This is a genomic window from Rhizobium sp. G21, assembly GCF_014158035.1.
Lineage (GTDB): Bacteria > Pseudomonadota > Alphaproteobacteria > Rhizobiales > Rhizobiaceae > Rhizobium_E.
On record NZ_JACFXW010000001.1, the window covers coordinates 2,944,605 to 3,002,275 of the forward strand.

Consider the following 57,671-nt stretch of genomic DNA (forward strand, 5'->3'; position numbering starts at 1 on the left):
CAGCTCCGGCGAGATGTTCATCGACGGGGAACTGGTCAACGACGTGCCGCCGTCCAAGCGCGGCATCGCCATGGTCTTCCAGTCCTATGCGCTCTATCCGCATATGACCGTCTACGACAACATGGCCTTCGGCATGCGCATCGCCAAGGCTTCGCAGGCCGAGATCGACAAACGGGTGCGCGGCGCGGCCGACATCCTGCAACTCACGCCCTATCTCGACCGCCTGCCCAGGGCGCTGTCCGGCGGCCAGCGCCAGCGCGTCGCCATCGGCCGCGCAATCGTGCGCAATCCCAAGGTCTTCCTGTTCGACGAGCCGCTGTCGAATCTGGATGCCGCGCTGCGCGTCGCCACCCGCATCGAGATCGCCAAGCTTCATGAAAGCATGTCGGATGCGATCATGATCTATGTGACGCATGACCAGGTCGAGGCGATGACGCTGGCCGACCGCATCGTCGTGCTCTCTGCCGGCAAGATCGAGCAAGTCGGCACGCCGCTGGAGCTATATGAAAATCCGCAGTCGCTGTTCGTCGCCGGCTTCATCGGTTCGCCCAAGATGAACCTGCTCGGCGGCAAGCTCGCGGAACCCTATGGCTGCAGGACGATCGGCGTGCGCCCCGAACATCTCGATGTCGTCGAGAGCGGCGGTCAATGGAGCGGCAAGGTGATCCATACCGAAAAGCTCGGCGCGGATTCCTATCTCTATCTGGAGATCGGCGCGGAAGAACCGCTCACCGTGCGCGAAAACGGCACCACCCGCTACAACACCGGCGACACGGTGTCGGTGAAGGCGCAGGAGGGCAAGATGCACCGCTTCGGCGCCGACGGTCGGCCAGTCGCCTGACGCCGGTCGCTTTGCCCGGATTGACTGTTTCGGGCGCTTGCGCCACATCCTTGCACAGGATCGCGCCCTGGGGCGCGACACTGTCATGGAGCCCCGCATGCCCGCCTTCAATCCTCTCGTCGCCCGTCTGTCGCCGCCGCCCATCCCCTCCGTGCTTGCCTGGGCGCAAGCCTATGACGGCGCGCGCGGCCCGAAGATCGATCTGAGCCAGGCGGTGCCGGGCTATCCGCCGCACCCAGATATGTTGACCTGGCTTGCGGAGGCCGCAGGCTCGGCGGCCTATACCGGTTATGGGGCGATCGAGGGCGAGGATGCGTTGCGGCAGGCCTATGCCGCCCATGTCACTGGGCTCTATGGCGTCGATGTGACGGCTGAGAATGTCCATATCACCTCGGGCGCCAATCAGGCTTTCCTCTGCGCCGCCATGGCGGTGGCAGGTCCCGGCGATGCGATCGCCCTGACGCGGCCTTTCTATTTCAACATGGAAACAACGCTCGCTATGCTGGGCATCGGCGTTAGGACGGTGGCCTGCCGGCAGGAGAACGGTTTCCTGCCCGATCCCGCCGATGTCGAAGTAATGCTGCAGAGCGGCGTGAAGGCGTTTGCAGTGGTGAGCCCCAACAATCCCACCGGCGCCGTCTATCCCGCCGATCTGCTCGCCGAGATCTTCGCGCTTTGCCGCAAGTATGACGCCTGGCTTATTCTGGATGAGACCTATCGCGATTTCATCGATGGCGAGGCCGCGCCGCATGGGCTGATGTCGATCGAGAACTGGCAGGATGGGCTGATCCTCACCTATAGTTTTTCGAAATCCTATTGCATTCCCGGCCATCGGCTGGGCGCCGTGATGGGTGGGCCTGCACTGGTCGATCAGGTCGCCAAGGTGATGGACAATCTGCAGATCTGCGCGCCGCGCGCCGCCCAGGCCGCGCTCGCGAAGGCCATTCCGGCGCTGGCCGATTGGCGCAGGGACAATAAGGCGGAGATTTCGCGGCGCGTGACAGCTTTGAAGACGGTCATGCGGGCCTTGCCGGACTGGTCGCTCGACGCGATCGGAGCTTATTTCGCCTATATCCGTCATCCCTTTGCCGGTCAGCCCTCCGAGCGCGTTGCGGAGAAACTGGCGCGGGAGGCGGGCGTCGTCTGCCTGCCGGGGCTCTATTTCGGCGAAGGGCAGGACAATCACCTGCGCTTCGCTTTCGCCAATGCCGACGCCCAGACGATTGGGCTGTTGACCGAGCGGCTCAAGGACTTCCGGCTCTGAAACCGGAAGCCTTGGCTTACCTAACCTCGCTCAGCAATAGATCTGCCAGCGTTCGCGAATGGCCTGATCGGCGATCGGGTCGATGAGGCTCGGGGCGGCGTCGCGCAGGATGCGGTTCTTGCGCTCGATCGCCTTTTGCACGAGGTCGGGACGGCCGAGCTCCACCCATTCCTTCGGGCTCGAACGGTTGGCGACGGCGGGATAGACATATTCGGTCTGCATCACCTGCAGCGTCTGTTCATGGCCGAGATAATGGCCGGGGCCTTCCAGGCAGACCGATTTCATCGTGTCGATCGAGACGGAATCCTCAGTCACATCGATGCCGCGCACGCAACGCTGCACCTGGCCGAGCATGTCGTCGCCCAGCACCAGCGACTCCAGGCAGAAGCCGAGCAGCGAGGCATGCATGCCGACCGATTCATAGACCATGTTGAGCCCCGAGAGACCGGCGAGCACATTGAGAATGCCCTGTTCCCAGCCCGCCTGCATGTCCGGCAGCTTGGAATCCGACATGCCGCCGGCAGCGCCGCCCGGCAGGCCGTAGAAATGGTGCATCTGGGCGCAGCCGGCCGACAGCAGCCCCTGTTCGCCCGAGCCGCCCGACATCGCGCCGGTGCGCAGATCCGACACGAAAGGCCAGGTGCCGAAAATGGCGGGATGGCCCGGCGCCATGGCGTTGACATAGACCACGCCCGCCAGGCATTCCGCCACCGCCTGCACGATGGCCGTGGCGAGCGGCGCGGGCGCCGTGGCGCCGGCCTGGCCGGCCGACAGCAGCAGGATGGGCATGCCCTCGCGGATGCAATGCTCCATGGTCTGGCAGCTTTCGGTGGCGAATTTCATCGGCGGCACGACGAAGCAGTTGGAGTTCGACACGAAAGGCCTGGCGCGCCACTGATCCTCGCCGCCGGCGATCATATGCAGCATCTCGAAGCCGTCGGCCACATGGGACGGGTCGGAGAAGCTGGTGCCGACATGCTTGCTGGTGCCGGCGCAGCAGGCATAGAGCGTGTTCATGTCCATCAGGAGATTGTCGGTGACGTCACGACAGACCATGGCGCGCTGAAAGAAATGGATATTGTCAAGGTGGTGGACGAGTTTCGAGGCGTCGATCAGATCCTTGGCGGTGGATTCGCGATATTCGCGCTTTTCGACATCCACGACATGCACCGCCGCCCCGGCAGTGCCGAAATAGGTGCGCGTGCCGGAAAGCTGCATGTCGAATTTCGGATCGCGGCCGCAGAGCGTGATGTCGCGGGCGGCGAGCGCCAGCATGTCCTCGACCAGCGCGCGCGGGAAAGCGCAGGCGGCCATCGTCGCCCAGCACCGCGCCGGCCCGGGTCATGACCTCGACGCCCGTCTCCGGCGCCTGCGACAGGCCGATGACTTCAAGCGCCTCGAGCGCCGCTTCATGGATGCGTTTGACGCCGGCGTCGGTCAGCGGCTTGTATTGCCCGCCCGACAGGCCGGGACGGATCGGCCGGAGATTGTCGGCAAGAGGGGCCGCGCGTTGAGCGACGCGCGCGGCGCGGCCTCCGGCTCTTCGCGATGCGGATACGGTGCAGACATCATCCATGAAAACCTCCCTTGCGCCTGAACGGCGCGCTCCCATGCCGGGGATTCCACCGCGAACGCGGCAAACGCGCAATCAAAGGAAAAAGCGCCAATGCGGTGGTCAAATTTGTGCATGAACGGAAAATCTGGCTTTATACAAAAATTCGACGGCGTCTCAGAAGGTTTATTCTTTGGTTGCCGCATAAGGCGAGCGACGTAAGATTTCCGGCAACAGCAGGAGAACATCTATATGCGCTACGCCTTTATCGGCCTCGGTCATCTCGGCCGCAATCTCGCCTCGTCCCTTCTTCGCGCCGGCTTCACTGTCGTCGTCAACGATATAGACCCCAAATGCGCCCAGACGCTCATCGCCGATGGCGCCGAATGGGCCGCGACGCCCGAAGAGGCGGCGCGCAAGAGCGATGCGGTGATCACCTGCCTGCCGTCGCCGAAAGTGTCGGAACTGGTGCTGACCGGCGAGACCGGAATCCTCAAGGGCGCGCGACCGGGCCAGACCTGGATCGAAATGAGCACGCTGAGCTCCGAGGATGTCGAGCGGCTGTCGGCGGTCGCGGCGAAATCGGGCGTCCGGATGATGGAAAGCCCCGTGACCGGCGGCGTGCACAAGGCGGCAAGCGGCGAAATCACCGTCATCGCCGGCGGCGACAAGGATCTCTTCGATCTGCATCGCCCGGCGCTTGAGGCCATGGGCGGCGATATTTTCCATGCTGGTCCGCTCGGCAAGGCGGCGGTGATCAAGGTGATCACCAATATGCTCGCCTTCATCCATCTCATCGCCACGGGCGAAGCGTTGATGCTGGCGAAGCGCGGCGGCATCGATCTCACCGACGCTTTCAACATCATCAAGGCGTCCTCGGGCAACAGCTTCGTGCACGAGACCGAGGGCCAGGTCATCCTGAACGGCAGCTACAACATCAATTTCACCATGGATCTCGCCATCAAGGATCTCGGTTTCGCGCTGGGCTTCGGCAAGGAATTCGGCGTGCCGCTCGATCTCGCCAGCCACGCCATGCAGACCTTCATCCGCGCCAAATCCCTCTATGGCGGTCAGGCCTGGTCGTCGCAGGTGGTCAAGCTGCTGGAAGACGCCACCGGCACGGATCTCCGCGCGCCAGGCTTTCCAGAGGAGCTCTGATCCTCGGTATGAGCTTGCAAAAGCGGCGCGTGCGGATAGAACAGGACGAACCCAAGCCGCGCGTGCCTCTCATGTCCGAACAGTCTCCTTTCGTCGGTTACCAGCTTCCGCCGCTCGCCTGGCTTCGCGCCTTCGAGGCGGCGGCGCGGCATGAGAGTTTCACGCTGGCCGCCACCGAGCTGAGCCTCACCCAGGCGGCCGTTTCCCATCAGGTGCGGTCGCTGGAAAAACATCTCGGCGTCACCCTGTTCGAACGGCTGCCGCGCAGCCTTCGCCTGACGGAAAAGGGCGCCGCCTATCTGCCGCCGCTGCGCAACAGCTTCGATGAACTGGCGGCGGCGACCGCCGGGCTTTTTGGCCCTGTTGGTAAGAGAAATCTTACTCTGAGGGTGCCGATTTCCTTCATGGCGCTGTGGCTGGCGCCGCGGCTGCCGAAATTCGTGGCGCAGTGGCCGGATATTTCCCTGCGCATATCCACCGTGGTCTGGGCGCCGGCGGCGAGCGACGATGTCGCCGATGTCGATATCCGCTTCGGTGACGGCCGCTGGCCGGGGCTGAAAGCCTCGCTGTTGATGCGGCAGCCGGCGATCGTGGTTGCCGCGCCGAACCTGATTCAGGGGAATGACGACGCCGAACGCATGCGGGCGCTGCTCGATGCGCCGTCGCTCATCCATGTGACGGGCTATGAAAATCTCTGGCAGCGCTTCCTGAAGCTGATCGGCGTGTCGCTGCCGGCGTCGGCCGGCATCAATGTCGATACGACGATCTCGGCGCTGGAAATGGCCGCCGCCGGTCTCGGGCCCGCGCTGATCCAGTCCGATCTCGCCGAGCCCTTCCTGAAGAGCGGCCGGCTGGCGCGGGCGCTGGACGCCAGCATTGCGCTGGACGAAGCGCATTACATCGTGCAACCTGAAAGCCAGCGCCGGGTGCGGCCTGAAGCCATGCTGTTTCGCGACTGGCTCGCCAAGGAAGCCGCCGGCGGCTGACGCGAGACGCGTCGAATGCCGCCGACGTCTTGATCAGCGGCCCTTCCAGACCGGATCACGCTTTTCGGTAAAGGCGCGGGCGCCTTCGAGATTGTCTTCACTGCCGCCGTAGAGCACATCCACCGTCTTCAGCTGGCGGCGGGTGATCTTGTTCATCGTGTCCTGGAATTTTGAGCCTTCCGCCTCGCGCACCACTTCCTTGATGGCGGCGTAGACCAGCGGCGGGCCGCTTTCGAGCAGGCGGGCGAGCTCCCAGGCGCGCTCCATCAGCCTGTCAGCGGCGAGGATCTCGTTGACGAAGCCCCAGCGATGGGCCTCCTGCGCATCCAGCCAGCGGCCGGTGAACAGCATATCCATGGCGATGTGATAGGGAATGCGCTTGGGCAGCTTGATGGAGGCGGCGTCGGCCACTGTGCCGGAGCGGATTTCGGGCAAAGCGAAGGTCGCGTGCTCGGCCGCCAGAATCATGTCTGTCGACAGCGCGATTTCGAGGCCGCCGCCGCAGCAGATGCCGTTGATCGCGGCAATGATCGGCTTGTTGAGATCGCGCAATTCCTGCATGCCGCCGAAGCCGCCGACGCCGTAATCGCCATCCACCGCATCGCCGGCGGCGGCGGCCTTGAGATCCCAGCCCGGGCAGAAGAATTTCGGACCGGAGCCGGTGATGATGGCGACGCGCAGGCTCTCGTCATCGCGGAAATCCTGGAAGATCTTGCCCATGATGCGGGAGGTGATCAGGTCGATGGCGTTGGCCTTGGGCCGGTCGATGGTGACTTCCAGAATGCCGCCCTCGCGGCGGGTTTTTATGGGGGTGTCGGTCATGCGGGTCTCCCGGTTGTTGTCTTGCATGTTCGTCGATGAGACCGTCATGCTCGGGCTTGTCCCGAGCATCTGCTGAGCCAAACCGTAAGCTGCGGCAGATCCTCGGGACAAGCCCGAGGATGACGACCTTGAGCCTTTTACTCTCTTACGCTCACCAGCGCATCCGCTGCGACCACGCCCTCGGGCAGGGCCATCAGCGGGTTGATGTCCAGTTCCTCGATCGTTGCCGAATGTGCGATGACGAATTCGGCGGCGGCGGCGATGGCGTTGATGAGGGCGGGCATGTCAGCCTTGGCCTGGCCGCGATAGCCGTTGAGAAGCTTGGCGATCTTGAGGCCTTGCAATGCGCGCTCGATCTCTTCCTTCGTCGTCGGCAGGGTCAGCACGGCGCTGTCCTCGATCAATTCCACCAGGATGCCGCCGGCGCCCACCGTCAGCACCGGGCCGACCACTGCGTCACGCATGGCGCCGATGATCAGTTCGGCTGCCGGTTTGCCGGCCATCGCTTCCACCAGATAGCCCTGCGCCACCGATAGCATTGCATGGGCTGCGGCCAGCACTTCGGCTTCGGAACGGAGATTGAGCTTGACCGCGCCGGCCTCGGTCTTGTGCGCCACGCCCGAGCCCTTGAGCGCCACGGGAAAGCCGATCTCGGCTGCGGCCTTCGCTGCGGCTTCGGGGGTGGCTGCGAACTGGCCCTTGGGGACCGGCAGGCCGAAGGGGGCGAGCGCCTGTTTGGACTGATACTCGGTCAGGGTTTGCGGTTCGCTGTCGCTGACGCTCGCCCGCAGCAGCGGCAGCGGGGCAGGGCGCGACCACGCGCGGTGGATGCGATGGGCGATGTCCACCGCAGCCAAGGCCTCGTTGATGCCATAGAAGGCGCCGACGCCTTCCTGCATCAGCCTGACAGCCACATCCTCCGGCAGGTTCTCGCCCATCGAGGCGACGATGCCGGCATGGGCGCCGGTCGCCTGTTTGGCTGCGATGACCGCATCCACTGTTGTCATCCAGTCGGCCGGGTCGCAGCGGTCGGCGCGGGGGAAATCGAGCACGATGAGGTTGAGCGCATAATCGCCCTGCATCATGGTCGAGAAGGCGGTCGTCTGCTTGTCGCAATTGCCCCAGACGAAGGTGTGGTAATCGAGCGGATTGGAGAGCGTGACCATCTGGCCCAGCGTCTCGCGCAACACCGGAAGCTGTTCGGGCTTCAAATCACGGAAGACGATGTCGCGGTTTTCGCCAGCGTCGGCCACCAGCGAGGCCTCGCCGCCCGAGCAGCTCATCGAGGAGACGGTGTTGTCCGCCAGCGGCCCGAAGAGATGCAGGAGTTTCAGGGTTTCCAGAAGCTCCGGCAGCGTCTCGACCCGGCCGATGCCGAGCCGGTCGAGCACGGCTGACGACACTTTGTCATTCCCTGCGAGCGAGGCGGTGTGCGACACGGTCGCCTTCTGCGCCGCTTCCGACTTGCCGACCTTCAGCGCGATCACCGGCTTTTTCAGCTCGCGGGCGCGGCGGCCGAGCAGTTCCAGCATCTCGATATCGTCAAAGCCTTCGATATGCAGTCCGACGGCGGTGACGCGGGGATCTTCCAGCGCGGCGACGGCCAGAGCCGACAGCCCCGTCTGGGCCTGATTGCCCGCCGTCATCAGATAGGCCAGCGGCAGGCCGCGCGCCTGCATGGAAATGTTGCAGGCGATGTTGGAGCTCTGCGTCAGCACCGCGACGCCGCGTTCAGTTCGCACCATGCCATGCTGGTCGGGCCAGAGCAGCGCGCCGTCGAGCATGTTGATGAAACCGTAGCAATTGGGGCCGACCACGGCCATGTCGCCGGCGGCCTCCACCAGTTGCGCCTGTAGCTCATGTCCATCGGGCAGTTCCTTGACCGCTTCGGAAAAGCCCGAGGCGTAGCAGATTGCGCCGCCCGCGCCCCGGTCGCGTAATTGCCGCATGATTTCGATCGTGAGCGTGCGGTTGACGCCGACGAAGGCGGCGTCGGGGGCGGCCGGAAGGTCTGCGACCGAGCGGTAGCAGCGATAGCCATGCACCTCGTCTTTGGTGGGGTGCACGGGCCAGATCTCGCCCTGATAGCCCATTTTCTTGCATTGCTCGACCACACGGCCCGCCTCCTTGCCGCCGAACACGGCGATGGATTTCGGGCGGATCAGGCGGGAGAGGGAATCGGGGAGAGGGATTTCATGGCATGCTCCATAGATTAGGACCCCGCCCCGAAACCCCTCCCCACAAGGGGAGGGGCCAACCCGGAGCAGTCGCCTCGCTGTCAAGCTGCGCTTCTGGTCGCTGAAACGGCAAGCGGGGCGGAACGAGTGCGGCAGATTAAGCCCCTCCCCCTTGTGGGGAGGGGTTTGGGGCGGGGTCTTTATGGAGCCCGCCATAAGACCTTAAGCCCCGAACGGCCTGAGCAGATCGCGGCTAATGATATGCCGCTGGATCTCGGATGTGCCGTCCCAGATGCGTTCGACGCGGGCGTCGCGCCAGAAGCGGGCCAGCGGCAGGTCGTCCATCAGGCCCATGCCGCCATAGATCTGGATCGCCTGGTCGGTGACGCGGGCGAGCATTTCGGATGCGTAGAGCTTGGCGGAGGCGATCTCGCGGTTGGACGGTTTGCCCTGGTCGAGCAGCCAGGCGCCGTGCAAAGTCAGAAAATCGGCGGCGTCGATCTCGGTGATCATGTCGGCGAGCTTGAAGGAGACGCCCTGATTGGCGCCGATCGGCTTGCCGAACTGCTTGCGCTCGGCTGCATAGGGCACGCAGTAATCGAACGCGCGGCGGGCGCGGCCGACGCAATTGGCGGCCACCGTGAGCCGCGTGCCGTAAAGCCAGTCGTTTGCGAGATCGAAGCCCTTGTGGACTTCGCCCAGAATCTGGGCTGAGGACAGGCGGCAATCGTCGAAATTGAGGATGCAGTTCTTGTAGCCGCGATGGGAGACGGAATTATAGCCCTCGCGGATCTCGAAGCCCGGCGTGCCGCGATCGACCAGGAAACAGGTGATCAGCTTCTTGGGGCCGCGCGGCGTTTCTTCCTCGCCGGTGGCGATGAAGACGATGACGAAATCGGCGATATTGGCATGGCTGATGAAATGCTTGGTGCCGTTGACGATCCAGTCGTCGCCATCGGGTTTGGCGAAGCATTTCATGCCGCGCACGTCGGAGCCTGCGCCCGGTTCGGTCATGGCGAGCGCGTCGAATTTTTCGCCCTTGGTGGCGGGGATCAGATAACGTTCGCGCTGGTCGGCGTTGCAGCCCATGAGAATGCCGGAGGGACGGCCGAAGAAGACGGTGAGCGCCATCGAGGCGCGGCCGAGTTCGCGTTCGACCAGGGCGAAGGTCAGGTGATCCAGCCCTGCGCCGCCCACATCTTCGGGCATGTTGCAGCCGAAGAAGCCGAGTTCCTTGACCTTCCGGGCGATCTCCTGGCCCATTTCCGGCGGCACGAAGCCTTGCTTTTCGACCTGGTCTTCAAGGGGATAGAGCTCGGTTTCGACAAAGCTCCTGACCGTGTTGACGATCATGTCCTGTTCTTCGGTCAGTCCAAAATTCATGGTGTTTCCTCCTTGTATGGAGGGCGCCGCGCACCCCCTCTGTCCTGCCGGACATCTCCCCTCAAGGGGGAGAGTGGATTCCATTTTCCCGCTCGCCCAGCCGAGAGGCCAATTGGTTGGCGCTGTCGGCGCTCCATCCAATCTCCCCCTTTAGGGGAGATGCCCGGCAGGGCAGAGGGGGTAATTCTTGCTCTTCCGTTACTTCTTCTGCCCGACAGACCGCCCCGCACCCTCGGGCAGCGGCAGCTTGGCATGCGCATCGATCAGCGGCTGCAGCTTCTCCATCACTTCCGGCAGCGGCGGCACGGACTTGCTCTCGCTCGATGACACATGCAGCATCAGATGTTCGCAGGTCGCCACCATCGTGTCGTCGGAGACGCGATAAAGGGACATAAAGGTATGCAGCTTCTTGCCGTCACAGGGCAGGATTTGCCCCTTGGTGTAAAGGCTTTCACCCAGCTTGCATTCCGCCAGCAGTCGCACATGGTTTTCGACCGTGTAATAGCTGTGACCGGCCTCGACATAGGCCATATCCGCGCCGATCAGGCGCAACAGCGCATCGGCGGAATCGGCGAAGCACTGGGTGTAGCGGAACTCCGTCATATGGCCGTTGTAATCGACCCAGGAGGGCTGCACCTTGAGATCCAGCAGCCGGATCGGCTGGGAGAGATCGGGGGCGGCGGGCTTGGGCGCGTTCTTCCACAGATGCGCCTCGAACTCGGCGAGCAGCTTGCCGGAGCCCCAGCCCTGGCCGCCATTCGATCCCTTCAGCGTCTGCATGATGCCGACGAGATTTTCGTCGCGGATGCGTTCCAGCTCGCGGAAGCCGTAAGCGCCGGATTGCGCATCCGACTGGCTGGCGATCTTGTCGACCAGTTCGTCGGTCAGGTCCACCACATCCATCAGCTTGGTCCAGGGCCAGGACAGGCAGGGGCCGAACTGGGCGATGAAATGGCGCATGCCGGCTTCGCCGCCAGCGATGCGGTAGGTTTCGAACATGCCCATCTGCGCCCAGCGCATGCCGAAGGAATAGCGGATCACGTCGTCGAGCGTTTCTGTGTCGCAGATGTCGTCCTGGATCAGCCACAGGCCCTCGCGCCAGACGGCTTCGAGCAGGCGGTCGCCGACAAAGGCTTCGATTTCCTTCTTGAGGATCACGCCTTTCATGCCGATCGGCGCGAGCTTGGCCTTGGCTTCTTCCAGCACCGCCGGAGACGTCTTCTGGCCGCCGACCAGTTCTGCGAGCGGCAGGAGATAGACGGGGTTATAGGGGTGTGCGACGAACATCCGCTCGGGATGTTTCATGTCCCGCTGCAGTTCCGTCGGCATGATGCCGGAGGTCGAGGATCCGATCAGCGCCTTGGGATCTGCGGCCGCGTCGATCTGGGTGATGACATTGCGCTTGAGGTCGATGCGCTCGGGCACCGATTCCTGGATCCAGTCGGCGCCGGCGACGGCCTCTTCGACCGTCTTGTAGAAGGTCAGCTTGCCTTTGGGCGGCAAGGGCGCAGCCGTGAGCAGGCTATAGGCGCGCTCGGCATTGGCCATGACTTCGCCGATGATGCGCTCGGCTTCCGGATGCGGGTCATACATGGCGGTGTCGATGCCGGCCAGCACGAAACGCGCCGCCCAGGCCCCGCCGATAACGCCGCCGCCGATGCAGGCTGCTTTCTGGATTTTGGTCATAGTCTATTCCACCTGTTTCAATGGACCCCGCCCCAAACCCCTCCCCACATGGGGGAGGGGCTTAACCTGCGGCGATCGCTCATCCAATTCTACAGTTCAGCCCGCCGCGAGATTGCTTTCTGCAAAGCGCGTTCGGCACTTTAAGCCCTCCCCTTGTGGGGAGGGTGGGGAGGGGTTCTTTCCTCAGCGTTTCGTCAGCTTCAGTTTCTCGCGCACTTCGGCCGGGCCGATGATTCTCGCGCCCATGCCCTCGATCACGGTCACGGCCTTCTCCACCAGTTGCGCATTGGTGGCGAGCACGCCCTTGGAGAGGTAGAGATTGTCCTCAAGGCCGACGCGGACATTGCCGCCGGCCAGCACCGAGGCTGCCGGATAGGCGAGCGCATTGCGGCCGATCGAGAAGGCCGAGAAGGTCCAGTTGGCGGGCACATTGTTGACCATGGCCATGAAGGTGTTGAGATCGTCGGGCGCGCCCCAAGGAATGCCCATGCACAGCTGGATCAGCACCGGATCCTCGATCAGGCCTTCCTCGACCAGTTGCTTGGCGAACCAGAGATGGCCGGTGTCGAAGGCTTCGATTTCGGGGCGCACGCCGAGATCGGTCATCATCTTGGCCATGGCGCGCAACATGGACGGCGTGTTGGTCATGACATAGTCGCCGAGCGAAAAGTTCATGGTGCCGCAATCCAGAGTGCAGATTTCCGGCAGGCATTCGGCCACGTGGCTGACGCGCTCGGTGGCGCCGGCCATGTCGGTGCCATTGGGATTGAGCGGCAGCGGCTGTTCGACATTGCCGAAAATCATGTCGCCGCCCATGCCGGCGGTGAGGTTGAGCACCACATCGACATCGGCGGAGCGAATGAGATCGGTGACTTCCTTGTAGAGATCGTTGCGGCGGCTCGCGGCGCCGGTCTCGGGATCGCGCACATGGCAATGCACCACGGCGGCGCCGGCTTTCGCGGCGTCGATGGCCGAGGCGGCGATGTCCTTGGGCGAGCGGGGCACATGCGGCGACTTGCCAGCAGTGTCGCCGGAGCCGGTGACGGCGCAGGTGATGAAGACGTCGCGGTTCATAGTGAGCGGCATGAATGTTCCTCCTTGGGGAGCCTTGATGCGCATTCAATGCCGAGGCGGCTTGCTTTGCTTTGCAAATGGCGCAATATTCTAAACATAATCGGAAGCTCTTATGTTAGACTCTGCTGACCAAATCGCCGACCTCGATATTCTCGCATTTCCCGAGACGACGATGATTCTGCTGGCGGCGGTGATCGAGCCCATCCGCGCCGCCAATCGTATCGCCGGCCGCACGCTCTATCGCTGGCGGTTGCTCAGCCCCGACGGCAAGCCGGTGGAGACGACCGCCGGCATCTCCATTCCGGTGTCGGGCGCCTTTCAACCGGAGCGTGACGCGCAGCCTTTGTTCGTCGTCGCGAGCTATAATTGGCAACGCAGCGCCACACCGGCGATCAGGATGGCGCTTTCGCGCACCGCCCGGCATCGGGCGCTGATCGTGGGTGTGGAATCCGGTGCCTGGCGATGGCGGAGGCGAGCCTGCTCGACGATCACAAGGCGACGGTGCATTGGGAAGATTTCGACGATTTCACTGCGCGCTATCCGGAAATCGGCACGGTCAAGGAACGCTATGTCATCGATCGCAAGCGCATGACCAGCGCCGGGGCGGTGCCGACGCTCGATCTGATGCTGGAGATTATCCGCCGCGGCCACGGCTATTCCATGGCGCTCGAAGTGGCGCGTTCCTTCATCTATGAGCGGGACGGGGAGGGCGCGACCTGCTGCCGTCGCCGCCGACCGCGCCGGGCATCATCGATCGCCGTATCTCGGAAGCCGTGCGGCTGATGGAGGAGACGGTGGACCAGCCGCTGTCGCTGGAAAAGCTCGCGCGCAAAAGCGGTCTGTCGGCGCGGCATCTGCAGAGCCTGTTCAACCAGTCCTTCGGGGTGACGCCGCATGTGCATTATCTGGCGCTGAGGCTGAACGCGGCGCGGCGCAAGGTCATCGAGACGCCAGCGTCCTTCGCCGAGATCGCGACGGCCACCGGCTTCAATTCCGCCTCGGCCTTTTCGCGATCCTACCGGCTGCAATTCCGGGAAAGCCCGTCGGAGACGCGCAAGCGTCTCCGGTCGCCGGCCTGACATGTTTTTGAAGGATCAGACCGCGTCCAAAGCGCGCTCGAAATCCTCGATCAGATCTTCGCCGTCTTCGATGCCGGCCGACAGGCGCAGGAGACCCGCGGAAATGCCCAGCTCCGCGCGCGCCTCGTCGGTCAGGTTCTTGTGCGTGGTGGTGGCCGGATGGGTGATCAGGCTTTTCGCGTCGCCGAGATTGTTGGAGATCAGCACCACGTCGAGGCCGTTCTGCAGCGTGAAGGCTTCCTTCTTGCCGCCCTTGAGCTCGAACGCCACCAGCGTGGAACCGCCGGTCATCTGGCGGGCGATGATGTCGGCCTGCGGATGGTCTGGACGGCCGGGATAGATCACCCGCTCGACCTTGGGATGGCTGGCGAGGAAATCGGCGACACGGGCGGCGTTTTCGGTCTGCTGCTTGATGCGCAGCGCCATGGTTTCCAGGCCCTTCAGCAGAACCCAGGCGTTAAACGGCGACATGGCCGGGCCGGTATGGCGGAAATAGTCGTGCAGGTTCTCGTCGATCCACTGCTTGTCCGACAGCACGACGCCGCCCAGGCAACGACCCTGGCCGTCGATATGCTTGGTGGCCGAATAGACGACCACATGCGCGCCGAGCTCCAGCGGCTTCTGGAAAAGCGGGGTGGCGAAGACATTGTCGACCACGACCTTGGCGCCGATCTGGTTGGCGAGTTTTGCCACGCTGGCGATGTCGACCACTTCCAGCGTCGGATTGGTCGGGCTTTCGAGGAAGAAAACCTTGGTGTTGGGGCGGATCTCGGCTTCCCAGTTTGCGAGGTCGCGGCCGTCGACCAGGGTGCATTCGACGCCATATTTCGGCGCCAGCGTCTCCACGACCCAGCGGCAGGAGCCGAACAGCGCGCGGGCGGCGACGATATGATCGCCGGCTTTCACCTGGGAGAGGATGGCTGCGGAAACGGCGGCCATGCCGGAGGCGGTGGCGCGGGCGTCTTCGGCGCCTTCGAGCATGCACATGCGCTTTTCGAGCATGTCATTGGTGGGGCTGCCATAGCGGGCATAGATGAAGCCGGGATCCTCGCCCTTGAAACGGGCCTCGGCCGCTTCCGACGTTTCATAGACGAATCCCTGGGTCAGGAAAATCGCTTCCGACGTTTCGCCATATTGCGACCGCTGCGTTCCGCCATGCACGAGTTTCGTCGCCGGCCGCCAATTCTTGTTCATGTGAACCACCTCAACACAAAAAAACCGGCCGCAAAAGCAGGCCGGTTTCCATCAGAACCCGGCCTTTTTAGCAAGTTGTTTAACGTGGCTGCAAGCCGGCCGGCCAAATCACCACGAATTCCGTGGATGGCCATATCTCAAACGGTCTTCGAGGTCAATCGGACTCGATTCGCGCTTGCGTCGGCAAGGGGGATTTCTATTGTCCCGACAAAAATAGAGGTTGAGATGGCAGGAATTCTGGCGGATCGCGCGATCAGGGCGCTTTGGGACGAGGGACGGCTGAAGGCCGAAAAGCCGCTGGATCACGACCAGATCCAGCCGGCCAGCCTCGATCTGCGCCTGGGCGCCAAAGCCTTCCGCGTGCGCGCCTCCTTCCTGCCGGGCCCGAGCAAGCGGGTCTCCGACAAATTGAGCCGGCTCAGCCTGCATGTGGTCGATCTGACCGAGGGCGCCGTGCTCGAAACCGGCTGCGTCTACATCGTGCCGTTGCTCGAGACGATCGATCTGCCACAGCATCTGTCGGCCTCGACCAACCCCAAGAGCTCCACCGGCAGGCTGGATATCTTCACGCGGGTGATCACCGATTATGCGCAGGAATTCGACCAGATCGCGCCGGGCTATTGCGGGCAGCTCTATCTCGAAATCTCGCCCAAGACCTTCCCGATCATCGTCCGGCGCGGCTCGCGCCTGTCGCAGATCCGTTTCCGCGAGGGGCAATCGCTTCTGCGGGAAGACGAAATGCTGTCGCTGCATCTTGCCGAGACGCTGGTCGCCGCGGAAAGCCCCGTCATATCAGGCTCGTCGATCGCGCTGTCGATCGATCTGATGGGCTCGGGCGCGGACGGTCTGGTCGGCTATCGCGGCAAGCGCCATTCCGCCGTGATCGACGTAGATGTCAAGGCCGCCCATGACATCTATGATTTCTGGGAGCCGATCTACAGCCGCGGCCGCAACGAACTGATCCTCGATCCCGACGAATTCTACATTCTCGTCAGCCGCGAAGCGGTGCATGTGCCGCCGCTCTATGCCGCCGAGATGGTGCCGTTCGATCCCTTGGTGGGCGAATTTCGCGTGCATTACGCCGGCTTCTTCGATCCCGGCTTCGGCCATGTCGAGGCGGGTGGGGCGGGCGCGCGCGCGGTGCTGGAAGTACGCAGCCATGACGTGCCCTTCATTCTCGATCACGGCCAGATCATCGGCCGGCTCGTCTATGAACATATGCGCGAGAAGCCCGAGGCGCTCTACGGGACCGGGCTGGGCTCGAACTACCAGGCGCAGGGCCTCAAACTCTCCAAGCATTTCCGAGCGCAGGACTGATCACGCCGCCTGTTTGGCGCCTGCGAGATCGGCGCGGCGAATCGCACGTTCGAGCGCCTCGATACAGGCGGGATCATGCGCTTGCCCAGCGCCCTCATGCAGGATGGCGAACGCCTTTTCCACCGGCATGGCGGCGCGATAGGGGCGATCGGCCGTCAGCGCGTCGAAGACGTCCGCGGTGGAGATGATGCGTGTTTCGGCGCAGATCGCTTCACCGGTAATCCCTCTCGGATAGCCCTTGCCATCCAGCCGCTCGTGATGGGCGCCGGCGATGCGGGCGAGATCGGCGAAAGCGCCGATGCGCGACAGGATCTCTTCCGAATAGGAGGCGTGCCGCTTCATCGCCTCCCATTCCTCGCCTTCCAGGCGGCCGGGCTTGTCGAGGATGGAATTGCTGACGCCGAGCTTGCCGATGTCATGCAGCAGCGCGGCGCGCTTGATGCGCCGCCGAGCGGACAGATCATAGCCCATTTCTTCGGCGATCAGATCCGTGAACAGCGCGACGCGATCGCTATGGCCGGACGTGTAGGGGCTCTTGGCGTCGATGACCTGGGCGAAGGCGGCGGCGATGTCGTCGAGATAATCCTCGTCGGCAAGCCGGAGCGTCTTGCCCGGTTCGAGCGCCAGAATGCGCGTTTCGAGATCGGGGCTCGCCAGATCGTCCCAGAAAAGCCGATCGGCGACGGAGAGGAAGGCGTCGACGACGTCAGGATCGAACCAGGCTCCGCGCCTGTCCCGGAGTTCGGCAGTCGCCGCCTCGGGGCCGGCGCTCATGAAGAAGACATCGATGACCTGGGCAGCCAGCGCAATGCGGGCGAAAATCGAGATGTCCTGTCCCTTCAATCCTTGCGGACGCCCGCCGCCATCGAAGTGTTCGTCGAGATCGAGTATGCCCTGCGCCACATTCTCCGAAAAACGCATCATTCGGGCGATCTCCGCGCCCCGCTGGCAGCGGGTTTCGATCATTTCCTGCGCGATGGCGCCGCCGTTTCTGAGGATGTTCAACACCGAGCGGAAGCGCTCGGCGAGGCCCGCCTGCAGGCCGGTATGGCTGATGACGAAGCCGAGAACCTGGCTGAGGCTCGAGCCCACCAGCTTGAAATCGCGTTTGAAGCGCAGGTCGTCGGCGAGATAGAGTTCGCAGATGCGGGCCGCATTCGAGGAGCAGCCGAGATCCTTGAGCAGCAGCGTATAGTAGAGCTCTTCGAGCGCTTTTTCGGACAAGCCCATCCGCGCGCCGATGGTCATGCCGATCCGGCACACTCGGATGCAATGACCCTGCGGCTGGCCCTCGGTGAGGTCGAGCGCATGGCTGAGCGCGCTCATGATCTCCGCCAGTCTGATTGCAATCATCGCCTCGCTCCGGTTCACGACGGATGCAGGATAAGGCGCCGTTCCTTCCACCCGGTTAAGGCCGATCGTTTCACCTTGACACATGAGGAGAAGTGATGACATTGAACGCTCACCGAGCGGGTGTAGCTCAATGGCAGAGCAGCAGCTTCCCAAGCTGAATACGAGGGTTCGATTCCCTTCACCCGCTCCATAAGCTTCATATTTTCAATGTTTTGAAGAGGTTGGGTTTGCTAATCGGTCGGCGCGCGGCCGCCGTGCGCATCGAGAGTGGCCGACGTTTGGTCTTGGCTACGCCTCACGAAGTCGTGAACACGAATTTCTTCGCGCTGCGAAATAAACTCTTGCTTTTTGTGCGACGCAGCATTAAGTTGATAACTGTCAGACGGTTACTCCTCCTCCCAAACCTCTGACGACGACGGATAGCGCTCCTCCTCCCAAGCTGTCTGTCATGATCAAGCCCGGCGCACCTCCTCCCGCGCCGGGCTTTTTATTTTACCGTCACTCGTTTCAGATGCGGCGCAGCGCCTCGGCGTCGGTGATCTGCACCATACGCCCACGGATAGACACGCCCGATGTCTTGAGCATCGAGAAGGCGCGCGACAACGCTTCCGGCGCAAGGCCCAACTTGCCGGCCAGAAGACTTTTCTGGAAGGGCAGGCGGAAGGAGTTGGAATTGCCGGAGCCGCTGGCCTGCATCATTTCCAGGAGATAATTGGCCACACGCTGCGGGGCGGTGTGCAGCCGGTCGTTGGCGACGTTCTCGCGGGCGTCCTGCAAATGATGGGCGAGCACCTGAAGAAGCGCCAGTGAGAATTCGGGCTCCTCGGCCATGATCTGACGGATTTTCGCGACATCGAAGCGGGCCAAGGTGACGGGCTCGGCGGCCTGGGCGTTGAAGGCGTATTTGCAGCCGAGAAACATCGCGCATTCGCCGAACGTCTCGCCGGGACCATAGACGCCGATATCGGCTTCCTTGCCCTCGCGCGACAGGCGGAAGAGGCGGACATAACCGGAGAGAACCACATAAAAATTTTCGGCCTCCGCGCCCTCGCGGAACAGGACGTCCTTCGCCTCGGCGCCGAACACGGCGGCGCTTTCGAGGACGCGACGGGCGAGCGTCGGATTGAGTCCCGACATCAGCGGCGTGGACAGCAGGATCTCCCGGTCGCGGTGATTCATCTTCAGCATCTTGTTCACGATTGTCCTCCGGAGTTGAACCGAAAATCTCTTCCTTTCATCAAGTGTAGCTAAATGTCGAAGCGGGGAATTGATTTCGATCAACAGCGGCCGTCCGAACAGCAAAAACCCGGCCGGAGCCGGGTCTGAGAGAGGATCATTCGGCGGCGAGCGGTCGGTCGCCGACATCATTGGCCGGTGGAGACGTTTTCTTGGGTCCCGGGCGGCTCGACGCTCCGGCGTCGAGAGCGTTGAGGCGCTCTTCGAGACTGGAGATCGTGCGGCTGTTCTCGGTGAGAATACGGGTGAGTTCGACATTTTCGAGCGCTTCCGGCTCGGACTCCCGTTTGCCCACTAGGCGACCCAAAGCCCAGCCGAGGGCGCGGGAGATGTCGTCGATGATCAGGAAGAAGCTCGGCACCACCACCAGCGACAGCACGGTGGAGACGATGATGCCGCCGATCACGGCGATCGCCATCGGCGCGCGGAACGCTCCGCCTTCGCCGACGCCGAGCGCCGAGGGCAGCATGCCGGCGGACATGGCGATCGAGGTCATGATGATGGGCCGCGCGCGCTTGCGGCCCGCCTCCACCATGGCGTCCGAACGCTTCATGCCGCGATGGATCATCTCGATGGCGAAATCGACCAGCAGGATGGCGTTCTTCGCGACGATGCCCATGAGCATCAGAATGCCGATCAGCACCGGCATGGAGAGCGCATTTTTAGTGACCAGCAGCGCCACCGCCACGCCGCCGGTGGCGAGCAGCAGCGAAAAGACGATGGTGATCGGTTGCAGCACGTTCTGGAACAGCACCACAAGCACCGCGAACATCAACAGCAGGCCGAGCAGCATGGCGTTGCCGAAACTCGCCACCATTTCCTTCTGCACCTTGGCGTCGCCGCTTTCGACGATTTTCACGCTCGGCGGCAGGTTGGCGTCCGTGACCGCTTTCTTGAACGCGTCGGTGGCTGGGTCCAGAGCAACGCCTTTGGGCAGGCTGGCGCCGACGGTTACCACGCGGCTGCGGTCGTAGCGTTTGATGACGCTCGGACCTTCGGAATAGCTGATCGCCGCCACCGACGACAGCGGCACGGAGGCGCCCGACGCCGTGGGCACCTTGATGGCGCGCAGTTCCGCCATGTTGCGCCGCACCGAGAGATCGAGCTGCACGCGGATCGGAATCATGCGGTCGTCGAGATAAACTTTGGACAGCGCCGTATCGACATCGCCGATCGTCGCCACCCGCACAGTCTCGGACAGTGTGGCGGTCGTGATGCCGAGCCGCGCCATGCGCACCGGATCGGGTTTGATCTGGATTTCGGATCGCGGCAGCGCGCCCTCCGAGCCGACATTCTGCAGCTTTGGCTCCTGGCGAAGCTTGGCTTCGAGCACGGCCACGGCATTGTCGAGATCCTCGGCGTTGGACGAGGTGAAGTTGAAGGCGATGTCGCGCTCGCCGCGGTCGTTCAGCTTGAGCACGCGGGCGTCCGGAATGTCGGCGATCTTCTGGAAGATCTGTTCTTCGATCTCCCATTGCGGCACCGTGCGGCCGTTGATCTCCATCTTCGGCACGAACTGGCCGACGAGCGGCAACCGGGCGGCGACGTCGTTGACCAGCTTTTTCAGAAGCGAATGCTCGATCTTCTTGAGATTGACGTAGACCGAGGCGCGGCGCCGCTCCAGATCGCCCTTGGGGGATGAGCCGCCGAGCACGAAGATGTTCTCGATGGTCGGCAGGTCCTTGATGCGTTTATAGATTTCGGACGTCGTGGTGTCCGTCTCCTCGAGCGATGCGCTGGGCGGCAATTCCAGCGACAGGATCACGCGACCGGAATCCTCCGGCGGCATGAAGCTGCCCGGCACCTGCATCAGCAGCACGACGGAGCCGAACAACAGGCCGAGCGTGACGACGAGCGTGCCGTAGCGGCCATACCAGCGACGGGTCAGAGCACGCACGACGGCCGTATAGCCGCGCATGATCCAGCCGTCTCCGTCATGCTCGTGCCCGACATTGGCGTCGGACGCGCGCATCAGATAAGCCGCCATCAACGGCGTGATCAATCGCGCCACCGCCAGCGAGAAGAACACCGAGATCGCCACGGTCAGGCCGAACTGGATGAAATACTGGCCGGCGATGCCGCCCATGAAGGAAACAGGCGCGAAGACGGCGATGATCGTGAAGGTGGTGGCGATGACGGCGAGACCGATTTCGTCCGCCGCCTCGATGGCCGCACGGTAGGGCGTCTTGCCCATCTTGATGTGCCGGGCGATGTTCTCGATCTCGACGATGGCGTCGTCGACGAGAATGCCGGTCGCCAGCGTCAGCGCCAGGAAACTCACCAGGTTCAGCGAGAAGCCCAGCATGTCCATGACCCAGAAGGTCGGAACCGCCGACAGAGGCAGCGCAACGGCGGAGATCAGCGTGGCGCGCCAGTTCCTCAGGAACAGGAACACCACGATCACCGCCAGGATCGCGCCTTCGATCAGCGTGTGCATGGCGGCTTCGTAATTGCCATAGGTGAAATAGACGGCGTCGTCGACGAGTTCGATCCGCACCTGAGGATAGGCTTTGCGGATGCCGTCGAGTTCCTGCGCCACGGTTTCGGCGACGGTGACCTCGCTCGCGCCCTTGGAGCGGAACACCGCGAAGGAGACGACGGGATTGCCGTTGAAGCGCGAGAAGGAATCGGGCTCCTCATATGCGTCGCGGATCGAGCCGAGATCGGCGAGCTTGACGAAGCGGCCATTGCCGACCGCGATCGTGGTGTCTGCCAATTGCTTGACGCTGCGCTGATCGCCCAGCGTGCGGATCGCTTGTTCGGCGCCCGCCAGCTGGCCGCGACCGGAACCCAGATCGGCATTGATGCTGCGCAGCTGCGTATTCACATCCGCGGCCGTCACGCCATAGGCGTTGAGTTTGTTGGGATCGAGATCGATCTGCACCTCGCGGTCGACGCCGCCGTAACGATCGATGCGGCCGACGCCCGGCTTGCCTTGCAGCGCGCGCTTGATCGTGTCCTCGACGAACCAGGACAGTTCCTCGAGAGTCATGTCCGGCGAGGAGACGGCGAAAGTCTGGATAGCAGAGCCCTCGACGTCGATCTTCGTCACTTCGGGCGTGTCGGCGGTGGCGGGCAGATCGGCCTGAATGCGGTCGACGGCATCCTTGACGTCCTGGAGCGCCTTGTCGGTCGGCACTTCCAGCTTGAAGACGACGGATGTGGTCGATACGCCGTCATTGACCGTCGACTGCATATAGTCGACGCCGGTTATGCCGGCCACGGCGTCTTCTATTTCGCGCGTGACCTGCGTTTCGAGTTCGGACGGCGACGCGCCCGACTTGCGTGACGCTGACGGAGATGACGGGAACGTCGATATTCGGAAAGCGCGTGATCGGCAGATCGTAAAACGCCTTCACTCCCAAAAACATCAGCAGGAAGAAGGCGAGGATCGGCGCGATCGGATTGCGGATGGACCAGGCGGAAAAGTTCATGTTCCAGGGTCCTCGTCAGTTCGAAGCGGTTTGTTGGGCGCGAACAGGCGCGATCCGGTCGCCGTCGCGCACGAAGACGCCGGCTTTCTCGACCACCACGTCCTTGTCCTTGAGGCCCGCGGCGATCTCGACGAAATCGCCGTCGGCGACGCCGGTTTCGACCTTGGTCATGTCGACCACGCCGTCCACGACCTTGCGGACATAGTCGCCGTCCTTTTCGGCCGTCACGGCCGTCAACGGCAGAGACAGCACCTTGCGCTCAGAGATGATGATTTCGGCGGATGCGAACATGCCGGCTCGCGCCAGCGACGCATCGGCTATGGCAATCTTGACCTTGCCGAGACGGCTCGACTGATCCACGACGGGATCGATGACGCGCACCACGCCCTGGATGTTCGTCGACGTGCCGGCAATGGCGATATTGACCTTCTGGCCCTGCTTGAGCTTCAAGAGATCGCCCTCGGCGACATCCGCCTGAAGCTCGATCGCCCCGTTGCGAATGAGGGTGAAAAGAGGATTGCCGGCCGCGCTGGCGATGGCGCCGATCTTGGCGTTGCGCTCGGTCACGACGCCGGCGACCGGCGACTTCACCTCAGTGCGCGACAGCGACAATTCGACATCGGCGAGCTGGCTGCGAACGACATCGAGATCGGCCTTGTTGGCGGCGATGGTCTGTTCGGCGGCGCGGGTGCGGGCTTTGGCGGCCTCCGCCTGGGATTGCAGCTGCTCCAGCTGGGTCTGCGAGACGGCCTTGGTGCGGATCAGCGTTTGGGCTCGCTCCGCCTGGCGAACCGCTTCGGCTTCATTCGCCCTGGCTTCGGCAAGCTGCGCCTCGTTCTGAGCGCCGACGGCTTCGGTCTTGGCGATATTGGCGACGAATTGCTGCTTCTGGAGTTCGAGCGCCTCCGCGCTCAGCGTCGCGAGCACCTGGCCCGCCTCCACCTTGTCGCCGACATCCGCTCTCAGCTCTTCGATGCGCACGCCTTCGACCTGCGCCTGAACATAAACGGTTTCCACCGGCTGTATGGTGCCGGACGCGATCACGCGATCGGTCAGTTCGCGCATGGAGGCTTCGGTGACGCGTATGGCGGGAAGGTTCTGCGCGGCGGGCGCGTCGGCGGGAACTTCCGGTTCCGCGCTCCATGCGAGGCCCGTCGGCGCGAGCGCCGACGACGCGATCAAGACAGCGAATAGGATCTTTCTGGGCATTGCTGAACTTTCCTGGCCGGTTGTCGCCCCGCACCCGGAGTCTCGGGCGGCGTCAACGCATTCAATACGCATACTGGATGAACCGGGATTTAATCGATCCCGACGCCGTGACGTCATATGCGTCTCACGACCTCTGCGCCGCGTCTCCACCGCGCCGGCGCGTCTCTTCGACGCCTATTTGGCCATGGTTTTGATCCCGCACAAGCACCATTATTATGGCATGGACGGCAAATAAATACCCTACTCGCAGAGAATGGCGGTCGATGTCGCCAATTTGTCACGCTCAGGTTGAAACGGGACGGCGCAAACGCCCCGTCAGGCGACGGAGCGCAACAGCATGCCATAAAGATCGCGCGGCTCGTCGGGGTCGGCCAACAGGTCCAGCTCCTCGTAAACGCCGTTGGCGGCGAGCTGGTCGCGCAGGTAGCGCAGGGCCGAAAAATCCTCGATCGCGAAACCGACGCTGTCGAACAGCGTGATCTGGCGATCGCTCTTGCGTCCCTCCGTCTGGCCGGAAATCACCCGCCAGAGCTCGGTGATCGGATGATCGCGGTCGAGCTGCTGGATCTCGCCTTCGATCCAGGTCTGCGGCGGATATTCGACGAAGATGTCGGAGCGCGTGACGATGTCGCGGGCGAGTTCGGTCTTGCCGGGGCAGTCGCCGCCGACAGCGTTGATGTGGACGCCTTCGCCGACCATGTTGTCATGGAGAACGGTCGCGCTCTTCTTGTCGGCGGTGACGGTTGTGATGATGTCGGCGCCGGCGACGGCTTCTTCGGCGGTCCTGGCTTCGACGATGGTGAAGCCGCGGCCGGCGAGATTGGCGGCGCATTTACGGGTGGCCGCGGGATCGATGTCGTACAGGCGGAGCTTGTCGATGCCGAGCACGGCCTTGAAGGCCAGCGCCTGGAATTCCGACTGGGCGCCGTTGCCGATGATCGCCATGGTGCGCGCGCCTTTCGGCGCGAGATATTTCGCCGCCATCGCCGAGGTCGCCGCCGTGCGCAGCGCCGTCAGGATGGTCATTTCGGTGATCATCATCGGATAGCCGGTGGAGAGATCCGAGAGAACGCCGAAGGCGGTGACGGTCTGGCGGCCGGTGCGGTTGTTGTAGGGATGGCCGTTGACATATTTGAAGCCGTAAAGCGCGCCGTCGCTGGTGGGCATCAGCTCGATTACGCCGTCATCGCAATGGGAGCCGACTCGCGGGGTCTTGTCGAACACCTCCCAGCGGCGGAAGTCCTCTTCGAGATAGGCGACGAGTTCGGTGATGAAGCGTTCGACGCCGATCTTCATCACCAGCTTCATCATGCTGTCGACGCTGACGAAAGGCACGACATTCAGTTTGGGCATCGCGTTCATCAAAAGCTCCTTGTGGGTCTGTCCATCACCTGCTTGCCAAGAAGGCTCGCGGCGAGATCGGCCATCAGGATCGCGGTGCGACCCCGTTCATCGAGAAAGGGATTGAGCTCGACCAGATCGAGGCTGGTGACGAGGCCGCTGTCATGCAGAAGCTCCATCACCAGATGCGCCTCGCGGAAGGTCGCGCCGCCCGGAACGGTGGTGCCGACGGCCGGCGCGATCGCCGGATCAAGGAAATCGACGTCGAGCGAGACATGCAGCAGACCGTCCGCGTCCTTCACCTTTTTCAGGAAGCGCTTCAGCGGCGCGGCGATGCCTTCCTCGTCGATCATGCGCATGTCGACGATGTCGACGCCGGCGGCGGTGATCAGGCGGCGTTCTTCGGGATCGACGCTGCGAATGCCGATCATCGACACATGGTTGGGATCGACAGGGGCGACGACATCCGGGAAATAGCCCTCAAAGCCCGGCTGGCCGGTGAAATAGGCGACCGGCACGCCATGCAGATTGCCGCTGCCGGTGGTGTCGAGCGTATGGAAATCGGTATGGGCGTCGAGCCAGAGCACGAAGAGCGGCCGCCCCTGGGCCTGCGCGCGGCGGGCGATGCCGGTGACCGTGCCGGCAGAGAGACTATGGTCGCCGCCCATGAAAACGGGAAAGCCGTCATCGCTCGCTTCGAAAGCGGCGGCGTCCAGCGCCTCAATCCAGGCGATGGTCTCGTCGAGCTTCTTGATCGCCGTGTTGGGGTGGCTGTGCTGGCGCGGCGCCATGGGTTTCACGTCGCCTGTGTCGACCACCTGATGGCCGAGTTCGGTCAGACTCTCGGCAAGGCCCGCCGCCCGATACGCCGCCGGCCCCATATCGCATCCCTTGCGGCCCGCTCCATCCTGAACCGGCGCGCCAACGAGTTTCACCAGCATCGCTACCCCTCTTCACTTGCCAAGATTTGATCATCCTCATCTGGCGAAGTGAACAGGAAGAATTGGCAAAACAAATGCTTTGGCTTATCATTTTGGCAAATCAAACCGACAGGCGCCGCCATGGACGAGCTCGACCAGAAACTCATCACGCTTCTCCGGCACAATGCGCGGCGCAGCATTTCCGACCTCGCGATCGAATTGGGAACGGCGCGGGCGACCGTGCGCAGCCGTATGGAGCGGCTGGAGCAGATAGGTGAGATCGTCGGCTATACGGTGATCCTGCGCTCGGACACCAGCGCGCTGCCGGTGCGCGGCATCATGATGATCGAGGTGGAAGGCCACAAGACCGAGCGCGTGCTGAAGGCGCTCAACGGCTTTTCGGAAATTTCAGCCGTCCACACCACCCATGGTCAATGGGATCTGGTGGCGGAACTGGGCGCCGCCGACTTGCCCGGCTTCGATGAATTGCTCAAACGCATCCGTCTCGTGCCGGGGTGGCGAGCAGCGAGACGACGCTCTATCTCACCACGCCACGCAGCACGCGGGCGCGGCTCTGAAACGACGATGGCGGGGTCGAGCCCCGCCATCGACGACCAATCGTTCAGACAGATCAGGACTTCAGCACGTCCACGCCTGGGAGGGGCTTGCCCTCCATCCATTCCAGGAAGGCGCCGCCGGCGGTCGAGACATAGGTAAAGTCGTCGGCCACATCGGCGTGATTGAGCGCCGAGACGGTATCGCCGCCGCCGGCGACGGAGACGAGCTTGCCCGCCTTGGTCTCTTCGGCGGCGAATTTGGCGACCGAGACGGTGGCGGTGTCGAAAGGCTCGATTTCGAAAGCGCCGAGCGGGCCGTTCCACACACCAGCGTTTCGGCCTTGGCGATCCAGTCGTTGACGGCCTGGATCGAGTCCGGGCCGACGTCGAGCGCCATGGCGTCGGCGGGAATCGCGGTGGCGGCGACGGTTTCATTGGCCGCATTGGCCTTGAATTCGCGAGCGACGACGACATCGGACGGCAGAACGATGGCGCAGCCGGCGTCCTGAGCTTCCGCCAGGATCGCCTTGGCGGTGTCGGCGAGATCATGCTCGCAGAGCGACTTGCCGACGTCGATCCCTTGGGCAGCAAGGAAGGTGTTGGCCATGCCGCCGCCGATCACCAGCGCGTCGACCTTGCGGACGAGATTTTTCAGCAGGTCGATCTTGGTGGAGACTTTGGCGCCGCCGACGATCGCCACGACTGGACGCTTGGGATTGCCGAGACCGGCTTCCAGCGCTTCGAGTTCGGCCTGCATGGTGCGGCCGGCATAGGCAGGCATGTGGTGCGCGAGGCCTTCGGTCGAGGCGTGGGCGCGATGGGCGGCCGAAAAGGCGTCGTTGACGAAGATATCGCCATTGGCGGCCAGCGCCTTGACGAAGTCGGGATCGTTCTTCTCTTCGCCCTTGTGGAAGCGGGTGTTCTCGAGCAACAGGATGCCGCCGTCTTCGAGCGCGGCGACGGCCTCGTGCGCCGGTTCGCCGATGCAATCGCCGGCGAAATGAACCCGACGGTCGAGCACGGCTTCGACGGCGGACTGGATGACGGCGAGCGAGAATTCTGCTTCCGGACCATTCTTGGGACGGCCGAAATGAGCGAGCAGGATCACCTTGGCGCCCTTGTCCGACAGTTCGAGGATCGTCGGGGCGACACGTTCGATACGGGTGGCGTCAGTGACTTTTCCATCCTTGCAAGGCACGTTGAGATCGACGCGGACCAGAACGCGCTTGCCGGAAATGTCGGTGAGATCATCGAGGGTCTTGAAGGACGCCATGTTGTTTCCATTCGCTTGGGTGGGGTTTCCGGTGGGGACCATACACCGCCGAGCGATGGATTCAAGCGCTCATTGACCAGCCTAGGCCTCGCTCGAACGCGTCTTGATCCGGCGCCAGAGATCACGAAAATTGAGGAAAATCGGCAGCTTTCCGCCCGGCTCCACCGATTCCATCGAAATTCCGACGGATGAAATATGATTGTGCTCGTCTATGTCGCGCACGATCAGAATGATCGAGCCGAAGCGGACGCGATCGGCATATTCGGCGCGTCCGCCGAGCCGCGCCATCATCAATTCGCCGATGGTCATGGACTTTTCGATCTCGGTCAGCAGACCGGGCCCATAGGCGGCGTCCAGTTCCCTGGAGGGGCGGCCGGGCGATATGGAGAAGGTGCCGAAAAACTGTTCGTCCTCGGGGTCGAGATCGGCCTTGTCCGCGAAGAGCTTGTCCAGCAGCGGAATGAAAGCGGGAGTGACGAAGAGGTAGACGATGTCGTTCTCTTTCAGGCGACCGGCATATTGATAGCGCATCGAACGGCTGTCGCGGATGATCAGCGACGGCATGGCCCAGCAGGGCAGGCGCGCGCCATTCGCCACGGGGCAGCCGGGGATGACGCGATAGGAGACGAGCTCGTGGTTGACGGCGCGGGGCAGGTCGAGCTCGAGCTTATCGACGGCGCCGACCTGTTTGGGGATGATCAGACCCAGCCGCTTGGCGATCGGCTTGATCGTCCAGCCCTGCACGATCAGCGACACCAGTACGATGATGAAGGTGATGTTGAAGAAGGCCTGTCCGTTTTCGAGATTGTTGATGATCGGCAGGATCGACAACAAGATGGACACGGCGCCGCGCAGGCCGACCCAGGCGACGAAGGTGATTTCCTTCTGATGGAAATCGAAGGGCAACATGCAGAGCCAGACGGCGATGGGGCGGGCGAACAGGATCAGGAACAGGCCGAGCAGCACCGCCGGCAGCGCAATGATGTGGAATTCGGACGGTGTGGCCAGCAGTCCGAGCATCACGAACATGATGATCTGGGCCAGCCAGGTCATGCCCTCCTGGAACCGTTTGATGGCCAGTTTCGCCTGAACCTCGCGATTGCCGGCGAAGAGGCCGGCGACATAGACCGCCAGGAAGCCGCTGCCGCCGACGACGCCGGTAAAGGAGAACACCAACAACGACAGCGCCAGCACCAGGATCGGCGCAAGACCCTTGTCCTGGACGAAACGGTTGGCGACGGTGACGATGATCCATCCGCCAGCGACGCCGCAGATCACGCCAATGCCCATTTCTTCGACGAAGCTGAGGAGGACATGCCAGTCCAGATCCGAAATGCCGTGCCCCGACGCCACGAGTTCGACCAGCGTGACCGTCAGGAAAATCGCCATGGGATCGTTGGTGCCCGATTCCACTTCCAGCGTCGAGGTGATCTGGTCGCGGATGTTGACGCCGCCGATGCGCAGTAGAAAGAACACGGCCGCGGCATCGGTCGAGGCGACGATCGAGCCGAGAAGCAGTCCCTGAAGGAAAGAAAAGCCGAGAAGCGCCATGGCTCCGAGCGCGAAGAGCCCGGCGGTGATGAGCACCCCGACCGTGGCCAGCGAGATGGCGGGCAAGGCGGCGATACGGAAAGCGCGGATCGGCGTGCCGAAACCGGAGTCGAACAGGATGACGGCCAGCGCCAGCGACCCAAGCCAATAGGCCGCCTGATTGTTGGAAAAGTTGATGCCGAGACCATCGACGCCGGCGAGAAGGCCGATGCCCAGGAAAAGCAGCAGGAGCGGCGCGCCGAAGCGGAAGGCGATCAAGGAAGACATGGCGGCGAACAGCACCAGCGATGCGCCGACCAGAACGACCAAGTAAAACGCGTCCAAACCCGTCTTCTCCACATAATGCGCCCGTTCGAGCGGGGCGCGCTCGTCACCATAATCTTGTTCAAATCATTGAGCCGCAACCGAAATTATCTGCGGCAACGCGAACGGCGCGCAGCGCCGACGACAAATCATCAGATGCATATTGGACGACAATGAGGCTGTTGTCACACGCAAACAATAAAATTTTGCATTGCAATACGGCTGATAATCAAGATGACGCCAACAATCGCCGAGGCGCTGCGAAGATATGTTGACAACAAAACGCCCGCGGCGAGAGCCGCGGGCGAATGAGCGTCAATGAATCCGAATGATGGCGATCAGATGAGCTTGGCGAAAGCCACCGCCGTGTCGCACATGCGGTTCGAGAAGCCCCATTCATTATCGTACCAGGTCAGGATGCGGACGAAATTGCCTTCCATCACCTTGGTCTGGTCGATCGCGAAGATCGAGGAATGGGAATCGTGGTTGAAGTCGCGCGAGACGAGCGGCTCTTCGGTGTAGCCGAGCACGCCCTTCAGCGGGCCGTCGGCGGCGGCCTTGATGGCGTCGTTGATTTCCTGCACCGTGGTGTTGCGCTTGGCGACGAATTTCAGGTCGACGACCGACACGTTCGGGGTCGGCACGCGGATCGAGGAGCCGTCGAGCTTGCCCTTGAGTTCCGGCAGCACGAGGCCGACGGCCTTGGCGGCGCCGGTCGAGGTCGGGATCATCGACAGGGCTGCGGCGCGGGCGCGGTACAGATCCTTGTGCATCTGGTCGAGCGACGGCTGGTCGTTGGTGTAGGAGTGGATCGTGGTCATGAAGCCGTGATCGACGCCGACGAGGTCGTTGAGAACCTTCACCACCGGCACCAGGCAGTTGGTGGTGCAGGACGCGTTGGAGATGACCATATGCTCCTTGGTGAGCTGGTCATGGTTGACGCCGTAGACGACGGTCAGGTCGGCGCCGTCGGCCGGGGCCGAGACGATCACGCGCTTGGCGCCGGCGGTCAGGTGGGCGGCGGCCTTGTCGCGGCTGGTGAAGATGCCGGTGCATTCAAACGCGATGTCGACGCCGAGTTCGGCGTGCGGCAGCGTGGCCGGATCCTTGACGGCGGTCACCTTGATCGGCTTGCCGCCGTTGATGATGATGGCGTCGCCGTCGACCTTCACGTCGGCGGGGAAGCGGCCATGATCGAGTCGTAGCGCAGGAGATGCGCATTGGTTTCGACCGGGCCGAGGTCGTTGATGGACACGACTTCGATGTCGGTGCGGCCGGATTCGACGATCGCGCGCAGGACGTTGCGGCCGATGCGGCCAAATCCGTTGATGCTTACCTTGATAGCCATGGTGCTATTTCTCCGCTTGGGACGTGATGGAACGAACAGGAGGCGAAAGACCGGCCCCGGGGCCGGTCTCGTCGAATGAATCAGGCGAGCTTGGCGACGACGGCGTCGGCGATCGCTTCCGGCGTGATGCCGAAATAGCTGTAAAGCTCCTTGTAGGGGCCGGAAGCGCCGAAGCCCTTCATGCCCACGAACACGCCGTCGGAGCCGATGAAGCGGTCCCAGCCCTGGCGGATGGCGGCTTCGACGCCGACCTTGACCTTGGCGGAGCCGAGAACGGAGGCCTTGTATTCGTCAGACTGGGCTTCGAACAGTTCGAAGCTCGGCACGGAGACGACGCGGGCGGCAATCCCCTTGTCGGCGAGCAGCGCCTTGGCCTTCACTGCGATTTCGACTTCCGAACCGGAGGCGAAGATGGTCGCCTGGGCGTCGGCGGCGTCCTGCAGCACATAAGCGCCCCTGGCCGAGAGATTTTCGGCCGAATAGGTGGTGCGCATGGCGGCGAGATTCTGGCGGGTGAGGGCGATGCCCGAGGGGTGATCCTTGGCTTCGAGCGCGGCCTGCCAGCATTCCACCGTCTCGGTGGCGTCGGCCGGGCGGAACATCACCAGGTTCGGGATGGCGCGCAGCGCCGCCATCTGTTCCACCGGCTGGTGGGTCGGGCCGTCTTCGCCCAGCCCGATCGAGTCATGCGTCAGCACATGGATGACGCGGATGCCCATCAGCGCGGCGAGGCGGATCGACGGACGGCAGTAGTCCGAGAAGATCAGGAAGCCGCCGGAATAGGGGATTAGGCCGCCATGCAGCGCGATGCCGTTCATCGCCGCCGCCATGCCATGTTCGCGGATGCCGTAATGCAGGTAACGACCCGAGAAATCGGTGGGCGTGATCGAGGCGGTCTGGCTGGTCTTGGTGTTGTTGGAGCCGGTCAGGTCGGCGGAGCCGCCGATCGTTTCGGCAACCACGCCATTGATGACTTCCAGCGCGTCTTCGGACGCCTTGCGGGTGGCGAGCGTGGGCTTGCCGTCGGCCAGCTTCTGCTTGTAGGCGGCGATCGCGTCATCCAGGTTCTTTGGCAGTTCGCCGGAGAAGCGACGGTTGAACTCGTCCTTCTTGTCCGAGGCCCGCAGGCGACCGGCCCAGGCCTTGTGCGCGTCAGCGGAGCGGACGCCCGACTCGCGCCAGGCCGAGAGAACGTCGGCGGGCACCACGAAGGCTTCGGATTCCCAGTTCAGCGCCTTGCGGGCGGCGGCGATTTCGTCGGCGCCGAGCGGCGAACCATGCACCTTGTGGGTGCCGGCCTTGTTGGGCGCGCCGAAACCGATCACCGTCTTGCAGGCGATCATGGTGGGCTTGTCGGACTTCTGGGCGGTTTCGATCGCCGCGGCGATCGCGTCCGGATCATGGCCGTCGACGGCGATGGTGTTCCAGCCCGAGGCGCGGAAGCGGGCGTGCTGGTCGGTGGAGTCGGCCATGGAGACCGCGCCGTCGATGGTGATGTTGTTGTCGTCCCAGAAGACGATCAGCTTGTTGAGCTTGAGGTGGCCGGCCAGCGAAATCGCTTCCTGGCTGATGCCTTCCATCAGGCAGCCGTCGCCGGCGAGCACATAGGTGAAGTGATCCTGAAGGTCGCTTCCGAATTCCTGCGCGAGCTTCTTTTCGGCGATCGCCATGCCCACCGAGGTCGCGATGCCCTGGCCGAGCGGTCCGGTGGTCGTCTCGATGCCTGAGGCGTGGCCGTATTCGGGGTGGCCGGCGGTCTTGGCGTGCAGCTGGCGGAACGACTTGATGTCGTCGATCGTCATGTCCTCGTAGCCGGTGAGATAGAGGAGCGAATAGAGCAGCATCGAGCCGTGGCCGGCCGACAGCACGAAGCGGTCGCGATCGGGCCAGTGCGGAGCCTTGGGGTCGAATTTCAGATAGCGGGTGAACAGCACGGTCGCCACATCGGCGGCGCCCATCGGCAGGCCAGGGTGACCCGAATTGGCCTTTTCCACGGCGTCCATGGAGAGGAAACGGATCGCATTCGCCATCCGGTCGTGTGTTTCGCGTGAGATCATGTCGTCGACGGCTCCGGAAAATGGAAGGAGGCAGCCTTGTCGACTGCCGTCAAAGCAGGGGACACATAGCAGTTGGGCGGACTGAGTCAACAAAGACGCCGAAAATACGCGCACATGCGCGAGGCTTGCGGCCAATATTTGTGCGTCGGCAATCGCACTCTTTCCAATGGCAAGCGGAAAGGATGCGAAGCGGCACTGCAACTCTTCCACAGAATAGCCTGATTTACCGATGTTTTGATCGATTGACGGATGAAGGAGCCTTCCCTTACTATCGGGCTTCTCGCACGGTGAGCGCGGCAAACGCGATTCGCCGCTTTTTGGATGACAGGGACGATGCAAGCAGGGCCAGCAGTCATGTCGGCTTTCGAGGAGTTGCGCCGCGCGCTCGGAGACCTCGACCGCGCGATCGACCGCCGGTTCGATCGGGAGCGCGACTCCGCCGAACTCGAGGCGGAAGTGAGGCGCACGCATGCGGATCGCTCGCGGTTGGCGCAGGAACTGGATCACTCGCAGTTCCGGGCCAATCGGCTCGAAGAAGTCAATCGCGAAGTCTCGAGGCGCCTCGTGACGGCCATGGAAACAATCAGGGCGGTTCTCGACCGCTGACAGACCGGTATGGGTGCGTAGGCATGGCTCAAGTCACAGTGACGATCGACGGCAAATCCTATCGCATGGCGTGCGAGGAAGGGCAGGAAGAACATCTCACCGGACTGGCCCAGACTTTCGACCAATATGTCATCCATCTCAAGCGGCAGTTCGGCGAGATCGGCGATCTCCGGCTGACGGTGATGGCCGGGATCATGGTGATGGACGAACTGTTTGAAGCCAATCGCGCCAAGACCGCCTTGCTCCAGGAGGTCGAAGGGCTTCGCAAGACCCGCGAAGGCGCAAACGCAGCCGCGGAACGCAATGACGCGGCGGTCGCGGGCATGATCAGCGAGATTGCCCAGCAGGTAAAGGAGATCTCCGCCAAGCTCGAAGGGCCGCGCGAACAGGCCTGAGCTTTTTCGAAGGTTGTCCCTTTTGTTTCACGAGAAAATCACTATATTGAAGTTGCGGTCTGCGCCTCTCGACAGGAAAAATTTTCCTTGGGGCCATACTCGATCTTATGGGAGCTGTCCCTGTTTTGGCCTGTGGGCTGGAGCACATGGCGCCCACCTACTTTTGTAGGCGCCCAGGATCGAACTTCCATCGGTCGTCGTGGATCGCACTTTTCCCATCCCGGCTCAGCCGCAGATGCGGGTTTTCCTCAGATAGGGACTGCCATGGAAATCCGTCGCCCAATCGCGACGGACGACGCAATTCTTATCGTTTGTCGCGACGTCGTCGGAGTGGGTGACGACGGTGTCGCCGGAGACATTGCCCGAAGGTCCCCCGTGGCGGTCGCCGCGACAAGAAAAGCAAGAATAGTCATCGCTGTCATGACGAAGTATTGCATTGCCTCGGCCTCCCCTCAACTGGACATGCAGTCGATTAAGATGCTTTTAAGCATAGGTCTGTTCCCAAGGGAACAGGATTCTTTTAGGGTTTCTTAATTCTCCATATCGCGTTGCAGCAAAAATGTGAACACGCCTCACATATTCAGCATTTTCTGTTGTAAATCCATAGATAAGCGACGGGGGCGGCCCGCGGTGTTGATCAGCGCGATGGTCACCGTCGCCTCCATCAGCCGTGTTTGATCTTTCAGGATCGTCTGCCGCAACACCATGCGGGCGCCTGCCGCTGTCTCGGTTCGTGTCAGCACTGTCAGAATATCGTCCATGCGGGCCGAGGCGAGAAAATCGATCTCCATGTGGCGGACGACGAAAGCGGCCTTTTCGCCGTCCACCACCATCTCCGCCTGTTCGACGCCGAGGCAACGCAGGAAGTCGGTGCGGCCGCGCTCGAGGAAATGCAGGTAGCGGGCGTGATAGACGACGCCGGAGAAGTCCGTGTCCTCGTAATAGACGCGCTGGGTGAGCCGGTGGCCGTCGGGGCTTAATTCGCCGGCAAGCGGGATCATTATCTGGGTCATGGGCGCTCCATCGTCACGTCGCTCGCGCTGTACACGGCCTCCGATCAAAGTCCAAGCCGGAACGCGGCGCCTTCGCCCTTGTTTGGCGCCTGCGCCGGCGATAGAGCTAGCGCAGCCAGCATGAAGGAGGAGCGCCATGTCCGGTCAACACGAGAGACGTCGTCTGCGGTCGCAGGACTGGTTCGACAATCCCGACCATATCGACATGACCGCGCTCTATCTCGAGCGTTTCATGAATTACGGCGTGACGCCCGAGGAATTGCGCTCCGGCAAGCCGATCATCGGCATCGCGCAATCAGGCAGCGATCTCACCCCTGCAATCGCCACCATGTCGATCTCGCCAAACGGGTGCGCGACGGCATTCGGGACGCGGGCGGCATTCCGATCGAATTTCCGACCCATCCGATCTTCGAAAATTGCAAGCGACCCACGGCGGCGCTCGACCGCAACCTCGCCTATCTCGGCCTGGTCGAAGTGCTCTACGGCTATCCGCTCGACGGGGTGGTGCTGACGACGGGCTGCGACAAGACGACTCCTTCGGCGATCATGGCCGCCTCCACCGTCGATATTCCCGCCATCGTGCTGTCGGGCGGACCGATGCTCGACGGCTGGCATGAGGGCGAACTGGCGGGCTCCGGCACGGTGATCTGGCGCATGCGGCGCAAATACGCAGCCGGCGAAATCGATCGTGAGGAATTCCTGCAGGCCGCGCTCGATTCCGCCCCGTCGATCGGCCATTGCAACACGATGGGCACCGCCTCGACCATGAATGCGCTCGCCGAAGCGCTCGGCCTGTCGCTGACCGGTTGCGGCGCGATCCCCGCCGCCTATCGCGAGCGCGGCCAGATGGCCTATCGCACCGGCCGGCGCGCCGTCGAGATCGTCTGGGAGGACCTCAAGCCGTCCGACATCCTGACGCGCGACGCCTTCCTGAACGCCATCAAGGTCAATTCCGCCATTGGAGGCTCGACCAACGCCCAGCCGCATCTCGCCGCCATGGCCAAGCACGCCGGCGTCGAGCTCCATCCCGAGGATTGGCAGGTTTACGGTTTCGACATTCCGCTGCTCGCCAATGTCCAGCCGGCCGGCGCCTATCTCGGCGAGCGCTATCACCGCGCCGGCGGCACGCCGGCAATCATGTGGGAGCTGATGCAGGCCGGCAAGCTGGCCGGCGACTGTCGCACGATCACCGGCAAGGCCATGGCTGAGAATCTGGAGGGACGCGAAGCCGTGGACCGCGAGGTGATCAAGCCATTCGCCGCGCCGCTCAAGCACCGGGCCGGCTTCCTGGTGCTCAGGGGCAATCTGTTCGATTTCGCCATCATGAAGATGAGCGTGGTGTCGGAGGATTTCCGCAGCCGCTATCTCTCCGAGCCGGGCCGCGAAGGCGTGTTCGAGGGCAAGGCCGTGGTGTTCGACGGCTCCGAAGATTATCACGCCCGGATCAACGATCCCGCTCTCGATATCGACGAGCGCACGATTCTCGTGATCCGCGGCGCGGGTCCCCTGGGCTGGCCGGGATCGGCGGAGGTGGTCAACATGCAGCCGCCGGATCATATCCTCAAGCGCGGAATCAAGAGCCTGCCGACCATCGGCGACGGGCGCCAGTCCGGCACCGCCGACAGTCCCTCGATCCTCAACGCCTCGCCCGAAAGCGCCGCCGGCGGCGGGCTCGCCTGGGTGCGCACCGGCGACGTCATCCGCATCGATTTCAATCAGGGTCTCTGCGACATGCTGGTGGATGAGGCCGAGATCGCCAAACGCAAGCAGGACGGCATTCCGAAAGTTCCCCGGACGCAACTCCCTGGCAGCGGCTCTACCGCCAAACCGTGGCGCAATTGTCCGACGGCGCGGTGATCGACGGCGCGGCGGACTTCCGCCAGATCGCCAAGACGCCGCCCCGGCACAATCACTGATCCATCGTTTTCGCCGATCCGGCTTATCGAAGCCTGCGTAGAAAAAATGCAGGCTTTCGACACGGCTTGCATTTTAGGTCTTAGGAACATAAAGTGAACGTATGGTTCAGCTCAAGATTCGCGACAAGCTGGCGATCCTCTCGGACGCCGCGAAATATGACGCCTCCTGCGCCTCCTCCGGAACGACCAAGCGCAATTCGGCTGATGGCAAGGGGCTCGGCTCCACGGAAAGCATGGGCATCTGCCACGCTTATGCGCCGGATGGGCGCTGCATCTCGCTGCTCAAGATCCTGATGACCAATTTCTGCATCTATGATTGCGCCTATTGCATCAACCGGGCGTCGTCGAATGTACAGGGGGCGCGCTTCACGCCCGACGAAGTGGTCTGGCTGACGATCGAATTCTATCGCCGCAACTATATCGAGGGCCTGTTCCTCTCCTCCGGCATCATCAAATCGCCCGACGACACGATGGCGGATATGGTGCGCATCGCACGCGACCTGCGTCAGGTTCACAATTTCCGCGGCTATATCCACCTCAAGACCATTCCGGACGCCGCCCCCGCTTTGGTGGAGGAGGCGGGGCTCTTCGCCGACCGCCTGTCGATCAATATCGAATTGCCGCAGGACCAGTCCGTGACGCGCTATGCGCCGCAGAAGAGCCCAGTGTCGATCCGCAAATCCATGGCCGATCTTCGGCTCAAGATCGACGAACATTCCGAACCGAGCCCGATCACCAAGAAGAAGAAGCGCTTCACGCCGGCTGGCCAGAGCACGCAGATGATCATCGGCGCCGACGCCAGCACGGACGAGGATATTCTCGTGCGCAGCGAAAGCCTTTATTCCGGCTACCAGCTGCGCCGCGTCTATTATTATTCCGCCTTCAGCCCCATTCCGGATTCGTCGTCCGCGCTGCCTCTGATAAAGCCGCCGCTGATCCGCGAGCACCGGCTTTACCAGGCCGATTGGCTGACTCGTTTCTACGGCTTCTCCGCCCGCGAGATCATGTCGGCGCAGCCGGGCGGCATGCTGGATCTCGGCCTCGATCCCAAGCTCGCCTGGGCGCTCGCCAATCGCGGCGCCTTTCCCGTCGACGTCAACAAGGCGGGCAAGGAGACGCTGCTGCGCGTGCCCGGCTTCGGCTCCAAATCCGTCGGACGCATCCTCACGTCGCGGCGGGTCAAGTCGCTGCGCCATGACGACCTCGTGCGGCTCGGCGCGGTGATGAGCAAGGCCCGGCCCTTCATCTCCTGTGTCGACTGGAACCCGCGTGGGCTCACCGATTCCGAGGGCCTCAAGGCGCGATTCCAGCCGGCGCCGCAACAATTGTCGCTGTTCTGATGGTTTCCGTCATCCTGCCGAAACTGGGCTTTGCCGAGGCCTGGCGGAGCGAAGCGCGCACGCTGCTGCTGAAGGGCGCGCCACCCGAGGTCGTGTCCTGGCGCGTGGAAGGCGAGGGCGGCGATCTCTTCGGCGGCTTCGATCTGGCGGATGAGGCGAGATACACGCCTATTCAGGAGCCGCGTAGTCCCGCAGCTTTCCTGCCGCTCGCCGAGGCCGCGCTCTGCCATTCCGGTCCGGAGCGTTTCAGCCTGCCTTACCGACTGCTGTTTCGGCTGCAGGCGGATCGCAGCATCCTGCAGGATCGGTCCGACCGCGATGTCGCGGCGCTCATGGCGATGGAGAAATCCGTCCGGCGCGACAGCCACAAGATGAAGGCTTTCGTCCGCTTCCGCGAAGTCGGAGGGGAGGGAGACCGACGGCGCTTCGTCGCCTGGTTCGAGCCCGACCATTTCATTCTGGAGCGCACCGCGCCCTTCTTCGCACGCCGCTTCGCCGATATGGACTGGATGATCGTGACGCCCGGCGCTGCGGCTCTGTTTCTCGATGGCGCCTTGTCCATCTCGCCCTGCGAGGGCCGGCCCGATATGCCTGACGACGCCGCCGACGATCTCTGGCGCACCTATTATCGCAACATCTTCAATCCCGCCCGCCTGAAGGTGAAGGCGATGAAGAGCGAAATGCCGGTCAAATACTGGAAGAACCTTCCGGAAGCCCGGCTCATTCCCGAACTCATCGCCGGCGCTGAACGGCAGGTGCAGGAAATGCGCGCCGCCATGCCGACGCTGCCGTCGCCGCGCGCCGAGCGCATTTTGAGCCGCGTGGGACAAGTCGACATGCCCGACAGGGAAAAGGTTCCCGACACTCTGGAGGAAGCGAAGTCGCAGGCGCGTCATTGCACACGTTGCGACCTCTATTGCAACGCCACTCAGACCGTATTCGGCGAAGGTGAAACGAAGAACCCGTTGATGTTCGTCGGCGAGCAGCCGGGCGATCAGGAAGATCTCGCCGGGCGTCCCTTTGTGGGCCCCGCCGGAAAGGTGTTTAATGCCGCGCTCGAAGAAGCGGGGATCGACCGACGGCAGGCCTATGTCACCAATGCCGTGAAGCATTTCAAATTCGAACCGCGCGGCAAACGACGCATCCACAAGCGGCCCGACAAGGGCGAGGTCATCGCCTGCCGCTGGTGGCTGGATCTGGAGAAACAATTTACTCGGCCGAAGCTGATCGTCGTGCTCGGAGCGACCGCCGCCTATGCCGTCACCGGGGATGGCGACGGCATCCTCAAACGGCGCGGCATGCTCGAGAGGTCCGAGGACGATACGCCCGTCTTCATCACCATCCATCCTTCTGCGGTGCTGCGCGCCGGCTCTCCCGAAGCCGTCGCCGAAGCCCGCGCCGCCTTCACCGAGGATATGCGGACGCTGGCGCGAGCTCTGGCCGATCTCAAAACGTGATCTGGTCCTGCCAGACTTTCACGCCGGCCGCGTCACGTCGCGATCTCGGTCTTTCTGGTTTGCCGGCAAAGACCAAGGCGCTGTCGGCGGACAGCAAGAAACGGTCCATCAGGTCGATCGGCCGCTGGCCCGTCCCGCCATAGCGGCTCCACTCGCTCGACCAGAGGAGACTCCACTCGCATCCCGCCGGCGCGGCGAACAACGGATCCGGCACGCTCGTCACAGGCAGGTCCGCTCCGAAATTGAGGAGCAGCAGAAGATCGCCGGCGCTCTCGTCAGCGAAGAAACGCAGGAAAAACGCGTTTGTCGACAGGACCGAGCCGTCGACCCGCCGGTCATCGGCTGCGCTCCTGAAAGCCGGTTGGCCGCGCCTGAGCGAGACGAGATCGGCATGCAGGGCGCGAGCCGATATGTTCTTTTCCCATTCCGACCAGTCGAGCCGCGATGACTCGAATGTGGCCCGGTCACAGGGATCGGCGAGGCCGGCCTTGATCTCGGGGTCGCGGATGGACGGAAACTGGCTCAGAAAATCCGAGCGGCCATTGCGCACCAAGGCTTTCGTATCGGAATGCGGCTGGTCGGCGAAATAGTGGAAATTGGTGGCGGCGCCGAATTCCTGCCCCTGAAACAGCATCGGCGTCTGTGGCCCCAACATCAAAAGCGCCGTCATGGCGCGAATGCGTGGCGGCGAGGCCAGGCTCGACATCCGCAACCCCTTGGCGGAGTTGGCGATCTGGTCATGGTTCTGCAGGAAATGGATGAAATGCGACGGCTTCAGGTCGAGCGACGGCGATCCGCGCCGATAGTCCTGCCAATCATGACGCTGTCCCTGAAAGAGATAGCCGTATTTTGCGGCGGCGATGAATTCTTGCGGCGCGCCCCTGTGATCATGGAGATAGGCTTCGTTGCGCCCGGTCAGCGCGACCTTGGCGGAATGGTGGAAATCATCGTTCCACAACGAATCCAGCCCGTCGCCGCCTTCTTCCAGCGGCTTGACAAGTCGGGCTTCCTGCGGCTCGTTCTCGCCGACGATGTAGATGGCGCGTCCCTTGCCGGCGCGGCGGCAGGCCCGGCTGATCTCGCCGACGATATGCGGCCGCGTCTTGTCGATCAGCGCCTGGATGGCGTCGATGCGCAACCCGTCGAAGTGAAATTCCTCGATCCAGTAGGCGGCGTTGGCGATAAAGAATTCCCGCACCGGACCCGAATTCTCGCCATCGAAATTGATCGCCTCGCCCCATTCGTTGGCCGGTCCCTGGCTGAAATAGAAGCGGCTGAAATCCTTGAAGCGGTGGCCTGGGCCGAAGTGATTGTAGACGACGTCGAGGATGACGCCGATGCCGAGCGAATGCGCGGTGTCGATGAAGGCCTTCAGGTCGTCGGGGCTCCCGTAAAGCCGCGTCGGCGCAAACGGCAATACGCCGTCATATCCCCAGCCGAAGGCGCCGTCGAATTCATTGACGGGCATCATCTCGACGACGGTGACGCCGACCTCCTGGAGACGCGGCAGCATCTTGGCCGCTGCCGCCCATGTGCCTTCGGGTGTGAAAGTCCCGATATGCATTTCATAGACCACTTGGCCGTCGCGGACGACGCCCGTCCAACCGGCGTCTTGCCAGACGAAGGAATGCGCGTTGACGACCATCGACGGACCGGTCGGTCCCTCGGGCTGTCGGCGCGAGGCGGGATCAGCAAACAGCGCCTCGCCGCCGTCCAGCCTGAAATGATAGAGAGCGCCTTCCTTGACGCCGGCAACAGCCAGCGAGAAATAGCCGTCATCCTCTCTCTCCATAGGATGGTCATGGTCGTCGAGGACAAGATCCACTCTGTCGCGCTCCGGCGCCCAGAGCCGGAAGGCGCAGCCGTCTTCCCGCAGTTCAGCCCCGATCGGGTAACGACGCTCGGCGATCATGCCTGCGGCTCCAACGCCTTTGTCAGTTCCGCGGGTAGCGCGCTCTCGGCTTTGTTGTCGTCGGCGACGGCGACCAGCGTCTCTTCCAGCAGGGCGAAGGCCTCGTAGGGCTTCATCTCGATGTTTCCTTCCAGCCGTTCGCGCGGCTCGTAATTGGTGATCAGTGTCCGTCCTTGCGTCGAGAGCTCCGTCGGCAGCGTAGCGGTCACGATATCGGCGCTGAAGTTGGCCATCACGACGATGCGCTCGTCGCCCAGCCGGCGGGTATAGACGAAGAGCTTGGGATGCTGGTCGAGATAGGATTGAAATGCGCCATGCACCATGATGGGGTGGCGCTTGCGAAGCTCGATCAGCCGCCGGTAATGATTCCAGATCGAGCGCTCGTCACCCATTTCCGTTTCGGCGTTGATGCGCAGGAAGTTGGGATTGGTCTCGATCCAGGGCACGCCGGTGGTGAAACCGCCATTCGGCGCGGCGCTCCATTGCATGGGCGTGCGTGCATTGTCGCGACCGTTCTGGTTGGCGCCGGCGATGAACTCTTCCGAAGAACGGCCCGCTTCGACATGCAGCCGGTGCATGTTCAACGTCTCGATGTCCTTGTATTGATCGATCGACGAAAAGGCGGCGTTGGTCATGCCGATCTCCTCGCCCTGATAGACGAAGGGCGTGCCCTTGAGGAAATGTAGCGCGGTGGCGAGCATGGTGGCGGATTCGCGGTGGAAGCCCGCGGCGTCGCCATAGCGCGAGACCGCGCGCGGCAGATCGTGATTGCCCCAGAACAGCGAGTTCCAGCCGTCGTCGGATAGCGCCATCTGCCATTTGCCGAGCACGGATTTGAGGCCGACGAGATCGAAGGGCTTCGGCTTCCATTTGCCATAGACCTTGTCCCATTGCTGGGTCACATGTTCGAACTGGAAGATCATCGACAATTCGTTACGGGCGCGGCCGGTATAAAGCAGCGCCGATCCCGGAGTGGCGCTCCAGGCTTCGCCGACGGTCAGCACATCGCGTCCGGCCAGGGTTTCGCGATGCATTTCCTGAAGATAGTCGTGCAGATGCGGACCGTCCGTCGTCACGCCCTCGTCGACCTGCTTGCCGATTCGGTCGATCACGTCCATGCGGAAGCCGGCGATGCCCTTGTCCAGCCACCAGTTCATCATGCCGTAGATGTCCCGGCGCATATCGGCGTTCTCCCAGTTCAGGTCCGGTTGCCGATGCGAGAACTGGTGGAAGTAATATTGGCCGGTTGCGGATTCGAATGTCCAGGCTGGGCCGCCGAAATCCGAATTCAGCTGGTTGGGCAGGCCGCCTTTGTCGGTGGGGTCGCGCCAGACGTAATAGTCGCGGAACGGGTTGTCGCGCGATTTACGGGCTTCCTGAAACCAGACATGCTCGTCTGATGTATGGTTGACGACAAGGTCGAGGAGAATGCCGATATCCCGCTTCCTCGCTTCCGAGAGAAGTTCGTCGAAATCGTCGAAACTCCCGAATTCCGGGGCGATCGCCTGGTAATCCGAAATGTCGTATCCGTTGTCGTCCATCGGCGACTTGAAGATCGGCGACAACCAGAGAAGACCGACGCCGAGCCGCTGCAGATAATCCAGCCGTGAGGTAATGCCGGCGATATCGCCGATCCCATCGCCATTGCTGTGTCGAAGAAGCTTCTCGGATAGATTTGATAGACGGTCTCGGACTGCCACCATGTGGTCTGCATCTGGGTCTCCGGAAATCCATGGGAGGGAGTTCGCTCGTCTGATCGCGCACGGCGCCGGGGCCGACTCTCATGGTCGGACGATCCGACGCATGACGAAGTCAATTGCGCTTCAGGTCGATCTGACTGGTCACGACCGTTTTTCCGCTGGCGGGATCGCGGTCGGTGGTCACCAGCCGCATGCCGTTCGCGCCGACCTTTTCCACCGTCAACCGGGCGCTGCGGTCGCCGTTGACGGATTTCGCCCAGCGAATGTCGAGCTGCAGCGCATTGCCGGCGCGTTTGCCGGAAAGACCGGCTGGCCCGGTGCCTGCGCCGACATAGGTGCCGCGATAACGGCCTTTGGCGATCTTGAGATCGGCGCCGATCCGCCGGCTGATCACCACGAAGCCACGACATTTGCCGTTCAGCGACAAAGACGTCGCTTTGCCGACCGACGAGAGAAGGAGCAGGACACGTTGATCGGCGCACGGTTCGTGCGCGTCTTCACCGAGCCTCCGCCTTTCCATTCGCCGCTCAGGGAACGGAGAAACGCTGCGTCATCCGCCTGGGCGGAAAACGGCGGAGTAAAGGCCAGAAGGGCGGCCGCTGCGATCATCACGGTTTTCATCTTGTCGCTCCTGACATTGCTTCTGTCGAGAACGACGAAAGGCTGCAGGAGTTCCGAAACTCAGCGTTTCAGCGAGAGACCCACCAGGCCGGTCAGCGTTTCCTGCGCCGCCGATCCCTTCTGCGACGAGCGCTCCCAGGCGACGTCGGCGGTCAGGTCGAGCGAGCGCGAGATGCCCCAGGTGACGCCCGCGCCGAGATCGTAGACCGTCTGGTTGGCGGCGGCGGATTTGTAGTCGCGCCATGTCGCGCCGGCCGAAAGTTTGCCGCGAAGGTCCTCGATGATCACCTGCGTCAGAGCCATGTCGGTGGTATAGGCGATGGAGCCGCTCGATCCCGCGGAAGTCGAGGGTTCGACGTCGGTCTTGAGGCCCAGCGCCACATCCGTCCCACGTTGCGGCGACCAGTTGGCGTCGCCGTTGATGGTCAGGCCGGAGAGTTGATCGAGCCTGCCGTCCTTAAAGTCAGCGATCGTATAGCCGGCCCCGATCTCGCCGCGCAGTTTTTCGCCCATGTCGAACTCGACGCCGGTCTTGGCGGCGTAGAGATCGGCGTCGCGCAGATAGCCGGCGCCGTCGCGGGTATTGTCGTAGATCATCCGGCCATAGGATGCTTCGATGAAGGGAATGAGCGCAGGAGACAATTCGTAGCCGAGCCGACCGCGCAGCGTGGCGGTGTTCTGGTTGCGGTCGGATTGGTCGAGCCGCTGGCCTGTCGACAGCGTGGCGTCCCCATAGGTCTCGCGCTCGAAATCGACGCCGAGCGTGCCGCGGATAAGGCCGAGATCGCGGGTGATCGATGCGCCGGCGGTCCAGGTCGCGACCTCTGCCTGATTGGTCGCCCCGTCGATCGCGTTGGCGTCGCCGATATCCTCGCGTTCGAGACTGTAGCCGGCGGTCAGATTGGCGATCATGTCGTTGGAAATGTCGAGCCGCAGAGCGGCGTTGATCGAGCCTTCGGGATCGTCGCTCTTAAAGCCGCTCAGCGTCTTCTGCCAGGTTCCGTTGGTGTCGATCCGCAATTCGTGCTCGGACCAGTTGGAGGTCAGCGAGCCCTTCAGCCCGGTCTGCAGATAGGACCGGGTCTTGGTCCTGTCGCTGGATTTCTCGCGTTCGAAGCCGGCGCCGCCGGTGATCGTCGGCCGGAGCGTGAAGGCGCCGACCGGAATGCCGGGCGTCTCCTCGCTTTCGGGACGCCGGGCGCGCAGTCCGTCGACGGTCTGTTCCGACAGGTTTTGCCGGCCGAGATCCTGCCGAAGCGCGGCGTCGGCCGCCGCGTTCCGGTCGATATCGGCATCCGGCGTCGGCTGGACATCCTGTCGCGTTTGATCGTCCGCGTCGCCCGGTTCGGCGGTCTGGTCCGTCGTCGTCGCGGCCCAGGTCCGATCGGTTTCGTCGGAGGGCGGGGCCATGGTCGCGCTCTGGGCCCGGGCGTCTGCCGCACACATGAGGGTCGCGCCCGCCACGATCAGCAGCGAGGAGAGAATGCGCGACTTTAAGCGGGCGTCGAGGGCGCGTTTGGACATGCGAACCGGGTGATTGGCGTCAATGATTACTCATTGGTAAAGGAGCAAGGTTAACGAAGCGTTTCCAACTGGGGCCCGGCTGCAACGCGGGCCGCCTCGGCAGCCGCCTTAAATCGATTTTTGCCGAACCGTCTCTGGACAAGCGCGGCGGAAGGAGTAAACGACCGGCATGAACGACACTATTCTGAACTTGACCGAGAGCGACGCCGCCCTCTCCGCGATCCGCACCATCCGCGCCGAGAAATCGGGGCTCGCCGACCTCGAAAAGGCGCTGTCGAACGGATTGTCGGAGAGCTTCACCGCCGCGATCGCCCGGTTGGGCGGCATTTCCGGTCGCGTCATCGTCACCGGCATCGGCAAGAGCGGTCATGTCGGCGCCAAGATTGCCGCGACGCTTGCCTCGACGGGCACGCCGGCATTCTTCGTGCATCCGGTCGAGGCCAATCACGGCGATCTCGGCATGATCACGCCGCACGACGCCATCATCGCTTTGTCCTGGAGCGGGGAAAGCACCGAGCTTCAGGGCATCCTTGCTTATTCCCGCCGATTCTCGATCCCGTTGATCGCGGTCACGTCGGGGCCGGATTCGACATTGGCGCGCAGCGCCGACATCGTTCTCTGCCTGCCGAAGTCGCAGGAGGCCTGTCCGCATGGACTGGCGCCGACCACATCGGCGCTGATGCAGCTCGCCATCGGCGACGCCATCGCGGTGGCGCTTCTTGAAGCTCGCGGCTTTACGGCAGGCGATTTCAAGACCTTCCATCCCGGCGGCAAGCTGGGCGCGACATTGTCGCATGTCCGCGACGTCATGCATGCCGGCGACCGCGTGCCGCTGGTGCCCAAGGGCACGTCGATGCCGGAAGCGGTGCTGGTGTTGTCGCGCAAACGCTTCGGTTGCGTCGGTGTGGTGGATGAAGAGGGACGCCTCTGCGGCATCGTCACCGAAGGCGACATGGCGCGCAATCTGGCCCGCGATCTCTCGGTGCTCGACGTGGACGACGTCATGACGCCCAATCCGAAGACGGTGAAGGGCAACGTCCTGGCCGCAACCGCGATGGCGCTTCTCGAGCAATACAGCATTTCGGCGCTGATCGTCATCGACGACGACCATCGTCCTCAGGGCATCGTGCATTTCCACGATCTTCTTCGGATCGGCGTCGCCTGAGGAAAGGGCCGGCGAACCATATGAGCCGGCGTCAACCGCCCCGGGGCCGGCGTCAACCGGCCTCCACCAGCAGATCAGAGCCGTCGGCGGCCACGACTTTCACCTTCGCGCCGACCGGCAGATCGGGCCCTTTGACGACCCAGACCGTGTCGCCGAGCTTTACTCGGCCAAAACCGTTGTGGATGGGGTCGATGAGATCGCCCATGCGGCCGACCAGGCTTTGGGCGCGCTTGTTGAGCAACGGCTCGTCGCTGTCCTCGCCCCTTCGACGAAGCCAGCCCCTGCCGACGAACAGGAACAGGCAGGACAGGGCGGCGAAGGCCAGCCACTGAATCTCCCAGGACCACCAGGCCGCATTCCAGGCGGCCAGAGACACGGCGCCGATCGCCGCGGCGGCGAGACCCACCCAGATCAGGAAATTGCCGGGTAGAGCGATCTCGGCGGCCAGCAACGCCGCGCCCAGGATCACCCAGCTCCAGGGTCCCAGCGATTGGATGAGCCCGATGATCATGACTGGCCATCCGTGCGCGGCGCGAAGGGATTGACCACAGGCGTGGACGCTTGCGCCACTCGATTGACGGGACGTGGCGGCGCGCCGTCGGCGCCGAACACTTCCTTGGCGATGGCGCCGATGCCGCCGAGCGTGCCGATCAGCGAAGAAGCCTCCATCGGCATCAGCACGATCTTGGAATTGCCCGCAGTGCCGATCGAGGTCAGCGCCTCGGTGTATTTCTGCGCGACGAAGTAGTTGATCGCCTGCACGTCGCCAGCTGCGATGGCTTCCGACACCATCTGCGTCGCCTTGGCTTCGGCTTGCGCCATGCGCTCGCGGGCCTCGGCCTCACGGAACGCGGCTTCACGCTCGCCTTCGGCTTTCAGGATCGCCGCCTGCTTGGCGCCTTCGGCCTTCAGGATCTGCGAGGCGCGGAAGCCTTCGGCTTCCAGCACCTGGGCGCGTTTTTCGCGCTCCGCCTTCATCTGCCGCCCCATGGATTCGACGAGGTCCGCCGGCGGGGTGATATCCTTTATTTCGACGCGGGTGATCTTGATGCCCCAGGGATTGGCGGCGTCATCGACGGTGCGCAAGAGGCGCTCGTTGATCGTGTCGCGGTTGGAGAGCAGTTCGTCGAGATCCATCGAGCCCATGACCGAGCGAATGTTCGTCATGGTCAGGTTGAGAAGCGCCTGGTTGAGATTGGAAATCTGGTAGGCGGCCTGGGCGGCGTTCAGCACCTGGTAGAAGGCCACCGCATCGGCGCGGACCGAGGCGTTGTCCTTGGTGATCACTTCCTGGGTCGGAACGTCGAGCACCTGCTCCATCACATTCATCTTCGCCCCGATCGTGTCGATGAAGGGAATGATGAGGTTGAGGCCGGGATGCAGGGTGCGGGTGTATTTCTGGAACCGCTCGACGGTGTAATTATAGCCCTGCGGCACCGTCTTGATGCCGGCGAACAGGGTGAGGATGATCAGGCCGACCACGACGATGACGGCGATATCCATTCCGGACAGGAATTCCATGGCGTAAACGCTCCCTCTTGCTGTTCCGCTTCATCCTATACGTATACGTCTGACGGCGGGCGTTTATTTGCAAGAGGGGCGTTCGGCTCGTTTGTCAGACCCAGCCCATCAGTTCGCGGCGCACCTGCGCCTCGAGCGCGTCCATGCCTTCTTCGCTGTCGTTGAGGCAGGGGATGTGGGTGAATTTCTCGCCGCCGGCATGATGGAAGATCTCTCCGGCCTCGCCGGCGATCTCCTCCAGCGTTTCCAGGCAGTCCGACACGAAGCCGGGATTGATGACGGCGATCCGCTTGACGCCGTCCTGTGCGAGCTTTTCCATGGTCTTGTCGGTATAGGGCTGCAGCCATTCTTCCGGTCCGAAGCGGGACTGGAAGGTGACCATCAGCCGTTCCTTCTCCCAGCCGAGACGTTCACGCAATAGACGCGTCGTCTTGTAGCAGGCGCAGTGATAGGGATCGCCCTTCTTGAAATAGGATTGCGGAATGCCGTGATAGGAGGTCACGACCAGTTCCGGCTCCCAGTCGAGGCTGGCGAGATGTTTTTCGATCGATTTCGCCAGCGCGTCGATATAGGCGGGGTGGTCGTGATAGGCCGGCACGGTGCGCAACGCCGGCTGCCAGCGCATGGCTTTCAGCGCATCGAAGGCCTTGTCGTTGACGGTGGCGGTAGTCGCTGCCGCATATTGCGGATAGAGCGGAAACAGCAGGATTCGGTCGCAGCCCTGGTCCTTCAATGCGTTGATGCGGTCCTTGATCGAGGGCTGCCCATAGCGCATGCCCCAATCCACCACGACATTGGCGAGATCGCCGAGCCGCGCCTGCATCTTCTCGGCCTGCGACCGCGTATAGGTGCGCAGGTAGCTTTCATTCAGGTCCTTGTTCCAGATCTCTTCATAGGCCTTGCCGACCTTCTGCGGGCGCTTGTTGAGCACGATGCCGAACAGGATCGGATACCAGAACCAGGGCGACCATTCGATCACCCGGCGGTCCATCAGGAATTCCTTGAGATAACGCCGCATGGAGGTGTAGTCGGTGCCGTCGGGCGTGCCGAGATTGACGAGGAGAACCCCGACTTTTCCGATCTTGATCTCAGGGTGGTTCGGCGGGAAATGCTCAGGCGCGGCGCTCATATCCATTCCTTCAAATGACTGACGTTCTACGTGGGGCAGCGCCCCCGGATGAACCCGCGAGGGATATAGAAAATAAAGACGGCCCGGAAAAGTCCGGGCCGTCTGGATAATGCGCCGATCTCGCGCCTTACTTGGCCGGGACGGTCAACTCGCCGCCCACGGGCAGGGCCCGCGGCTTCAGCGACGCGTTGGCTTCGGCGATCTTCTTCCAGTCGAAACCGTTGCCGTAGAATTTCTCGGCCAGATCCCAGAACGTGTCGCCCTTGACGATGACATGCTTGGTTTCGGTCGGCATGGCGGCGGCGTCCGTTGCCGCAGGCGCGGTCGTCGCGGGCGCAGTTGCCGCCGGCGCGGCGGCTTCCGCCGCAGGCTTCGTTTCCGTCACGGGTTTCACCTCCGCGGCCGGCTTGGCCTCGGCAGCGGGCTTTGCTTCTGCGGCAGGCTGGGCCTCCGCCGCAGGCGCGGCGATCACGGTGATGCGGCCGTCGAGATAGGGCTTGTAGGGCGAATTCTTGCCGATATAGGCGGCCACCGTGTCTTCGAGGCTCGGGCCGAAGTCATAGGCCTTCATGCCCTTCTCGGCGAAGACCTTGAAGCCGTCGCCGCCGCTGCGGGTGTAGTTGTTGGCCACCGCGCCGTAGACCTTGGCCGGATCGATCGGTTTGAAGGCGTCGCCGTCCTTGACCTCGACATTGGAGATGCGGCTGCCGACCGGCTTGGAGGCGTCGACCGAATATTTGAGGCCCGCCACCTGTGAGAAGCGGCCCGCGCCTTCCTCCATCTTGCTCGCGCCGTTTTCGAGCGCGGCGACCACGTCTTCGCCCTTCAGCTGGAAAGTGGCGATCGTGTTCTGAAACGGCAGCACGGTCAAAACTTCGCCCATGCTGACATCCCCGGCGTCGATCGAGGCGCGAAGGCCGCCGCCATTGGCGAAGGCGATCTGGACGCCCTGGTCCTTGACGCGGTCGAGCATGGCGTCGGCGACAAGATTGCCCATCTCGCATTCCTTGGCGCGGCAGGTGTCGCGCGAGCCGTCGATCGGGCCGGTGCTCGAACCGATGATCTTCTGCTTCAGCGCTTCGATCGGCGCGCCGAGTTCCTTGACCTTGGCGGCGAAGGCTTCGTCGGGCTTCACGGAAGCGTCGAGCAGCTTGGGCGCGCCGGCGGCCGAGATGACCTTGCCGGAATCGTCGAAAACGAGCTTCAGCTCGCCGAGATATTTGGAATAGGCGTAGGAGGTGACCACAGGCACGTCCACGCCGGCCGGGTCCTTGACCATGGTCGGGTATGGGCCCGCGGCCTTCTCGTCGGTGTTGGACAACAGCGTATGGCTGTGGCCGCCGACGATCACGTCGATGCCGTCGACGGCTGCGGCGATTTCCTTGTCCTTGACATAGCCGACATGCGACAGCAGCACGATCTTGTTGACGCCCTGGGCTTCGACGTCCTTCACCGCCGACTTGAGATAGGTGATCTCGTCTTCGAACAGGATCGAGGGGCCGGGGAAGAGGTCTCGGGCGTATCGGTGGCGAGAACCGACAGGATCGCCACCTTCTGCCCGCCGACATCGGCGATGACATAGGGCTTGATCTTGCCGCCGACCGGCGAGCTGGCCGGGGCCATGACATTGCCCGAGATGATCGGGAATTTGGCGGCGTCGATGAACTTGGCGAGCTCTTCCGGGCCATCGTCGAATTCGTGATTGCCGACCGCCATGGCGTCGAAGCCGATGCCGTTCATGAAGTCGGCGATCGCCTTGGTCTTGTAGGTCGAGTAAAACAGCGAACCCTGCGCCTGGTCGCCGGCGTCCAGCACCAGCACATTGCCGTTGGCGGCCTTTATCGCGGATCGGGCCTGATCGATGGCCGTCTTCATGCGGGCGACGCCGCCGAAGCACTCGTTCTTGCCTTCTTCCTCCGTCGAGCAGGTCGAATCGTATTTGTTGATCGCCTCGATGCGCGAATGGAAGTCGTTGATATGAAGGATGTTCAGCTCGTAATCCGCCAGCGCCGCGCCGGCGGACAGGGCGAGCGCGGAGGCGCCGATAAGTGCAAGGCGAAGTAATTTCGTCATGTCTTTCTCCCTCGTAAAGGACGTCATGCGATGAGCATTAGCCCTATCCTGTGACAGTCGTTCATCGATCTATCGCCCGGGCGGCTTTGTTACATGGCGCCCGGTCTGCGGGTCAGCGTGAACTGAGCGCCGGAATCGGCGGTGCAGTTCAACTGCTGCGGCGAAATCAGCGCGCAGTTGACGCGGGACTGCTTGTTCTGGACATGCGAGGTCAAGCTGATCTCATAGAGATTGGGACCCTGGCCCTTCACATAGGTGCCGGAGGCGAGCAACTGATTGGTGTCGGTGGTCCTGGTGTTGAAATTCCCGGCCTGGAAGGTGGAGAGCAAGCCGTTCGGATCCGTCCATGCGCCCTCGATCGTCACCGGCTGCGGCGCGGTCGGCAGCGGTCTGGACTGCTCCGTGGCGCAAGAGGAAAGGGCGGCTGCTGCGGCGATAGCCGCGAGGGCGTAGAGCTTCATTGACGTCTCCCGAAGGCTGCGGCTGTCCTTCGGCGGGACAGTCGCCTCTGCTGTGTTTGCGCCATACTGGCGCTATTGCGCTGCGAAAGCAAGGCTTTGCGGGTCATGGAAACACAGAACGCGACACATCGGGAGCCACGATCCCAAATCGGGCCTGAAACAAGAAGCGCCCCGTGATGCACGGGGCGCTTGCAGCTCGAAATATACGCCGTCTGTTCAGCGCACGAGAATGTTGCGGAACTGCCAGGGGTCGGAGGTATCGAGGTCCTCGGCGAACAGGCCCGGACGGCCGTCGAGCGGCGTCCAATCGGTATAGTGGCCTTCGACCGGACCGAGATAGGGCGACTGCACTTCCAGGCAGCGCTTGTAGTCCATCTCGTCGGCTTCGACGATGCCGGCTTCCGGATTTTCGAGCGCCCAGACCATGCCGGCCAGCACGGCCGAGGTCACCTGAAGGCCCGTGGCGTTCTGGTAGGGAGCCAGCGAGCGAGCCTCGTCCAGCGACAGGCGCGAACCATACCAATAGGCGTTCTTCTCGTGGCCGTAGAGCAGCACGCCGAGTTCATCGACGCCGTCGACCAGTTCCGTCTCGTCGAGCACATGCAGCACGGGTTGCGCGTTGCCGCCGTTGCCGAACATTTCATGCAGCGACAGCACCGCGTCGTTGGACGGATGATAGGCGTAGTGGCAGGTGGGGCGGAACGTCACGTCGCCGTCCTTGTCGCGCACGGTGAAGTAGTCGGCGATCGAAATCGACTCGTTGTGGGTGACGAGGAAGCCGTATTGGGGGCCGGGCGTCGGGCACCAGCTGCGAACGCGGGTATTGGCGCCGGGCTGTTCGAGGAAGATGGCGGCCTTGCTGCCTTTCTTCTGTTTGCGGGCGTTCTTCGGCATCCAGTTTTCATGGGTGCCCCAGCCGAGTTCGGCCGGCTGCAGTCCCTCGGAAATGAAGCCTTCCACCGACCAGGTGTTCCAGAAGGTGTTGAACGGCTTGGGATTCTTGGTGCGCTGGGTGTCGCGCTCGGCGATATGGACGCCCTTGACGCCGACTTTCTTCATCAGCTTGGCCCAGCCTTCGCGATCGTCGGCGGCGGGCTCTTCGAATTTCAGGCCGATCTCATGGGCAAGGTTGACCAGCGCCTGCTTGACGAACCAGGACACCATGCCGGGATTTGCGCCGCAGCAGGATACGGCGGTCGCGCCGCCGGGGTTCTTGGCCTTTTCGGCGCGGGCAGTCTCACGCAGGGCGTAGTTGGTGCGCGAAGCGTTGTCCTTGTCCTTGTCGAAATAGAAGCCGAGCCAGGGTTCGACGACAGTATCGATGTAAAGCGCATTGACCTTGCGGCACAGTTTCATCAGGTCGACGGAAGACGTGTCGACCGACAGGTTGACGCAGAAGGCCTGGCCTTCGCCCTCGGTCAACAGCGGCTTGAGCAGGCTCTTGTAATTTTCCTGGGTGACATGCGCCTGGATGTGCTTGACGCCATGCTTGGCCAGAATGCCGCTCTCGTCGGCGTTGGGATCGATCACCACCATGCGGTTCTTGTCGAATTTGAAGTGACGCTCGATGAGGGGCAGCGTGCCGCGGCCGATCGAGCCGAAACCGATCATCACGATCGGACCCGTGATTTCGCCATAAACCGGATGGGTGGATTCTGTCATTTTGGGCTGGTTCTCCTATGTTGCCTATCAAGGGGACCACTAAACACATTTTGATGACACAAAAAGAGCGCGTTCGGCGAGCCGAACCGAAGTCGTCAGTTATCTTGCCGCAAATACTCGATAATCGCGTCGCGGCGGCCGATCATGCCCTTATAAGCGAGCTGTTCCTGCGTAAATTCTCCGAGTTTGTCCGCGAGGGCGCGCGAGAGCGTCGCCAGCGCCGGATCGGACTTCAGCCGGGAGATAGGGTCGTTATAGATCCGGATGGTGAAAACGATTGCGCCCGTCTCCGGCAGGCGGCGCAGCGTCTGCCGCTCGACCCGGATGAAGTTGATCGCCGGCGTGAATGTGTTGCGCTCGGCGCGCGCGCCTTTCTCTGGCGGCCAGAACAGGTCGCCCGACGGATAGATCGACCAGTTTAGCCGCATGGCGGGCAGGTCGGGCTGCAGATTGTCGAAAATGCGGCTGAGCATCATGGCGTTGCGGGTGCCGCCGGCGTAATCGGGCACATGTGCATGCACCCCTTCCATAGGCAGGCCCGCCTTTTCTTTGAGGGACCAGGCGGAGGGAAAGGCGACGAAGCCTGCCGTTAGCGTCCAGGCGCCGTTGCGCTTTTCGAGAATGGCGAGATCGTCCTGCACCAGCCGGCCCGCCGTTACCAGCGGCGTCTCATCCGAGAGGAGAGGGATGTCGCGACCGGCCACGCTCACGCCGGCCTCTGTCTTGACCCAACGGTCGCCATGGCGGGCCAGGAGGTGATCGGTCAGGAGCGCCAGGCATTCGGCCTGCGCCGCGCGCGATGCGTCGTCGGCCTGAAACACATCCTCCCGATGCTCGGCTAGAAGCCGGTCCTTCTCATCGAGATAGGCGGGGAGATCGTCGTCCGGCTCGATCCAGTCGGCGGGATTGATCGCCGAAAGGCCGATGGCGAAAGGCTTTAGCGCGCTGGCATAGGGCGTGTAGCGGAGCGCCTCCGTCATGATCAGGCGTCCTTGAGCGCGTCGAACCCGAGAGCGGTCGTGGTCACGGTGATTTCGGTGATCGCGTAATCGGCGATGCCGTGCAGGACGAAGGGATCGGCGGCGCAAAACGCCTCGATCTCCACCCGGTCGCCGCGGGCGAAAATCACCCCGCCGGTGCGCGGCGTCTTGCGGCCGGAGCCGAGAAACCAGCCCTTGTCATAGCCGTCCTTCACCCAGGCCATATGCGGCGCCATCTGCGCATCGGCCTGTTCGAGGGGAACTTTATAGGTGAGGTCGAGGATCAGCATGACATACTCCGGAATTCTGCGCTGCGGACTGTGGTCGAGGCCTGCGCCGAATGCAAGATCTGGCCCTCGGCGGAGCGCCTGCGCCGTTGCGCTTTTTCGTCAAAAGGATTATGCCGCCGCCATGATCGAAAACGCCGCAAATCCCAGTCCTTCCCCTGCGCAGCCCTATCTCGTGGCGGCGCTCTACCACTTTGTCGCCTTTCCCCGTTTTCGCGACATTCGCGAGCCGCTTCAGGCGCTGTGCGAGGCGGGCGGAGTCAAGGGAACGTTGCTCCTCGCCCATGAGGGCGTCAACGGCACGATCGCCGGGCCTGATGAAGGCGTGCGCGCCGTGCTCGCCTATCTCCGGGCGCAGCCTGAATTTGCAGGTCTCGAACACAAGGAAAGCCGCGCCTCCAAGGAGCCTTTCCTGCGTATGAAAGTGCGGCTCAAGAGAGAGATCGTCACCATGGGCGTCGAGGACATCGATTCGACGCGGGTGGTGGGAACCTATGTCGCACCGAAGGACTGGAACGCGCTCATCTCCGATCCGGACACGATCGTGATCGACACCCGCAACGACTACGAAACCGATATCGGCCTGTTCAAGGGCGCGGTCGATCCGCGCATCAAGACTTTTCGCGAATTTCCGGACTGGGTCCGCGAGCATGAAGGTCTGCACAACAAGCCGAAGATCGCCATGTATTGCACCGGCGGCATCCGTTGCGAAAAGGCGACCGCCTTCATGAAGGAGCAGGGCTTTGACGAGGTCTATCACCTCAAGGGCGGCATCCTGAAATATCTCGAAGACGTGCCGCCGGAGGACAGCCTCTGGGAAGGCGCCTGCTTCGTCTTCGACGAGCGCGTTTCCGTCGAACATGGACTGAAAGAGGGCGGCCATCGCCTGTGCCGCGCCTGCCGCCATCCGCTGACCGCCGAGGACATGACCGCCAAGACCTTTGAAGCCGGCGTCAGCTGTCCGCATTGCCACGACAGCCGCACGGATGAGGATCGCGCCCGCTTCCGCTCCCGCGAAAAGCAGATGCAACTCGCCCGCGCCCGCGGTTCACGGCATCTCGGCTCCTGAATTTCAACACGCTAGGAAAAGCTCATGTTCGAAACGCTCTCGCTCGCCCCGCCCGACAAGATCCTCAGCCTCTCGGTGCTTTACCGCAACGATCCGCGCGCAGAGAAAATGGATCTCGGCGTCGGCGTCTATAAAGATTCCGAAGGCCGCACGCTGATCATGAACGCGGTGCGCGAAGCGGAAAAGCGTCTCTACGACACGCAGACCACCAAGACCTATGTCGGCATGGGCGGCGATGACGGTTTCAACAAGGGCATGCTCAAGCTGGTGTTCGGCGAAGACGCCGACGTCTCGCGCATGTTCGCCTGCCAGACGGCCGGTGGTTCGGGCGCGCTGCGCACCATCGCCGACCTGCTCAAGAAGGCCAAGCCCGATGCGACCGTCTGGCTGTCGGACCCGACCTGGGCCAACCACGCGCCGATCCTGACCGCTGGCGGCCTCAAGACCGCGACCTATCCCTATTTCGACGCGGCGACCGGCGGCGTGAAGTTCGACGCCATGGTCGAGGCGCTCAAGACAATCCCGGCCGGCGACGTCGTGCTTCTGCACGGCTGCTGCCATAACCCGACCGGCGCAAACCTGACGCTCGACCAGTGGGCTGTCGTCGCCGACATCCTGGTCGAAAAGGGTCTCTTTCCCTTCGTCGATCTCGCCTATCAGGGTTTCGGCGACGGCCTCGAGGAAGACGCCGCCCCCGTACGTCTGCTGGCCGGCAAGGTTCCGGAAATGGCCATCGCCACCTCCTGCTCCAAGAACTTCTCGGTCTATCGCGACCGCGTCGGCGCCGTGATCCTGATGGCCCCCGACGCCGAGCGCGCCAAGATCGCCGGCAGCCAGGCGCTGATCGTCACCCGCGTGCTCTATTCCATGCCGCCCGATCATGCCGCGGCAGCCGTCCGCATCATCCTCGAGGACGATGCGCTGCGGGCCAATTGGAAGACCGAACTCGAAGAGATGCGCCTGCGCATGCTCAATCTCCGCACCGGCTTTGCCGAGGCGCTGCGCCGCCAGTCCAACTCGTCGCGCTTCGACTTCATCGCCGAACATCGCGGCATGTTCTCGCGGTTGGGCATCACCGAGGATCAGGTCAACCGGCTGCGTGAGGACTACGGGATCTACATGGTCGGCGACAGCCGCTTCAATGTGGCGGGTCTCAAGGAAGACCGTCTCGAAGACCTCGCCAAGGCGGTCGTCTCGGTTCTCTAGATAGAGGCAAGGGCGGTGTTCAACGCCGCCCTTCCAGCGACCGGGACACCAGGATCACCGGCGCAAGCCCCGCGAGAATGATGATCAGCGCGGGAATGGCGGCATCCTCCACGCGGGCGCGCGAGGCGTCTTCATAGACCAGCGTCGCCAGCGTGTTGAAGTTGAACGGCCTGAGCAGGATCGTCGCCGGCAGTTCCTTGATCGCATCGATGAACACCAAAAGCCCCGCCGTCAGCACCGCCGGCCGCATAGCCGGGATCAGGATGCGGCTCAGCGTCTGCATGGAGGTCCTGCCCAAGGTCCTCGACGCGTGGTCGAGATTGACGGGCAGCTTCTGGAAGCCGGCGTCGACCGCCCCTTCGGCCATGGTCAGGAAGCGGCAGGTCAGCGCAAAGACGATCGCCGCCATGGTGCCGGTGATCAGCAACCCCGTGCGAATGCCGAACTGCTCGCGGAAAAACCCGGCCACGACATTGTCCAGGCTCGCCAAGGGTATGAGCACGCCGAGCGCCATCACTG

The 57,671-nt window shown here is 63.0% G+C and carries 39 protein-coding genes, 1 tRNA gene, 1 other RNA gene, 8 pseudogenes and 1 riboswitch (2 of these 50 cut by a window edge); of the genes and pseudogenes, 17 read left to right on the top strand and 32 right to left on the bottom strand.

From position 1 onward, the window contains the following. Together H2O14_RS14910 and H2O14_RS14915 are read left to right on the top strand one after the other, a co-directional pair. A protein-coding gene (locus H2O14_RS14910) for an ABC transporter ATP-binding protein (RefSeq protein WP_182828273.1) crosses the window boundary here: on the top strand, positions 1-841 show its 3' portion. It extends 164 nt beyond the left edge of the window; 841 of the gene's 1,005 nt are visible here — the last part of the coding sequence; its start codon lies beyond the left edge, outside the window; its stop codon occupies positions 839-841. A 97-nt stretch (positions 842-938) separates the two neighbouring features. Continuing rightward, positions 939-2,105 (top strand): aminotransferase, encoded by a 1,167-nt coding sequence (locus H2O14_RS14915; protein WP_182828274.1) that lies wholly within the window; start codon positions 939-941, stop codon positions 2,103-2,105. Positions 2,106-2,135: 30 nt separating this feature from the next. Here the strand turns inward: H2O14_RS14915 and H2O14_RS14920 are convergent. Further along, positions 2,136-3,717 (bottom strand): annotated as a pseudogene (locus tag H2O14_RS14920) (trimethylamine methyltransferase family protein). A 192-nt stretch (positions 3,718-3,909) separates the two neighbouring features. On the opposite strand from H2O14_RS14920, the gene H2O14_RS14925 reads away from it, so the two are divergent. Continuing rightward, positions 3,910-4,815, top strand: a complete 906-nt coding sequence (locus H2O14_RS14925) for an NAD(P)-dependent oxidoreductase (RefSeq protein ID WP_210275456.1) — start codon at positions 3,910-3,912, stop codon at positions 4,813-4,815. A gap of 8 nt (positions 4,816-4,823) precedes the next feature. Then, complete coding sequence (locus tag H2O14_RS14930; protein WP_182828275.1) at positions 4,824-5,801, top strand: LysR substrate-binding domain-containing protein; 978 nt, start codon at positions 4,824-4,826, stop codon at positions 5,799-5,801. A gap of 33 nt (positions 5,802-5,834) precedes the next feature. Here the strand turns inward: H2O14_RS14930 and H2O14_RS14935 are convergent, their stop codons facing one another. The 5 genes from H2O14_RS14935 to H2O14_RS14955 form a co-directional block, all read right to left on the bottom strand. Beyond that, positions 5,835-6,623, bottom strand: coding sequence for a carnitinyl-CoA dehydratase (locus H2O14_RS14935; RefSeq protein WP_182828276.1), 789 nt, complete (start codon positions 6,621-6,623; stop codon positions 5,835-5,837). 137 nt (positions 6,624-6,760) lie between these two features. After that, positions 6,761-8,815 carry an acetate--CoA ligase family protein gene (locus H2O14_RS14940; protein ID WP_312858674.1) on the bottom strand — a complete coding sequence of 685 codons (2,055 nt, stop codon included), beginning with the start codon at positions 8,813-8,815 and terminating at the stop codon, positions 6,761-6,763. 207 nt (positions 8,816-9,022) lie between these two features. Further along, positions 9,023-10,183 carry an acyl-CoA dehydrogenase family protein gene (locus H2O14_RS14945; protein ID WP_182828278.1) on the bottom strand — a complete coding sequence of 387 codons (1,161 nt, stop codon included), beginning with the start codon at positions 10,181-10,183 and terminating at the stop codon, positions 9,023-9,025. Between the two features lie 198 nt (positions 10,184-10,381). Beyond that, on the bottom strand, positions 10,382-11,869 hold the full coding sequence (locus H2O14_RS14950) for a carnitine 3-dehydrogenase (protein ID WP_182828279.1): 1,488 nt from the start codon (positions 11,867-11,869) through the stop codon (positions 10,382-10,384). Positions 11,870-12,052: 183 nt separating this feature from the next. Beyond that, positions 12,053-12,955 carry a 3-keto-5-aminohexanoate cleavage protein gene (locus tag H2O14_RS14955; protein WP_182828280.1) on the bottom strand — a complete coding sequence of 301 codons (903 nt, stop codon included), beginning with the start codon at positions 12,953-12,955 and terminating at the stop codon, positions 12,053-12,055. A gap of 100 nt (positions 12,956-13,055) precedes the next feature. On the opposite strand from H2O14_RS14955, the pseudogene H2O14_RS14960 reads away from it, so the two are divergent. Continuing rightward, positions 13,056-14,022 (top strand): annotated as a pseudogene (locus H2O14_RS14960) (GlxA family transcriptional regulator). 15 nt (positions 14,023-14,037) lie between these two features. Here H2O14_RS14960 and H2O14_RS14965 read toward each other — a convergent pair. After that, on the bottom strand, positions 14,038-15,216 hold the full coding sequence (locus H2O14_RS14965; protein WP_182828281.1) for an O-succinylhomoserine sulfhydrylase: 1,179 nt from the start codon (positions 15,214-15,216) through the stop codon (positions 14,038-14,040). Between the two features lie 46 nt (positions 15,217-15,262). Then, a riboswitch (SAM riboswitch) is annotated at positions 15,263-15,341 on the bottom strand. Between the two features lie 100 nt (positions 15,342-15,441). Between H2O14_RS14965 and H2O14_RS14970 the strand changes: the two genes are divergently transcribed. Beyond that, positions 15,442-16,533 (top strand): 2'-deoxycytidine 5'-triphosphate deaminase, encoded by a 1,092-nt coding sequence (locus H2O14_RS14970; protein ID WP_182828282.1) that lies wholly within the window; start codon positions 15,442-15,444, stop codon positions 16,531-16,533. On the opposite strand, the gene H2O14_RS14975 is transcribed toward H2O14_RS14970, so the two are convergent. Continuing rightward, complete coding sequence (locus tag H2O14_RS14975; RefSeq protein ID WP_182828283.1) at positions 16,534-17,886, bottom strand: HD-GYP domain-containing protein; 1,353 nt, start codon at positions 17,884-17,886, stop codon at positions 16,534-16,536. A 116-nt stretch (positions 17,887-18,002) separates the two neighbouring features. Between H2O14_RS14975 and H2O14_RS14980 the strand changes: the two genes are divergently transcribed. Further along, positions 18,003-18,076 (top strand) — tRNA-Gly (locus H2O14_RS14980). A gap of 317 nt (positions 18,077-18,393) precedes the next feature. Here H2O14_RS14980 and H2O14_RS14985 read toward each other — a convergent pair. The 5 genes and pseudogenes from H2O14_RS14985 to rocF form a co-directional block, all read right to left on the bottom strand. After that, on the bottom strand, positions 18,394-19,074 hold the full coding sequence (locus tag H2O14_RS14985) for a Crp/Fnr family transcriptional regulator (protein ID WP_182829391.1): 681 nt from the start codon (positions 19,072-19,074) through the stop codon (positions 18,394-18,396). A 145-nt stretch (positions 19,075-19,219) separates the two neighbouring features. Further along, positions 19,220-22,556 (bottom strand): annotated as a pseudogene (locus tag H2O14_RS14990) (efflux RND transporter permease subunit). Positions 22,557-22,571: 15 nt separating this feature from the next. Beyond that, positions 22,572-23,765, bottom strand: a complete 1,194-nt coding sequence (locus H2O14_RS14995) for an efflux RND transporter periplasmic adaptor subunit (RefSeq protein ID WP_182828284.1) — start codon at positions 23,763-23,765, stop codon at positions 22,572-22,574. A gap of 315 nt (positions 23,766-24,080) precedes the next feature. Continuing rightward, positions 24,081-25,127: an ornithine cyclodeaminase gene (locus tag H2O14_RS15000; protein ID WP_182828285.1), complete on the bottom strand. Its 1,047-nt coding sequence runs from the start codon at positions 25,125-25,127 to the stop codon at positions 24,081-24,083. Beyond that, positions 25,127-26,047: an arginase gene (rocF, locus tag H2O14_RS15005; protein ID WP_182828286.1), complete on the bottom strand. Its 921-nt coding sequence runs from the start codon at positions 26,045-26,047 to the stop codon at positions 25,127-25,129. Before rocF ends, H2O14_RS15000 begins: the two co-directional genes overlap by 1 nt. Before the next feature lie 120 nt (positions 26,048-26,167). Between rocF and H2O14_RS15010 the strand changes: the two are divergent. Continuing rightward, positions 26,168-26,604, top strand: a pseudogene (locus H2O14_RS15010) (Lrp/AsnC family transcriptional regulator). Between the two features lie 53 nt (positions 26,605-26,657). Here H2O14_RS15010 and H2O14_RS15015 read toward each other — a convergent pair. From H2O14_RS15015 to tkt, 4 genes and pseudogenes are all read right to left on the bottom strand, one after another. Further along, positions 26,658-27,856 (bottom strand): annotated as a pseudogene (locus tag H2O14_RS15015) (phosphoglycerate kinase). 81 nt (positions 27,857-27,937) lie between these two features. Then, entirely contained in the window at positions 27,938-29,731 is a 1,794-nt protein-coding gene (locus H2O14_RS15020) for a potassium/proton antiporter (RefSeq protein WP_182828287.1), read from the bottom strand. A gap of 317 nt (positions 29,732-30,048) precedes the next feature. After that, positions 30,049-31,058 (bottom strand): annotated as a pseudogene (gene gap / locus H2O14_RS15025) (type I glyceraldehyde-3-phosphate dehydrogenase). 80 nt (positions 31,059-31,138) lie between these two features. Beyond that, positions 31,139-33,115 (bottom strand): transketolase, encoded by a 1,977-nt coding sequence (gene tkt, locus H2O14_RS15030; protein WP_182828288.1) that lies wholly within the window; start codon positions 33,113-33,115, stop codon positions 31,139-31,141. 333 nt (positions 33,116-33,448) lie between these two features. Here tkt and H2O14_RS15035 point away from each other — a divergent pair, with 333 nt between their 5' ends. From H2O14_RS15035 to ssrS, 3 genes are all read left to right on the top strand, one after another. After that, positions 33,449-33,721, top strand: a complete 273-nt coding sequence (locus H2O14_RS15035) for a DUF4164 domain-containing protein (protein ID WP_137155966.1) — start codon at positions 33,449-33,451, stop codon at positions 33,719-33,721. Between the two features lie 23 nt (positions 33,722-33,744). Continuing rightward, complete coding sequence (locus H2O14_RS15040; protein WP_182828289.1) at positions 33,745-34,116, top strand: cell division protein ZapA; 372 nt, start codon at positions 33,745-33,747, stop codon at positions 34,114-34,116. 53 nt (positions 34,117-34,169) lie between these two features. Next, positions 34,170-34,326, top strand: a non-coding RNA gene (ssrS, locus tag H2O14_RS15045) — 6S RNA. Between the two features lie 362 nt (positions 34,327-34,688). On the opposite strand, the gene ybgC is transcribed toward ssrS, so the two are convergent. Then, entirely contained in the window at positions 34,689-35,129 is a 441-nt protein-coding gene (gene ybgC / locus H2O14_RS15050; protein WP_182828290.1) for a tol-pal system-associated acyl-CoA thioesterase, read from the bottom strand. Between the two features lie 136 nt (positions 35,130-35,265). Between ybgC and H2O14_RS15055 the strand changes: the two are divergent. The 3 genes and pseudogenes from H2O14_RS15055 to H2O14_RS15065 all read left to right on the top strand — a co-directional run bounded on the left by H2O14_RS15055 (position 35,266) and on the right by H2O14_RS15065 (position 39,842). Continuing rightward, positions 35,266-37,045 (top strand): annotated as a pseudogene (locus H2O14_RS15055) (IlvD/Edd family dehydratase). Between the two features lie 101 nt (positions 37,046-37,146). Next, complete coding sequence (locus H2O14_RS15060; protein WP_182828291.1) at positions 37,147-38,385, top strand: putative DNA modification/repair radical SAM protein; 1,239 nt, start codon at positions 37,147-37,149, stop codon at positions 38,383-38,385. Continuing rightward, positions 38,385-39,842: a UdgX family uracil-DNA binding protein gene (locus H2O14_RS15065; RefSeq protein ID WP_182828292.1), complete on the top strand. Its 1,458-nt coding sequence runs from the start codon at positions 38,385-38,387 to the stop codon at positions 39,840-39,842. The genes H2O14_RS15060 and H2O14_RS15065 overlap by 1 nt, the downstream gene beginning before the upstream one ends. Here H2O14_RS15065 and treZ read toward each other — a convergent pair. The 5 genes from treZ to H2O14_RS15085 form a co-directional block, all read right to left on the bottom strand. Then, complete coding sequence (treZ, locus tag H2O14_RS15070; RefSeq protein WP_182828293.1) at positions 39,832-41,754, bottom strand: malto-oligosyltrehalose trehalohydrolase; 1,923 nt, start codon at positions 41,752-41,754, stop codon at positions 39,832-39,834. The two genes, H2O14_RS15065 and treZ, sit on opposite strands and share 11 nt — an antisense overlap. After that, positions 41,751-43,457 (bottom strand): glycoside hydrolase family 13 protein, encoded by a 1,707-nt coding sequence (locus H2O14_RS15075; protein WP_246697401.1) that lies wholly within the window; start codon positions 43,455-43,457, stop codon positions 41,751-41,753. Before H2O14_RS15075 ends, treZ begins: the two co-directional genes overlap by 4 nt. Positions 43,458-43,566: 109 nt before the next feature. After that, positions 43,567-43,881, bottom strand: coding sequence for a hypothetical protein (locus H2O14_RS28885; protein WP_312858607.1), 315 nt, complete (start codon positions 43,879-43,881; stop codon positions 43,567-43,569). Continuing rightward, the gene (locus H2O14_RS28890; RefSeq protein ID WP_312858608.1) at positions 43,872-44,075 is read right to left on the bottom strand and encodes a hypothetical protein; all 204 of its coding nucleotides are present in this window, start codon (positions 44,073-44,075) and stop codon (positions 43,872-43,874) included. The genes H2O14_RS28885 and H2O14_RS28890 overlap by 10 nt, the downstream gene beginning before the upstream one ends. 60 nt (positions 44,076-44,135) lie before the next feature. Beyond that, a complete protein-coding gene (locus H2O14_RS15085; protein ID WP_182828294.1) occupies positions 44,136-45,599 on the bottom strand; it encodes an outer membrane beta-barrel protein in 1,464 nt (487 codons plus the stop codon). A 169-nt stretch (positions 45,600-45,768) separates the two neighbouring features. On the opposite strand from H2O14_RS15085, the gene H2O14_RS15090 reads away from it, so the two are divergent. Continuing rightward, positions 45,769-46,764 (top strand): SIS domain-containing protein, encoded by a 996-nt coding sequence (locus H2O14_RS15090; protein WP_182828295.1) that lies wholly within the window; start codon positions 45,769-45,771, stop codon positions 46,762-46,764. A gap of 52 nt (positions 46,765-46,816) precedes the next feature. Here the strand turns inward: H2O14_RS15090 and H2O14_RS15095 are convergent, their stop codons facing one another. The 8 genes and pseudogenes from H2O14_RS15095 to H2O14_RS15130 all read right to left on the bottom strand — a co-directional run bounded on the left by H2O14_RS15095 (position 46,817) and on the right by H2O14_RS15130 (position 54,880). Beyond that, positions 46,817-47,275, bottom strand: coding sequence for an NfeD family protein (locus H2O14_RS15095; protein ID WP_182828296.1), 459 nt, complete (start codon positions 47,273-47,275; stop codon positions 46,817-46,819). Further along, positions 47,272-48,276 carry an SPFH domain-containing protein gene (locus H2O14_RS15100; protein WP_182829392.1) on the bottom strand — a complete coding sequence of 335 codons (1,005 nt, stop codon included), beginning with the start codon at positions 48,274-48,276 and terminating at the stop codon, positions 47,272-47,274. The genes H2O14_RS15095 and H2O14_RS15100 overlap by 4 nt, the downstream gene beginning before the upstream one ends. A 103-nt stretch (positions 48,277-48,379) precedes the next feature. Further along, positions 48,380-49,414 (bottom strand): ferrochelatase, encoded by a 1,035-nt coding sequence (gene hemH, locus H2O14_RS15105; protein ID WP_182828297.1) that lies wholly within the window; start codon positions 49,412-49,414, stop codon positions 48,380-48,382. A gap of 127 nt (positions 49,415-49,541) precedes the next feature. After that, positions 49,542-51,487 (bottom strand): annotated as a pseudogene (locus H2O14_RS15110) (5'-nucleotidase C-terminal domain-containing protein). Positions 51,488-51,576: 89 nt separating this feature from the next. Beyond that, entirely contained in the window at positions 51,577-51,948 is a 372-nt protein-coding gene (locus tag H2O14_RS15115) for a hypothetical protein (protein WP_182828298.1), read from the bottom strand. Positions 51,949-52,164: 216 nt separating this feature from the next. Beyond that, a complete protein-coding gene (locus H2O14_RS15120; RefSeq protein ID WP_182828299.1) occupies positions 52,165-53,610 on the bottom strand; it encodes a homospermidine synthase in 1,446 nt (481 codons plus the stop codon). 95 nt (positions 53,611-53,705) lie between these two features. Next, complete coding sequence (locus H2O14_RS15125; protein WP_182828300.1) at positions 53,706-54,590, bottom strand: heme-dependent oxidative N-demethylase family protein; 885 nt, start codon at positions 54,588-54,590, stop codon at positions 53,706-53,708. 2 nt (positions 54,591-54,592) lie between these two features. Beyond that, positions 54,593-54,880: a YciI family protein gene (locus H2O14_RS15130; RefSeq protein ID WP_182828301.1), complete on the bottom strand. Its 288-nt coding sequence runs from the start codon at positions 54,878-54,880 to the stop codon at positions 54,593-54,595. A 121-nt stretch (positions 54,881-55,001) separates the two neighbouring features. Here H2O14_RS15130 and H2O14_RS15135 point away from each other — a divergent pair, with 121 nt between their 5' ends. Further along, positions 55,002-55,946 carry a rhodanese-related sulfurtransferase gene (locus H2O14_RS15135; RefSeq protein ID WP_182828302.1) on the top strand — a complete coding sequence of 315 codons (945 nt, stop codon included), beginning with the start codon at positions 55,002-55,004 and terminating at the stop codon, positions 55,944-55,946. Positions 55,947-55,970: 24 nt separating this feature from the next. After that, on the top strand, positions 55,971-57,152 hold the full coding sequence (locus tag H2O14_RS15140; protein ID WP_182828303.1) for an amino acid aminotransferase: 1,182 nt from the start codon (positions 55,971-55,973) through the stop codon (positions 57,150-57,152). A gap of 19 nt (positions 57,153-57,171) precedes the next feature. On the opposite strand, the gene H2O14_RS15145 is transcribed toward H2O14_RS15140, so the two are convergent. Further along, on the bottom strand, positions 57,172-57,671 hold the end of the coding sequence (locus H2O14_RS15145) for an ABC transporter permease (RefSeq protein WP_182828304.1). The gene runs 1,177 nt beyond the window's last position; 500 of the gene's 1,677 nt are visible here — the last part of the coding sequence; its start codon lies beyond the right edge, outside the window; it ends in the stop codon at positions 57,172-57,174.

Coding starts and splice junctions, on each gene's coding strand:
- H2O14_RS14915 (WP_182828274.1), top strand. CDS start 939: ATGCCCGCCTTCAATCCTCTCGTCGCCCGTCTGTCGCCGCCGCCCATC.
- H2O14_RS14925 (WP_210275456.1), top strand. CDS start 3,910: ATGCGCTACGCCTTTATCGGCCTCGGTCATCTCGGCCGCAATCTCGCC.
- H2O14_RS14930 (WP_182828275.1), top strand. CDS start 4,824: ATGAGCTTGCAAAAGCGGCGCGTGCGGATAGAACAGGACGAACCCAAG.
- H2O14_RS14935 (WP_182828276.1), bottom strand. CDS start 6,623: ATGACCGACACCCCCATAAAAACCCGCCGCGAGGGCGGCATTCTGGAA.
- H2O14_RS14945 (WP_182828278.1), bottom strand. CDS start 10,183: ATGAATTTTGGACTGACCGAAGAACAGGACATGATCGTCAACACGGTC.
- H2O14_RS14950 (WP_182828279.1), bottom strand. CDS start 11,869: ATGACCAAAATCCAGAAAGCAGCCTGCATCGGCGGCGGCGTTATCGGC.
- H2O14_RS14955 (WP_182828280.1), bottom strand. CDS start 12,955: ATGCCGCTCACTATGAACCGCGACGTCTTCATCACCTGCGCCGTCACC.
- H2O14_RS14965 (WP_182828281.1), bottom strand. CDS start 15,216: ATGAACAAGAATTGGCGGCCGGCGACGAAACTCGTGCATGGCGGAACG.
- H2O14_RS14970 (WP_182828282.1), top strand. CDS start 15,442: ATGGCAGGAATTCTGGCGGATCGCGCGATCAGGGCGCTTTGGGACGAG.
- H2O14_RS14975 (WP_182828283.1), bottom strand. CDS start 17,886: ATGATTGCAATCAGACTGGCGGAGATCATGAGCGCGCTCAGCCATGCG.
- H2O14_RS14985 (WP_182829391.1), bottom strand. CDS start 19,074: ATGCTGAAGATGAATCACCGCGACCGGGAGATCCTGCTGTCCACGCCG.
- H2O14_RS14995 (WP_182828284.1), bottom strand. CDS start 23,765: ATGCCCAGAAAGATCCTATTCGCTGTCTTGATCGCGTCGTCGGCGCTC.
- H2O14_RS15000 (WP_182828285.1), bottom strand. CDS start 25,127: ATGAACGCGATGCCCAAACTGAATGTCGTGCCTTTCGTCAGCGTCGAC.
- rocF (WP_182828286.1), bottom strand. CDS start 26,047: ATGCTGGTGAAACTCGTTGGCGCGCCGGTTCAGGATGGAGCGGGCCGC.
- tkt (WP_182828288.1), bottom strand. CDS start 33,115: ATGATCTCACGCGAAACACACGACCGGATGGCGAATGCGATCCGTTTC.
- H2O14_RS15035 (WP_137155966.1), top strand. CDS start 33,449: ATGCAAGCAGGGCCAGCAGTCATGTCGGCTTTCGAGGAGTTGCGCCGC.
- H2O14_RS15040 (WP_182828289.1), top strand. CDS start 33,745: ATGGCTCAAGTCACAGTGACGATCGACGGCAAATCCTATCGCATGGCG.
- ybgC (WP_182828290.1), bottom strand. CDS start 35,129: ATGACCCAGATAATGATCCCGCTTGCCGGCGAATTAAGCCCCGACGGC.
- H2O14_RS15060 (WP_182828291.1), top strand. CDS start 37,147: ATGGTTCAGCTCAAGATTCGCGACAAGCTGGCGATCCTCTCGGACGCC.
- H2O14_RS15065 (WP_182828292.1), top strand. CDS start 38,385: ATGGTTTCCGTCATCCTGCCGAAACTGGGCTTTGCCGAGGCCTGGCGG.
- treZ (WP_182828293.1), bottom strand. CDS start 41,754: ATGATCGCCGAGCGTCGTTACCCGATCGGGGCTGAACTGCGGGAAGAC.
- H2O14_RS15075 (WP_246697401.1), bottom strand. CDS start 43,457: ATGGTGGCAGTCCGAGACCGTCTATCAAATCTATCCGAGAAGCTTCTT.
- H2O14_RS28890 (WP_312858608.1), bottom strand. CDS start 44,075: ATGAAAACCGTGATGATCGCAGCGGCCGCCCTTCTGGCCTTTACTCCG.
- H2O14_RS15085 (WP_182828294.1), bottom strand. CDS start 45,599: ATGTCCAAACGCGCCCTCGACGCCCGCTTAAAGTCGCGCATTCTCTCC.
- H2O14_RS15090 (WP_182828295.1), top strand. CDS start 45,769: ATGAACGACACTATTCTGAACTTGACCGAGAGCGACGCCGCCCTCTCC.
- H2O14_RS15095 (WP_182828296.1), bottom strand. CDS start 47,275: ATGATCATCGGGCTCATCCAATCGCTGGGACCCTGGAGCTGGGTGATC.
- hemH (WP_182828297.1), bottom strand. CDS start 49,414: ATGAGCGCCGCGCCTGAGCATTTCCCGCCGAACCACCCTGAGATCAAG.
- H2O14_RS15115 (WP_182828298.1), bottom strand. CDS start 51,948: ATGAAGCTCTACGCCCTCGCGGCTATCGCCGCAGCAGCCGCCCTTTCC.
- H2O14_RS15120 (WP_182828299.1), bottom strand. CDS start 53,610: ATGACAGAATCCACCCATCCGGTTTATGGCGAAATCACGGGTCCGATC.
- H2O14_RS15125 (WP_182828300.1), bottom strand. CDS start 54,590: ATGACGGAGGCGCTCCGCTACACGCCCTATGCCAGCGCGCTAAAGCCT.
- H2O14_RS15130 (WP_182828301.1), bottom strand. CDS start 54,880: ATGCTGATCCTCGACCTCACCTATAAAGTTCCCCTCGAACAGGCCGAT.
- H2O14_RS15135 (WP_182828302.1), top strand. CDS start 55,002: ATGATCGAAAACGCCGCAAATCCCAGTCCTTCCCCTGCGCAGCCCTAT.
- H2O14_RS15140 (WP_182828303.1), top strand. CDS start 55,971: ATGTTCGAAACGCTCTCGCTCGCCCCGCCCGACAAGATCCTCAGCCTC.